This is a genomic window from Capnocytophaga sp. oral taxon 338 str. F0234, assembly GCF_000192225.1.
GTDB lineage: Bacteria > Bacteroidota > Bacteroidia > Flavobacteriales > Flavobacteriaceae > Capnocytophaga.
In genome coordinates this window covers 80848-138518 of record NZ_GL872413.1, presented here as the reverse complement: position 1 = coordinate 138518, position 57671 = coordinate 80848, and the positions used below count along the sequence as shown (strand labels likewise).

The following is a 57671-nucleotide window of genomic DNA, read 5'->3' as shown; positions in this document are numbered from 1 at the left end:
AGCTAAATTAATGCGTTTGGAGATTTCAAAGATTTCTCCGTGAATGACATTTACCGCTTTAGGTAAGTCCTTCTTGTAAATAACTACACTTACATTTTTCCCCGTAGCAGAATTATTAATCAAAAGAGGGGTTATTTGGTTGCGAATGAGAGCATTATAAGGTTTGTCAAAATCGGCTAAGTTCTGTCCTACAATGGAAATAACTCCTACATCTTCCACCACACGAACCTTACTAACATCCTGGTTATATACATCGGTCTCGAACTCTTTTTCAAGAGCTTGTTTTGCTTTTTGTGCCTCCTTATTGGCAACTAAAAAACCAATACCTCGCTCAGAAGAACCTTGAGAGATAATGCTTACACTAATTTTTGCATCGGCAAGAGAGCGGAAGATACGAGCATCTACCCCTACCTTACCCAGGAGTCCTCGTCCTTCTAAGATCACCAAGGCATAATCTTCCAATACGGAAATAGCGCGAATTCCCCCTGTGGAAGTGCCCTCCTCGCAAATAAGGGTTCCTTGTTCCTGAGCTTTAAAGGTATTGAGAATACGCAGGGGAATCTTCTTCTCTAGGAGAGGAATGATGGTTTTGGCATGTAGGATTGAGGTGCCAAAGTTAGCCAATTCATTAGCTTCCTCAAAGGAGAGTTGTTGGATAATTTTAGCATCAGGAACCAATTCAGGATTAGCCGTGAAGATACCATCCACATGGGTATAGTTCTGTAGCTCCTCAGCATCCAAAAAATTAGCAAGTAGGGAAGCAGAATAATTACTACCATTACGTCCAAGAGTCGTAGTCTGACCATGTACATTGGCAGCAATAAAACCAGTTACTATAGGCACTACCTCTGAGGAGATTTGAGTGAAATACTGAATGGTATTCCTACGGGAGGTGTCCTCTATGAGTTGGGCATTGCCAAAGAAACTATCGGTAGTATAGAAATGCCTACTATCCACAAACTCTGCCTTAATACCTTGCTTTGTAAGGAGGTGGGTGATGAACTTAGCGGAAAGGACTTCGCCTTGTGCTAAAGTATTATCTTTTATTTTATCATTATAATTCCCAAGAAGGAAAACGCCATCAAAGATCTTTTGGAGAATAGAAAATTCCTCAGAGAAGTCAATATCCTCCCCAGCAGTCTGGTACTCTTTGAAAGCTTGAAAATCAGCAGATATGTCCCCCCCTTGGCTTGCTTTTTCTAGCATAGCCTCTAACTGGTCAGTAGCTTTATCACGTGCAGAAACAACCACTGCAATAGGTTGTCTTTGACCTACTTTTCCAGTGATGATAGAGAGTACAGTTCTGAGCCCTTCTCCATTAGCGAGGGATTTTCCTCCGAATTTGAGTATTTGCATAAACTTAGTTTTTCAGGATTATAAAGTGATAATAAAGTTTTATGTTTTTTTACTTTGTTTAAAGGTGCAAATATACAAAATTCTTTCATTTGCAAATAAAAAAGAAATAAATTTTTAGATAATAAATTTTTACAGATATTTTTTAGTTACTTGTTTATTTTCATTTTTTACTCAGCAAAAGTACAACATTTTAAAAGTGTTGTCAAGGAAAATAGTGATGAGAAGTGTCCATCCCCTTAAAAAGGTATTATTTGGTAGGGGTAATTTCGTAATTCTTCTCTTTGAAAGCTTTTATGAGTCTTTGTACATGAGCGGATCCATTTGTTTCCACTGTAACAAGTACTTCTATATCACGGAATCTGGAAAGATTTTTGAATTGGTTATGAGCCAGTTTTACTATATTGGCACCTTCTTGGGCAATAATTTGAGTAATTTTGGTCAATTCACCAGGTCTGTCCTGAATACCTACGGAGAAGTTAAAGATTCTATCTCGGCTAACAAGTCCTTTGTTAATCATGGAAGAAATCATAAGCACATCTATATTACCACCGCTTACTACAGGGACTACTTTTTTATTTTTTTGATGTAATTTTTTAAGAGCTGCTACGGGTAAAATACCGGAATTTTCAGCAATGATTTTATGTTTTTCCACCAATAGGAGAAAGGCTTCCATCAACTCATAATCGGATATGGTAATAATCTCATCAATATATTCTTTGATATATTCAAAATTAATATCTCCAATTCTTTTTACAGCAGTACCATCAGCGATGGTATTGGCTTCAGGGAGCTCTACTACTTTATTTTCTTTAATTGCCTCTAAGGCAGAAGCTGCTCCACTAGGTTCCACCCCTATGATTCGGATAGAGGGTTTTATGAGTTTAGCAGCACAAGCTATACCAGAGATAAGTCCCCCTCCTCCTATGGGCACTAGGATAATATCAGTATCAGGAGCCTCTTCTAAGATTTCTAAGGCAATAGTTCCCTGCCCCTCTAATACATCTTCATCATTAAAAGGATGTACAAAAACATAGCCCTTTTGTGCTTCTAATTCTTTGGCTTTTTTATAAGCATCATCATAGACATCTCCGTATAGAACTACTTCAGCGCCATATTTTTTGGTAGATTCTACCTTTATAAGGGGAGTGGTTTGAGGCATAACGATAACAGCCTTTATACCTAATTCTTTAGCAGCATAAGCTACTCCTTGTGCATGATTTCCTGCAGAAGAAGCGATGACCCCTCTTTTCTTCTCCTCTGGAGTAAGTTTTAGAATTTTGTTGTAGGCACCTCGTATTTTGAAAGAGCCTGTTTTTTGTAGATTCTCAGGCTTTATGAATACTTTATTTCCGGATTCTTCCGAAAAAATAGGACTGTAAATGAGCTTGGTGTTCAAAAGAACTTGTGACAAATGTTCTCTTGCAGAGATGAAATCTTCTAAAGTATGCATATATGAATTTTTAAAAGTATTTTTACAAAAAAGATAGGAAAAAACCCTTGCAAAGATACGAAAAATAATGATTAATTATTGATAATTAATCATTTTATATAAGAAGAATTAGATTTTTAAAAAAAGCATTTTTAAAAGATATTCATTGGTTTTTTTGTAGATATTTTTACTTCAAAATTGGATTTAAATAGTTATTAAAATAGTTAGAAAATAATTGTTAAGGAGTGTAATTTGTTCAGATATGAGTAATCAGTGGGAAATCCAAAATAAAATAATAAAAAAAAGACTATAAATAGAGGGAGCTTTCATCAAATAATTCCAAAGTGCAAGAGGTCATTTTTGTGAATTTTTCAAGAATATTTTTAACCCATTCTTGTTATTGAAATGTATTATTGTGATTTTCTTAAAAGTTCTTCTATAACAGCTATTTCATGAGATTCAAAGGCTTGGAATGTTCCACCCTGTAGCAGATATATTCTCTCACAATTTCGTAGGGTTTCCAATAGGTGAGATGCTACAAATACAATGTGGGTTTGTGCTAAAGTATAGAGTAACTGTTTGATATGTAGGGCAGATATTACATCCAAACCATTAAAGGGTTCATCAAAGATATAAAGAATATAAGGCTTTTGTAGTAGAGCATTGTAATACACCTTCTTGCGCATACCTGTGGATAGATTCTTGATAATCATATTTTTATCTATATCAAAGACATACTCTTTAGCTGGGGATATTCCTAAGAGCTTACTGTAAAAAGTATAAAACTCCCCTACAGTGAGATAATCATACAAGTAGGGTTCTGTAGGAGAGAAAGCAACTTGGTCAGAAGAAAGTACCTTTTCATTATAGAAGGTAGTTCCCTTATAAGGTTCCAACCCACTAAGACACTTGAAAAAGGTTGTTTTCCCTGCACCATTAGCTCCGACTACGCCATAGAGCCCTACTTTACTCAAGGAGAGCTGGATACAACCAAGAACTTGCTTATTTTGGTATTTCTTTTCCTGAAGATTTATCTGTAACATACTGATAGCTTTGAATATTCTGGATGGCTTTGTAATAAAGGTAAGGAAGGACTAACAAGGGGAGGATATACAGTACCCCAAAGAAGATGGTTACCATGGCAAGGGATTGAGCGAGAGGATGGGTAAAAAAAGCATATTTGGTGATGCCACCCACTATAGGAAACCCTAAGCATATAGGAAGTACCATAACATTATCTGTACCAAAAGCAATAAGATAAGTTAGCCAGATAGGGCAAAAGAATAGTATCGCATTTTTACTTCCTGTTATCAATTGATAGTGTAGATAATCTCCTCCTCGCTGGGCAGCTATACTCATATGGGCAGGGTATTCTCTCTCAAAGTAAGGTACACAGCATACGAAACCTGTAGCAATTAAGGCAAAAAGAGCTAAATTGGGATTTTTGTATACCGATGCAATAATAATAAGCCCTATAATGATAGGAAGAAAGAATAAGAGTTTGTATTTACGAAAAGTGCTATGCCACAGAGGATCAGCAAGAGAGAAAGGATAGGACAAAGTAAGGCTTCTCTGAGGGAGAAAGGCGATAACAATGATTCCGAAAAGATAGCCTGCTGCCACAAGAAAATCACTCTTATACACTGGGAGAAGTATAAAAGGTAGATTTTCTATAAGATACTCTCCTATAAGAATCCTTCTATACTGAGGATGACGCTTTAGTAAGAGCAGGTCTTCCCTGCTATTGTGATGGGAAAAGGTGGAGAGGAGGAAAAGAGCTAATACCCAACTCCATGAATTATAGTGCTGATATAAAGTATAAAGGGATCCTCCCAGAATCACTACGAGGATGGTTATAGTTAGGATGTCTCCTTTAGCGAAAAGTCTTCGGTAATAGATATAGACTAAATAGAGCGACATAATGATTAAGGTTAATAGATAAAGAGGACAGTTGACAGTTAAGGAGAAATAAGATTGGTAAAAAGAGTCTCACTATCTCTCTGTCTTTGTAAACTATTTTCTTGTCCACAATACAGGGCAAATATACATCATTATTCCCTAAATATGAAAATATTTGTAAAATTACTTCAGATTAGGATTTAGTCAGTTATCAGCGTAATCGAAAAACAACTACCTTAAGAGGTTCCTCTTCAAAGGGGCGCCTATAAGCAAGTAAGGAGAAAGCGAAGTAGTATTTAATGTTATAATATGTTAAAAAGTAGATTCTTTAAGAAAGAAACTGTACTTTTGCCCCAAATTACTTTGTAAAGGGGTCGACTGGTTTTGACAGCAAGCCTAAGCATGAAGTAAGCACGTCGAGCTATGAGACTAATGCTCGTTAATCTCTGTTTCAACACTTTAAATGGCGAAGATAACTACGCTCTTGCTGCCTAATCTGAATGATAGTAGGATTTCTGGCTAAGTCCCTACTAAGTAGGGAAGCGAGATGTCTCTGAAAGCCCTTGTTGATGGCTCGTCACTTAAGAGGCACCATTAAAATCAACATGGGACTTACCAATGGCTTCTTTTGGTAGGTTCAGCTCTTATAGAAGATAAGGAGATTGTGGGGTGTTTCCGCTCAGCAATATCACGAAAATCAAATGGAAACTAAGCGTGTAGAAAGCCTTGTGGTTACTTGTTTGGACGAGAGTTCGAATCTCTCCGACTCCACAGATTAAAATAAAAACCGTCCTACATAAGGGGCGGTTTCTATTTTTTTACACCAATATAGCTGAAGCACCAATACGGCTTACTCCAAGAGCTATATACTGTAAGGCTGTTTCTCTGTCACGAATACCTCCAGAGGCTTTCACTTTAGCACTTTCTCCAACGACTTCCTTCATGAGTCGTACATCACTTAGGGTAGCCCCTCCTGAGCCAAATCCCGTAGAGGTTTTTACAAAATCAGCTCCTGCTTCTATGGAGAGTTGGCAGGCAATGCGCTTTTCCTCATCAGTGAGGTAGCAGGTCTCTAAGATAACCTTCAGCACACGCTCTCCTACTTCCTGTTTTAGCTGGCGAATCTCCTCCAATACTTTCCCCTGTTGCCCAGACTTGAAATAGCCAATATTCATGACCATATCTATCTCATCCGCCCCTTCTTTTAGGGCTTGTGAGGTTTCATATAATTTTGCAGGAGTACTCATTGCTCCTAAAGGGAAACCTACTACGGTACATACTTTTATATCAGTATCTTTTAACAGTTCCTTAGCGAAGGGAACATAACCACTATTAACACATACAGAAAAGAATCCATAATGCTTAGCCTCTTGGCAGAGTTTTTCAATATCTGAAAAGGTGGCAGTTGCTTTTAGTAGTGTATAATCAATGTATTTTGCAATATCCATAATGTTTGTGATTTCTTGAAGAAAAAGAAAGGTAATTTCACTGGCTGAAATTACCTTCTAATAAATTAAAATTTTACAAAAGAGAGTCCAAAGCATCGGTATAGGTTTTCTTAGGAGCGACCCCCACTTGGCGCCCTACTACTTCTCCATTCTTGAATACCAATACAGTAGGAATATTTCTCACCCCATATTTGGCAGCAAACTCTTGGTTGCTATCCACATCTACCTTACCTACAACTACTTTTCCTTCATATTCCTTGGCAACCTCTTCTATCACAGGACCAAGCATACGGCAAGGACCACACCAAGTAGCCCAAAAATCCACCAATACAGGTTTGTCACTCTTTAAAACTACTTCGTCAAAAGAAGCGTCAGTTATTTGTAATGCCATATCTTTATAACTTTTAAGATTAATGATTGCAAAGGTACAAAAATAATTGAAAGAATAATGTTTTTTTTGATAGATTTTTTCTATAGGAGTACAGGATTTTTTCAATGCTGATTGAGAACAAATTTTGCCATCTAAAGAAATTGATTTACCTTTGCACACTGATAAATAATTATGATACGGTCACTATTTCAAAAATATAATGTCCCTGGTCCGCGTTATACCAGTTATCCCACAGTTCCCTATTGGGAGAATTCTTCTTTTTCTTACGAGAAATGGGTTGCTTCTGTACAAACTTCTTTTTCTCAGAGCAATGCCTCTCAGGGAATTAGCTTATATATTCACCTGCCTTTTTGTGAGAGTCTTTGTACCTTCTGTGGTTGTCATAAACATATTACTAAGCGTCATGAAATGGAAGCTCCTTATATTGAAAATATACTTAAGGAATGGCAACTGTATTTGAATACTTTCCCTGGTAAGCCTCTTGTTAAGGAAATTCACTTAGGAGGGGGGACACCTACTTTCTTTTCTGCTGAACACTTACAATATCTTATTGAAAAAATCTTTGAAAAAGCTACCAGAACCTCTGACTTTCAGTTTAGTTTTGAAGGGCACCCTAATAATACTACCTACCAGCATTTGGAGACGCTTTACCGCTTAGGTTTTACTCGAGTAAGCTATGGGGTGCAGGATTATTCTCCTATAGTACAAAGAGCTATCCACCGAATCCAACCTTTTGAGAATGTGGAACGTGTAACGCTTCAGGCACGAGCATTAGGTTATACTTCCATTAGCCATGACCTTATTTTTGGGCTTCCTTTCCAAGAAGAAACAGATGTGCGTCATACAATTGAATGTACAAATCGCCTGCGCCCTGATCGTATTTCTTTCTATAGCTATGCTCATGTGCCTTGGATAAAAGGAACAGGACAGCGTGGCTTTGATGAGAATGATCTGCCTACAGCTGACCAAAAACGACATTTATATGAGATTGGCAAAGAACAACTCTTGGACAATGGCTATATAGAGATTGGTATGGATCATTTCGCCTTGCCCTCAGACCAGATGTATGAATCCTTTGTCAATGGAACCTTACATCGTAACTTCATGGGGTATACTGCCTCCAAAACTCAGTTAATGATAGGATTAGGAATCTCTGCCATCAGTGATAGTTGGTATGGCTTTTCTCAAAATGTGAAGACTATAAAAGAATATGAACAGGTACTTACTCAGGATAGAATACCTGTTTATCGTGGACATATCCTCTCCGAGGAGGACCTTATTCTACGACGACACATCCTCAACCTTATGTGTCAGTTCTATACCTCATGGGAGGACAAATCTTTGCAATTTCCAGAGGCAGAAGAAGTAAAAGACCGTCTTCTTGAGATGGAAAAAGACGGACTTATTCATATCCTTGATAATGCTATAGAGATTACAGATGCAGGCAAACCTTTTGTTAGGAATATCTGCATGGCATTTGATTTGCGCTTACAGCGTAATGTGCCCACTACCCGTATTTTCAGTATGACTATCTAAATAATTCTTTGGCATCTACTGCAGTGCGTTGTTTTGCAGTTGCATATTGCCATTGATACTTAGAAAATCCAAAAATAGCAGCTATTACATTGGACGGGAAAGTGATCATAGCATCATTATAATCCGTAATAGATGCACTTAGGTAACGCCTGCCTGCGGAGAGTTGTTCCTCACACTCAGTGAAGGCTCGTTGTAGTTGGACAAACTGTGCACTTGCCTTTAGTTCAGGATAGGATTCTGCTCGTGCCATAATGTTCATAAGGGTTTTATCTCCCTCTTCTGATTGTAAGTAGGGATTCTCCTTATCTGTTACTACAGGTGTACGCAATTGGGTGATTTGAGCTATTGTCTCCTGTTCGTAGTTCATATACTCCTTAGTGGTAGTGATAAGGTTAGGAATTAGATCTGCTCGTTGGATAAAGAGTGAATCCAAAGAAGAAATAGCATTCTCTATCTGGTTACGACGCTTGGAGAGCCTATTGAAAGCTATTACTATATAAATGAGCAAGAGTATGCTCACAGCTACTAAAATATATGTTATCATTGTTTTTACGATTTATTTTCTGTTTAATTCAAGGGTATCTATCATCTGTAACTGTTCTATAAGTTCTTCATATACATCTTCTACAAAAGCAAGGTTTATCTTTTGGAAGAGCATTGCTGCGGGAGAATAGTTTGCTTTGGAGAGTATATTTCCTCGATTGGTAGCAATGACTATATTATCGGAATTAATAGCGATATATACTTGCCCTTTATAACGCTCATTAAGTTTTTTGAGGCGTTCCATGAATGCAGGTGTTAGCACATAACGAGCTGTGATCTGATCGTCGCAGTATACCTCGAATAGTTTTTGAAACTCAGGGTCTTCCAATCGAATTCTCTCTCCTCCTTGATTGAGATAAGTCCTAATTTCATTATCATTGATAGTCCCAAAAAAGCTTTTTACAGGATGAATTATAATCGGGTGTTCAAAGGTTTTGGGTGAACGTGCTACAAAGTAATTCCCATAGAAAGCTACATCATCAGGTTCTTTCTCTCCACGTATGGTAGGACGAAAAGTGACAGTAAGGTTACAGGATTGAAAAGGAATTCCATTATACCAACCTACAATTTGATCTCCTCCTGTTACGTTATATCGTTCTTGACGAAAAAGATAGGAGGATAGCAGGTCTCCTATCCCTATATGCCCATTCTCTATATACTGAAAATCAGGACTAATATAATGTACCAATTTTCCAAAAATATTCTTTTTTAATTGGGTATAGTCCTCAGTTCCTTCTAGTTTTTTCTTAGCATAACGGGACATCCCGAAGCTATATAGGAAGGTAATGATCACGAATCCTAATACAAAGTAAAGTACACTTTGTCCATTAGAGAAGCTTAACCTGCCAGTAATTCCTAAGAAAATCATTACAGCAATGAAAGCAAAAGCGATAATCACCTGTACTACAAACATATTCTTATTAGTGTTACGTCCTTTTTCCATGGAAGTGAGCATTGTTCCGAATGTGTCCTTAGCATAGGTACGGAACTCGGAGATAGGTTTAAGGATAATTGTTTCCTGGGTTGATATCTTTGGATTCTCTATACCAAAGGATTCATCCTTGTGATAGAGTTCATGCATAACCTCTTTGTATGCTCCCTCATCCGCTCCTGTAATTACTCGCTTGAGTTCAGCACTACCTGAACGATAATGCATAGGAAGGACGTATGTTTTGTTCTTAACAACAATATTTAAGTATGCAATAGGGTCAAGGTTTAACCGAGAACGTTTCCCAAAAGGAATTACAGTAAGGTAGTCATCTGCTTCATTAATAATACGGCATTCCTCTCCTTGTCCAATAAGGGAAAAGGCTTCCTCTATCTGTTCTTTTCTTTTGAGAATTTTCCAAACTTTTATAAGAGGGTAGCTTACCGAAATTAGTAATGCAATGGGGAGGAGCCATTTCACATACGAAGGGGCTTCACTCGCTTGCTGAGAGAGTAAAGGTAGTAGATATTTCACAACTAAGCATATAGCAACGATCAATAAAATAATCACTATAATAAGGTTGCGTAGGGTGATTCTTTTTTCTCTGCTTGCTTCATAGAGTACATATTCTTTAGCTTCTGTTAGGGTCATAATGATTGTTTTTAAAAATATAAAGATGAATCAAAACTTTGGTTTAAGGCTATATTTTAGGTAGAATTTCTCTATGATTTCCTCTACCTCATCGGTGGTATCTACTACTTTGAATATATCTATATCCTTAGCAGAAATATTGCCAAACTTATCTAAGAGTACTTCTTTAATCCAATTGATGAGTCCATTCCAAAATTCTGAACCTACTAAGATGATAGGGAAAGGCTCTATTTTGGTAGTCTGGATAAGGGTAATTGCTTCGAAAAGTTCATCCATAGTGCCGAAACCACCGGGAAAAACTACAAAAGCTTGGGAGTAGCGGACAAACATTACTTTACGGGCAAAGAAATAGTTAAATCGCAAGTTCTTATCTCGATCTATGTAAGGATTATCATGTTGTTCGAAGGGAAGTTCTATGTTAATCCCCACTGAAGCTCCTTCTCCTTGATAAGCTCCTTTATTAGCAGCTTCCATAATTCCAGGGCCTCCTCCAGTAATAATTCCAAACCCCATTTCCACAATACGCTGTGCTATTTCTGTTGCTAAATTATAGTACTTACTATCAGGCTTTATACGTGCTGAACCAAATACTGATACACAGGGACCTATCTCACTTAATCGTTCATAACCAGTTACAAACTCACTCATTATTTTAAAGATTCCCCAGGAATCATGTTGCTTAAGTGCTTGATTTTCTTGAAATTCTCTTCTTTTTGTCATTTCCTTTTCTTAAGAATTGTATAGGATACAAATTTATAACATTTTTTCTTAACAACCTGCTTTCTTTTCAATTATTTTTTACGTACATTTGCACTTGTTTTATTTTTGTACTTAATATATGGCTGTTATTGTTGAGAACTTGACAAAGAGTTACCCTCCACAGAAGGTAGTGGATCATATCTCCTTTGAACTTCATAAAGGAGAAGTAACAGGATTCTTAGGATTGAATGGAGCTGGTAAAACCACTACTATGAAAATGATGACAGGAGCACTTCTGCCTGATGAAGGAACTGTAAATATATTAGGATACTCTATTCTTACCCAGCGAGAACAAGCACAGAAACATATTGGTTACTTGCCAGAACATAATCCTTTGTACTTAGATATGTATATAAAGGAGTATTTGCAATATGTAGCGGATATTTATCATGCTCCCAAATCACGCATTGAGGATTGTATCGCACTTACTTCTTTAGAGAGTCATGCACATAAGAAAATATATACCCTTTCCAAAGGATATCGCCAACGTGTGGGCTTAGCCTCCACCTTATTACATGATCCAGATATATTAATCTTAGACGAACCTACCAATGGACTTGACCCTCAGCAGATTCTTGAAATACGACAGATTATTAAGGATTTAGGGAAAGATAAAGTGGTACTTCTCTCCTCTCACATTATGCAGGAAATACAGGCAGTATGCCAACGAGTACTTATTCTTCATAAAGGAAAAATTATCCTTGATGAGCAGATGAAGCATTTGCAGGACAAGGAACAAACTATCGAAATTCTCTTTGACTATCGTGTGGAAGAACAACTCCTACGCCGGATACCTCATATAAAAACAATTACCAATAATGAGGGATTTTTCTTTACGCTAACTTTTGATACACAGGAGGATATGAGGTCTAAACTCTTTGATTTTGCTTTAGAAAATGGATTAAAAATCCTACAAATGAACCATAAGCATACTGATTTGGAACAACTTTTTACGGAACTTACCAAAAACGATTAAAACATGCAGGATATCCTTCTTAAAATAGATGGTTTAACAAAAAATTACGGAAAACAGGTAGCTCTTTCTCAAGTGTCTTTAGAGGTGCCCCGGGGAAGTATCTTCGGGCTGTTAGGTCCCAATGGAGCAGGGAAAACAACTCTTATCCGTATGATTAATCAAATTATCTTTCCCGATAAGGGAGAGATCTTTATAGAAGGAGAACCCCTGACTCCTGCTCATATCAGTCAAATAGGTTATATGCCTGAGGAGAGAGGATTGTATAGAAATATGAATGTGGGTGAACAACTCCTCTATTTAGGGCAGCTCAAAGGACTTAGCAAATCGCAGGCAAATAAGCAATTGGATTTTTGGCTTAACCGCTTGGAGATCCCTCACTGGAAACATAAAAAGCTCCAAGAACTCTCTAAAGGAATGGCTCAAAAAGTACAGTTTATAGCCACTGTAATACATCAGCCTAAATTATTGATTTTTGATGAGGTTTTTAGTGGATTGGATCCCATCAATGCTGAGATTATTAAGGAGCAAGTGCTTTATTTACGACAGGAAGGAAGTACCATTCTTTTCTCCACCCATCGCATGGAATCAGTGGAAAGTCTCTGTGATTACATTGCCTTACTGAATCGCTCTAAGCTCCTTCTAAGCGGTGAACTTAGAAATATTAAAAGACAATTTCAAGAGGACAAATATGAAGTAGGTATTATCCCTAATCAAGGAAGTTCCTTTGAGGAATTAAGTCATTTGTATAAGATTTCTGATGCACAATTTCCTTCCATTCATAATGAAAAAAAATGGCTCGTAGAACTCTCTACACAGCAAAACTCGAATGACTTACTTTATTATCTTTCCCAGAGAGGAAAAATAACTCACTTTAAACAACAAATCCCTTCTGTAAGTGATATTTTTATACAGACTATACAAAAAGAAAATAATAAATCCTAAGTATAATGAAATATAAATCTGTTAAGGTCATTTTATTACTATTCTTTTTAAGTATCTTTTTATTCAATTGTCAGTTCTTCAAGAACAAAGAGCAAAAAGAAGAGTTAACTACTTCTGAACGTGTAGAAGATGAGGAAGAGGAAATCTTTACTGAAATTAGAAAGCATGTATATATAATCAAAAAGGAAGTTCATTATTATAAAGATCCTAAAGGAGAAACAGAAAAGGAATGGGTATATTATCTCGGAGATCGGTTGAACGTAACCGCCCAGTCAGCACACTTTTATAAAGTGGAGGATAATGAGACTCGGTTTGTCCGCAAGGAGGATACTGGAAATTATGAAGATATCATTTTAACAAAAGAAGAATTAGAAGCCTCAAGTACTTTTCTTATAGAAAATGATAAAGATGCTATGGATAAAGAAGTTACTAATTTCTCCCGATACTTCTCTGTCTCTCTTATCTCCCATGAAGAATATTTAACAGAATTAAAAAACAAATATGTATTCCTTACGGAGGATACCCTTGCCATTACTAAAAAAGATAAGATGCTTATTCTTCCTTGTAAAGATACATTGGTGAAACTTAAGGATATTGATCCTCAGGATGAATCCGTAGAGGATGATATGGATATGGCTATTTATGATTATATAGGAAAGGTGGACCTGCTTAACCAATATGTGATTCGTGGCTCTTATTTTGAAGCAGGAGATTATTTCTTCATAGATAAGGATACAGGAAAGAAAACTTCCTTAATAGGCAAACCTTTTCTCTCTCCTGATGGTAAATATATTGTGTGTCTTAATATGGAAGAAATGGATGGGGTAGGTTATATATCTCTCTATGAGATGGTAGGTAAAACGACTTTCAAATTAAAAACTAAAGTAGAAGCGATTATCTCCTATTGGTTACCCTACGACTGGGGGAAAGAACCTATATTCTTTAGTAAAAAAGGCTATCTTTATGCTTCTATGAATCCTAGTGGATGTTATTATGACTCAGAAGGGGCAAATTCACAACGGAAGTATGTAAAAATAAGAATTAAGTAAGGGATATCTTCTATTTTTTATGAATTTATTCCAGTATCCCTTAGGATGAAGGAGAACCTCTCAGAATGGTTATATCTAAGAAATTAGGTGTAAAATGAAAAAATGTTGGAGGTATGAGTTCGGACACTTTTAATTTTCATCTTCAGTAATATATTTAAAATCCTCCCAGAAATTAGGATAGGACTTTTCTACTACTTTTGTTTCTGTAATGGTGATAGGTACCTTTAGGCATAGAGGAGCAAAAGCCATTGCCATACGGTGGTCATTATGGGGGTTAATAGCTATATTGGGAGTTATCTCAGTACAGGGAGCTACCCAGATCTCACTATCAGAAATTTGCACTTCCCCAGAGAGTTTAGTAAGTTCTTCCTTAAGAGCTACTAGGCGGTTTGTCTCCTTGATATTAAGAGTTTTCAACCCACTTAAGAAACATTCTACACCTAACCCAAAACAAGTAACAGCGATTGTCTGTGCAATATCTGGAGTGTCTATAAGATTATAGGAGAATATAGGAGGAATTTCTGTTTTCTTCTTAACAAGTTGGATTCTATCTTCAAGGAATAGGGTCTTTACGCCAAAAGTCTTATAAATATCTGCTAGAATACGATCGCCCTGAAGGCTGTCTTGCTTATAATGGAGTAGAGAAAGAGTCGTGCCTACTTCACTAAGGGCTATCAAGCTATAGAAATAGGAAGCTGAGCTCCAATCAGGTTCCACTATAATAGTTTTGGGGCTGATGGTAGGAGTATAAGGAACCTCAAGAGTATGTTCCTCAAAAGTTGCCTCTATCCCTAATTCATTGAGTAGAGAAAGGGTCATTCTAAGGTATGGAAAGGAGGTAATCTCTCCTTCCAAATGTAAGGAAAGTCCTTTAACAAAGGTAGGAGCAATCATAAGTAAAGCTGAGATAAATTGGCTGCTTATATCGGCTCTTATAGTAAGAGTTCCTCCTAATAAGGGTTTCCCTTCAATGCGTAGAGGAGGGTAACCTTCTCTCGCTAAGTAAGTAATAGAAGCTCCCAATTGGCGAAGAGCATCTACTAATATACCTATAGGACGTTCTTGCATACGTTCAGAGCCTGTGAGGATTACCTTGCGCTTTGAAATAGCATAATAGGCAGTTAGAAAACGCATTACAGTACCTGCATCACCTATATTTATAATCTCCTTTGAACTATGTAGACCTTCATACATAAGGGAAGAATCCTTAGAAAAGGAAGCGTTTTCTACTTGTAAAGAAGGTAAGATGCATTGGAGTAAAAGCAAGCGATTGGTCTCACTTTTTGAGCCTCCAATATTTAAAGTAAGATGATTCTTTATGTGTCTTTTTTTTAGAAAAAGATTCATGTATTGTGTTTTATATTTTAGAAAGTGCAAAAATACGAAAGTATCCTTAAATATTTTCTTAAGAATAATATTATTTGTGCAAATTCTGACTTTATTGTAAAGATATATCTTGTTTTTAAAAATCATAAAATAAAAATAAGTGAATATGTTCTCTCATTTCAGTATTTTTTTTTATCTTTACACCCACATAAGTAATACAAGAATAAGCATTAATGAAGTGGCTTGAAAAACTCTTTAAAGGCACTCCTAAGGGACAGGAAATGTCTTCTGGTAGAAAAGAAAAATATTCTAAACTTCCTATAGATGAAGCATTTGTGATGAACTTTAAGGAGAAGGGGGGGATTTTTCTCTATATAGATTCCATAGAAGAATTGGAAGAAGTTTTTCAAAAAATTCTTTTGGAGAATAATGCCAATGCTACTATTTTTACTCATAATGAAGATTTAGAAGAACTCTTTTATTCACAATATCCTTCCTATTTTACAGGAGATAGCCAGCAAGCAACACTTTTTTTAACAGATTGTGAGTATCTGGTAGCCGATGAAGGCTCTGTATTATTCTCCTCAAGACAATTGGGACAAAAGCGGTTAGATGAACTTCCTCCGTCCCTTATTATTATTGCTAAAACTAGTCAAATTGTAGGTTCTCTTATTGATGCTATGGGGGGGCTTAATAGGAAAACTCATAGAGATCGACCTAATAACATTCGGTCGCTTCGTAGCTTTACTAAGCCCAAGGAGAAGGACTCTATTTTTTATGAAAATTGTTACAGAACTACTTACTTACTCCTCTTAGAGGACTTAAATTCTAACGAATGAATGAATTATTAAAGCGAAGTATTACAGGGATCCTTTATGTCTTTCTACTGCTTACAGCTATCATGCTTTCTAATGCAGAGGCTTTTGGTTTCCTGTTTCTTATTTTTGGGCTTATTTGCTTGTATGAATTCAAGAGGCTTATACGCCTTAGAGGGAGTGCTATTTTTTTAGTGTTCTTAGCACTATGGTGGTGCTTTAATTATTTGATCTCCAATAATGAATTCAATGGAAATTTCTTTATCTATCTACTCCTTTTAGCAGTAATTGCTACGGATATATATTTGGTATTCTATTTATATAAAAAAGAAGCTATTAGCTATAATGACACCCAAAAATTCTTTCTATCCCTACTGTACGTAGGAGGGGGATGTCTCTTTATTTCGTTAATTTACAAAATGGAAATTCATAACTATGAAGCATCGGTTTCCTCCTCTACATTTACTTTTTGGGAGATCTCACAATGGCAATTCTCTGAAGCTTTCTCTGAAGCACAGCATACCATGATTGCAATATTAGCTATTATATGGGCAAGTGATAGCTTTGCCTATCTTTCAGGACGGTTTTTGGGACGCACTAAACTTTTCCCCTCTGTCTCACCTAAGAAGACAGTAGAAGGATTTGTAGGAGGATTTATAGGGGCTTTGCTTGTAGCCACATGGCTTTCTCTCTATAGCAATAAAGATTTGTGGAAATGGCTTATAGTCGCTAGTGTACTTGTAATCACAGGTACTTTAGGTGATCTAGTAGAATCCAAATTCAAACGAGTAGCAGGCAAAAAGGACAGTGGCACTATCCTTCCTGGGCATGGAGGGTTACTGGATAGGTTAGATAGTCTCATTTTTGCTTCTCCTTTCGCTTATCTTGTTTTGGAGTTGGTCTCTTATGTCTAAGTTGAAGGAAATTTGTCATGGAGACTTTTAAAGGAATATTCTCTCACTATTATAATACAGATATAGGGTTGAATTTTTATTAGTTAGAACTATAAAAAGAGAAAAATAGACTCTTTTTTATTTGTGTATTTGAATATAAATGATTACCTTTGTAGGGTATTTGCAATACATTCAACGAATGTATAATAAGAATGATAATTAAATAGTTACAAAGATATTAAATTTATTGTTTATTACTATGGACGTAAAGAAAATTATGACCTCTTTGGAGGCGAAACACCCTGGGGAAAAAGAGTACCTACAGGCTGTACATGAAGTGTTGGAATCCGTACAGGAGGTCTATAACCAACACCCTGAATTTGCTAAGGCAAAAATCATTGAACGTATTGTAGAACCTGACCGTATTCATACTTTCCGTGTGGATTGGGTGGATGATAAAGGAGAAGTACAATCCAACCTTGGCTACCGTGTACAATTCAATGCTGCTATAGGACCTTACAAAGGAGGTATTCGCTTCCATAAGGCAGTGAACCCTTCTATGCTTAAGTTCTTGGGCTTTGAACAAACATTTAAGAATGCTCTTACTACACTTCCTATGGGAGGGGCTAAAGGAGGCTCTGATTTTGACCCAACAGGCAAGTCTGATGCTGAAATTATGCGCTTTTGCCAAGCATTTATGCTTGAATTATGGAAATATATAGGACCTGATACTGATGTACCTGCAGGGGATGTGGGTGTTGGTGGTCGTGAAATAGGCTACATGTATGGTATATACAAAAAATTGGCACATGAATACAATACAGGAGTGCTTACCGGTAAAGGTATCAATTGGGGAGGTTCTTTAATTCGTCCTGAAGCAACGGGTTATGGTGCTCTTTATTTTGTTGACCACATGCTTAAAAAACTTAAAAAATCTATTAAAGGACAGCGCGTAGTAGTTTCTGGGTTTGGTAATGTAGCGTGGGGAGCTTCTCAAAAGGCAACTCAATTGGGAGCTAAGGTGATTGGACTCTCCGGCCCTGATGGCTGTGTGGAAGTACCTAATGGAATGACTCAGGAAATGATAGATTATCTATTGGAACTTCGTGCTTCTAATAAGAATATTGTAGAACCTTTCGCTAAACAATTCTCTAAAGAAAGTAAGTTTACCAAAGGTAAAAAAGCATGGGTTATCCCTTGTGATATAGCTCTTCCTTGTGCTTTCCAAAATGAATTGGATGAAAATGATGCTAAGACTCTTATTAAGAATGGAGTGCAGTTGGTAGCAGAAGTATCCAATATGGGATGTACTCCTGAAGCTATTAAGACTTTCCAAGACGCTAAATTGCCTTTTGCTCCTGGTAAAGCTGTCAATGCAGGGGGGGTAGCCACTTCAGGATTGGAAATGACCCAAAATGCAGCACATCTTGCTTGGACTTCTGAGGAAGTAGATGCAAAACTACACCAAATCATGGAATCTATCCATAATGCATGTCTTAAATATGGTCAAGAAAAGGGCTATATTAATTATGTAAAAGGAGCGAATATTGCTGGATTTATGAAAGTAGCCACTGCAATGCTTGAACAAGGAATCATTTAATATGATTAGTGATTTTAATGGTTAATAAAAAGAGGCTCTCCGAAAAAGGAGAGCCTCTTTTCATAATGTCCAAAAGACAAAAGAGAGTTTTACAATCATTAATCCTATCTTGTCATTGACTATCTCATCGTACTAAGTATGGCAAGTGCTGCCTGTGTGTTGCCTTCGTCAAAGCGCCGTGCCCAAAAGGTATAAACCCAACGGACATACCCATCACTGGGGCTATTGCTATCGGCTAAGTCTCTTTCAAACTCGGGGATATCGTATTCCTTGAATACCTTTTTAAGCCCCTTTATATGGTCTTCTATATAGGAGGACTGGTTCATCACCTCAAGAATATCCTCATAGAGCTGTTTATTGTCCCCTTGTAACTCATAGACATTCAATAGGTCAGCTATTTGGCCATTGAGCGTACGGTGCATATAGGTATTTTCTCCTAACTGGCCGTTTTGATACATCGTCTCCATTACACTATCACCGAAGTAGTGCCAAAAGGTTAATAACTTTTGGTTGTCTCTGCCTATGTAGCGCTGGAGGTGACAGAGTGTAGGATGCTTTCTGCATAGGTTATCCTCACCATAGGATTCTATGGGGTAGAGATCGCTTCCCTCTTTGAGGAATCCCTGAAGATCATCTACTCTTTTGTAGATTTTATTTTTGAGCATTTTCTGCAAGGAATCCTGATTGAAAGCCGCAAAATCCCACTCAGGGGCTTTTCCTTCTTCGGGAGTGGTTTCAGAAGGCTCGTATTTGTGTTCTTCACGTGCATAGTCAATAATATCTTGGTCATAATTACTCTTATCAACCACTTGGGCTGAGGAGCGGTACAGGATATCATAATAGTCATAATCAGTATTAAGTTCTCCCCTGAAATAGAGATAGATACTCACCCCCAGTCCGTAAGATAAGGCAATGCCAAAGAGACCTAAGAGGCTCATACCCAAGAGCCGATGCCCTTTTCTGCTGAGAAAGCGCCCTAAGAGGAACAGTAGGACAGTTATGGGTAGCAAGGCAAAGAACATATAACTGGAATTGTCCCTGTCTCGGGCATCATCAAAAGAGGTAAAGAGCATCCAAAAGAGTGCTCCTATAGCCAAGACGCCTAAGAAAACTCCCTCAAAGAGGAGGATATCCTTCATCCATGGAGCTAAGGGCAATGGTTTTCTCCTGAGTAGTTGACATATTCCAGCCACAGCAGCCCCTATGAGCATACTTATTCCTATGAGCAATACTCCTGTGAGGAAGGCCGCAATGATGGAATAGTGGAAGCGATGACCAATGCATTCGTCTAAGAAGGAGAAAAAAGGCGGGTTCACAACCTTAGTTACAGCTGTAAACGGCTCTACACGCAATACTCCCCAAAGGAAAGAATCAAGCCAATAGACCCCTACTACAAGTAACAAAGTAACGATCAAAACTGTAATCTGCACCCAGATTACAGAAGGTAAGAAGTACTTTTTCATGAATGTTTAATTTTTAATCTTAAGTTGATGGGCGACTATTTTCTAATAACTGTGCTTATGAGTTCTTCCCATTCCTTTCCTTTCTTTCGCATAAGTATATTTTTTATAGGAGTTCCATTATTATCTAGCAGATTTATATTTGCTCCTGCTTCTAATAACAATTTTGCTATTTGAAAATTATTATTCTCAATGGCAATTAGTAAGGGAATTTCTTTGTAATCTGTTAGGGAACTTTGCATGCCATCTACATAAGCCCCTTTTTTCAACAAATAAGAAATGATTTTTTCATTATTCATCCTACAAGCCAATGCAAGAGGAGTAAGTAAGTCTTCTGTATATGGTTTGTTGATTTCTGCATTATTTTCCACTAAATAGGACACTATAGGGAGATGGTTGTTCTCAATGGCAACAAAAAGTGCATCATATATTAGATATTCATCCTGTTTTACTTCTTCTTTATTTGCCCCTTGCAAGAGAAGTTGTTTTACTTTCTCTAAGTTTCCCTCTTTGCAAGCTATGCCAAGGGAAGTATATTTGTATATTCCCTCTGTAAAATAAAAATCATTTATAGAGTGATTTTCCTTTTTCACATTTTGAGTGTCTATCTGAGTTGCTTTTTTTTCTGCATCTTGTGATTTTGGGCAAGCAGTAAGAAGTAATGAAAAACCTAAAAGAAAAAATTTTGTAATCATTGCTTTTTGGATGTTTATATAGGCTTTATAATCTGTATTGTATGCTTTTTACTTGTATTCAATAGGTAACTGTTTTGTTAAACAGATTAGCTTCTAAGGGAAAAACGATATTTGTATTATGTATTAGTGATGATTTGTTCATTTCACTTAATATAATAATTCTGCCACAAAAATAATGCCATTAATGATTAGGGGAGCTAATATTTATTAGACAGCCTCTCTATTCTTTTTTATAGTTCTTTATCTTAGAATGTCCTAATAAGATCTAATGCTTTCTCTACACGGTCAATGAGATCAACCCCTTTGGAAGTTTGAGGAATAATTTCAGTATGAATTACTTCTTCGTTTTTTGTAAATACTAATGTATTATTCGTGTTTTTAAGAGCAAACCCTCCTTTCAAGGCAAGTGGTTTTCCCCAGCTATCTAAAGATAATCCATCTTCATCTGATGATTCCTTATAAATAGCTATCAAGATAGCATTCCAATGAAACCCTCTGAAAGAGTTCTTTCGCAACACTCCTATATCATAGGGTTGTAATCATTGTTCTTCTTGGTAATATAAGCCATTCTCAGCATACCAAAGAATAGATCCATATTTGATAAAATAGTAGCGCCAGTCCTTAGGTGTGCTCTCATTATTTAGATAGGATTGAATACAATTCTCGAGATTTTCTATGCTAATATCACCATTAAGTTCTGCTAACAATTGTGCTATTATATCTTTAGTTTTCTCAAACTCTTTCCTATGTTGAGAAGGGTGTAGCATTTCTTGCCAAGTCCTATAGTTATGACTTGCTATAAGCCTATAGCGTTTGTCATTATATGTTTGACTATAATCTCCATAAGTGAGTAATGCTTTACTTACTAAAAGTAAATCTTTATCAAAGAGCGTTCTAAAGAAATCAATATTTTCATTCTTTCTACCTAAATCAATTTCACGAAGAAAATCATAGGTTTCCTGTCGGGTTTCATAAGTAATCTGGTAGTTAATGGGAGTTTTGGGCAATATTTCTTTGATACAACTAAGTATCAAATAGATTGTTGTAAGTCGTTGCTGCCCATCTATGAGTTCGTAATTCCCTCCTTTTCTTCTCACTACAATAGGTTGAAGATAATAATTTTTTTCTCCATTTTCATAGATATCATCAAGCAGTTGTTTAACCTCTTCCTCTCTCCAACGATATCCTCGCTGGTAGTCAGGGACAAAAAAACAACCCTTAATATCTAATACTCCTTTGATATTAAATTCCATATTGTTATAAGTAATTAAAAAAGATAAAGACAAAAATACAAAAAAAATAAAATTTCCTTAATATATTTTCAATTATCAATCCACTGCCAGTTCAATCATCTAAGTTGCAAATAGTATCTAAGGCAGTTTACTTGCCTTCCTTTGCTTATGCCACAGGCTTATGGAAAAACTATAAACTCAGAGGGCTTATCTCCTTAGGGTTACCCATAATGCCTCATACTCGCTGACCACTAATTACCTGTATGGCTCGCTCCTAGCTTGTCTTCTTATAATTCCAAATAGCCCAACTATTAAGTAGCACAGCGAATCCTACAAGATACAAAAACTCTATGTGTAACTGCTCAAAACTACTGCCTTTGAGCACAATTAAGCGGACAGCATTCACAAAATGGGTTACTGGAATAGCATTGCTCACCTGTCGGCTCCACGCCGGCATACTGTCTACACTGGTGAGAAAACCGCTCATCAAAAGGAAGATCATTATAAAGAAATAGGCGATAAACATAGCCTGTAACTGTGAATCGGCATAAGTGGAAACGAGGAGTCCGAAGCCGAGAATCGCAATGAGATACATTGTGGCAAAGGAATACAAGGTGAGTAGATTTCCTGCGGGGAAGATACCATAGACTACATACATCACGGTGAGCCCCAAGGTGAAGAGGATTAACCCTACTACTAAAAAGGGTATAAGCTTTCCTAATATAAACTGCCACTTCTTGATAGGCGTTACATTAATCTGCTCGATAGTGCCGATTTCCTTTTCTTTGACTACATTCAAAGCAGAGAGAAATCCCCCGATAATGGTGAGCAATATAGCCAAAATGCCCGGAACAATGTAGCGCGTATATTGCATATAAGGGTTGTACCAATGGGTGCTCTCCACCCCAATTTTGGCTACATTACCTATGTGTTGGGGTGCTTTTACATTTACATCGAGCTGAGTGTTGAAGTCGCGTATTACCGAAAGCAAATACGCTCCTCCTAAAGACGACTTGCTCCCATTAATCGCATCGATAGAGAGACCAAGTGTCTGCTTTCCTTCTCGTATGAGATTACGCTCAAAACTTTCGGGGACTTCTAAAACTACATCAGCTTTGCCGTCTTCTATTAGGGTGATGCCTTCTTTGTAAGAGAAAGGAGCCTTTACGAGTTTAAAGTACCCTGACGCAGTAATCTTCTGTATCAGTTGGTGAGAATAGGTACTTTGGTCGTGGTCGATATAAACGAGGTTGATGTTCTTCACATCAAAATTGGCAACTAAGGGCAATATAATCAGTTGGAAGATAGGTGCCACAAACATCATTGCCAAGATCGTCTTATCTCGGAATATCTGTTTAAATTCTTTTTGTAGTATAAAGCTTAATACTTTCATTTCTTTTATATTTAAATCCTCTCCCCAGCCCTCTCCAAAGGAGAGGGAGTAGTCCGTTTGGTGGGTTGGGGGATTATTGTAATCGTATTTTAAACTTCTTCATTGCAAGGCTTAAGAATACCACTGCCATTGCTATTAATATCAGCGTTTCTTTCCATACGTAAGTGAAATCCAACCCTTTGAGCATTACTTTCTTCACGATACTGTAGTAATAACTTGAGGGGAAGACTTTGGATATTCCCTGAAAGATAAGAGGCATATTCTCTATGGGGAACATAAAGCCGGTAAAGAATGCCGTGGGGAGCATCATTCCCATCATAGCGATGAGCATAGCCGTTTGCTGTGAAGCAGTAACGGTGGATATGAGTAGCCCCAACGACAAACAAATGATAATAAATAAGGTGCTTTCGGCGTAAAGCAACAGCAGATTGCCACGTATCGGGACATCAAGCATATAGACCGATAGCAGGAGTATTACAGTGAAGTTGATGAGCGAGAGAATAAGGTAAGGCACGGCTTTAGCAATGAGTATCATTATAGGTTTGAAAGGCGATACCAAAAGGATTTCCATAGTACCCAACTCTTTTTCACGCACCACCGCTACCGAGGTGAGAGCTGTGCTCACTATCATAAAGACGAGTGCAATCACCCCAGGGACGAAGTTCATAGAGCCATTCTGCTCCTCGTTGTACAGCATTCGGTTTTCAACGGTTATCTGGTAGGGTAGTTGTACAGCAGGGTTCAGCTCTTGCTGATAGCTTGCTACCATAGCCGAGAAGTAGTTTTGCACCGTTTTAGCCGTATTGGGGTCGCTCCCATCGGTGATGAGTTGTAGCGAGGTACCACTGGGGGTGTAGAGGTCTTTGCCGAAATCGGGAGGGAAGATGAGCGCAGCTTTTATGGTGCCACGCTTGAATTGGTCTTCTACTTGATCGTAACGAAGCATAGGGTCTTTCAGCTTAAAATACGGACTTGACTGCAAGCGGTGTGTGATTTCTTGGCTATAGGTATTGTTAGCCTCATCTAATACAGCGATACCAATATTCTTGACCTCGCTGCTGAGGGCTTGACCGAAAAGGATAATCTGCGCTATGGGGATACCAAAGAGTATCAATAGCGTGCGACGGTCGCGGAATACGTGATAGAATTCCTTGCGTATAAAGGCGATGAGCTGTTTCATATTAATAGGTGGGCGAATTGCCATTCGCCCCTACGGGGTTATTCATTACGTTTTGCTTTACGGGCGAGCTGGTAGAACACCTCGTCCATTGAATTGGTATTAAACTGTGATTTAAGGCGGGTGGGCGTATCCATTGCTTCCACTTTGCCATCTACCATTATGCTGATGCGGTGACAGTATTCGGCTTCGTCCATATAGTGGGTGGTAACGAATACAGTAATGCCCTGCGCTGAGGCTTCGTATATCATATCCCAGAACTGACGGCGCGTTATGGGGTCTACGCCACCAGTAGGCTCGTCGAGGAATACGATTTCGGGACGGTGGAAGATAGCCACTGAGAAGGCGAGCTTCTGTTTCCAGCCCAGAGGTAGCGAACCTACGAGTTTGTTGGCTTCAGCCTCCAAGCCAAGTTTGGCGATAAGCTGGGTACTGCGGGTTTTGATTTCCCTTCGGCTTAAGCCATAGACGCCTCCGTAGAAGGTGATGTTTTCCTGCACGGTGAGGTTGTCGTAGAGCGAAAACTTCTGACTCATATAGCCGATGTGTTTCTTTATCTGCTCTTGCTCGCGGTAGACATCGAAGCCTGCTACGGTAGCCTCGCCCGAGGTAGGGTAGGAGAGTCCGCAGAAGATGCGTATAGCGGTGGTTTTCCCCGCGCCATTGGCACCGAGGAAGCCGAAGATTTCGCCTTTTTCAACGGTAAGGGAAATGTTGTTCACGGCTTTGAAATCGCCGAATTGCTTTGTTAGGTTATGACAGTGGATTGCGTTCATTTGTTAATTTGCCGATTTGTCAATTTGTCAATTACCGATATTAGGTAAGGGCGAATTGCCATTCGCCCCTACATTACCCTCCATTAGGCGGATAAAACTATCCTCGATGGTGGGGGTAATGACTTTCCATTCGAGGTGGGGGAGGGTGGTTTTCAGCTGTTGCTCGAATATGGGGATGTTGGTGTTTTCCTTGAGAGTAACGTGTAGGTACTCGCCAAAGGGGTAACAGCTATCAATGTTGGGATGATTGCGCAGGTGCTGGAGCAGTGCATACAGATTGGACGCCTTGACAGCATAGAGTGCGGTGGGGTACTGGGCGATGATTTGCTCGGGGGTACTGGTGGATAGCACCTTGCCATTTTGGAATAAGGCTATACGGTCGCATAAGCTAGCTTCGTCCATATAAGGGGTGGAAACCAGTATGCTAATGCCTTGCGCCTTCAGCCGAGCGAGCATCTGCCAGAATTCTTTGCGCGAAACTACATCTACCCCCGTGGTGGGCTCGTCTAACAAAAGGACTTTGGGCTTGTGAATGAGGGCGCAACAAAGGGCTAACTTCTGTTTCATTCCCCCTGAGAGCTTGCCTGCGCGACGGTTGCTGAACGGCTTTATCTGCTCGTAAATATCTTTGATAAGGTCGTAATTTTCGGCAATAGTAGTGCCGAATACTGTGGCGAAGAAGGTGAGGTTTTCCTCGACAGTGAGATCTTGGTACAGAGAGAAGCGCCCAGGCATATAGCCCACATGCTTGCGGATTTCCTTATAATCTTTGACGATATCCCAGCCCTCGATGCTTGCTGTTCCCTCATCAGGCAAGAGGAGGGTGGTGAGCATACGAAAGACGGTGGTTTTGCCTGCCCCATCGGGACCTATGAGCCCAAAGAGTTCGCCTTTCTCGACTTCTAAAGAAAGGTACTGCACAGCTTGGGTATCGCCGTAGGACTTGCTGAGATTATGTATACTTATGCTTGTCATTTTATTAATTAGGTGTGAGCCACACAGGCTGTTTTGTTTTCTATTGTTAAAAAAGGTTGTACTTTTGCTACGAATTTAGATACTATACTTATATGCATTACTTATATCTCACTTTAGCGATTGTTTTAGAGGTCTTAGCTACTGCTCTTTTAGGTAAATCGGAAGGATTTTCCAAGTGGTTATTTGCCGTAGGCTCACTGTTGTCTTATGGCATTTGTTTTTATTTTTTATCCTTAGCCCTCAAGAATATTCCGCTGGGGGTAGCCTACGCTATCTGGTCGGGAGTAGGAATTGTACTGACAGCCATCGTGAGTATTCTTGTTTTCAAAAATAAAATAGACTTGCCTTTTGTATTGGGTTCCCTGCTTATCATCGCTGGCGTAGTCGTAATTAACCTCTTTTCAAAGGCAAATGGACACTGATTTTCCCCTTATTTTTTATTGTTTCTTCTTGTTATCAAAATAAATACTACGCATATTACCAGTCCTACAAGAGCGGGTTTGGCTACTGACCAACCGCTTGCACCACTGCTCACCACGCTCCATAACAGTTTTAAAAGCGCTGCTAACACTATGGTGTAGAGCAATAAGCGCCATTTTCTCTTCCACGCTGAGACTATCAGCAGATAGAAAAAGAGCGGTATTGTTAGCGAGAAAAGTATCTTTTTTGCGTCCCACGCACCTTTGAGGTAGTCCATTTCGTAAGCTAAGAAGCTGAGCACCTTAGGATCGGTTTGTTGTGGAACGGAGAACCAAAACATACTGGTAAATAGGCAAAAGATACTCAATGACACTCCTGCATACGATTTTCTCAAAGCAAAATACACCATAGGCACGATAAAGAGCGGGCGCATATACCAGCTCAATATATTGTGATGTCGCACAAAAGTCCACTCAAAAAAGGAGTCATTAGTGAGAAAGACTACTATAAAAACTATGGTAAGCAGGGCGAAAATCGTTGCTATTACTTTGTCGTATTTCTTTAACATAGGGTTGTATTTGTTAGTAAGCTACAAAAAATGTGCTAAGAGTATGAGTTACAAGCTTTATTCTTAATAGGCACGAGCTACAGGCTCGCGTCAGCGAGGGAGATTCTTTATACTTATCATATACTTAATATGCTAATAAAGTTAGCTCTTAATATTCCTCTGTTTCATCACAATCCGAGAGTTCATACGTGTAAACCCAGTAATCGGCTATCTGGTGAAACAGTTTATCATTTGTTTTATCCCTTAATTGCATAAGTGCTTCGGCTACATCTTTCAGCTTCCAACCCTTGCTGTTTAGGGAAAACCACGCTTCTTTTAGATTGTTTTGGGATAGATAATTATAGAACAATGCTTTTTTATCGGTATCTTCTCTAAGCCAATTGGGGATATTTTTTAGGTCTGTTATACGATTTATATCCTCTATTTCAAAGTTACAAGCATTATAACACAGCGCTGTATCGATATGATTCATAGAGGCAGGAAAGTCTCCTTCATATCCACTTCTTTCTATATCACCGAAAGGTATTATAGTTTCCCTATCGGTAAAATATACCAGTGGACTTGTGTGTTCCTTGCCATAACCGTATTCGTCCCAATAAGTAACTATCTTTTGTAAATCATCTTCACTGTAATGAATGTCTTTGCAAAATTGTTCAATTTCCTCAGTAAGCTCTTCTTCAATTTCTAACATATCCAAAATCATCAGAGTAACAAATTGTTTTTCATTGCTTGCCCTCTCGCTAAAATAACTCCATTCCAGCGAATCATCTACAAATATTTGTTTTCTGTCGCAGAAAAAATGGTGTAATAAGCCGGTATATTCTGCTCCTGTACCTAAGAACAAAGGTATTAAACAAGGCGGGTGAGGATACCAATATTCCCAAACAGGATTATAAGTATCTAAGATAGGTATCTTAATTTGATGAAGAATCAATTTCTGAAAGTCTTCTGTAAAATTTAATTCTTTTATTACTTGTTTTAGTGCGTTCATCTTTTTTACTATTATAATGCTGCTGTTTACAGGTTAGTTTATGAGATTGCTTTTGAGGCAAAAGCAGAGGTCTTTGCCTTCGGGGTCTTTTTCTATGTAACAATCTTTTCGCAAGGGATAGTCCCACTCGCCGTTAAGGGTTTTTACTTTTTGGAAAGGAGGTACATATACCGTGCCTTTGTCCCAGAGGATTTGAATATATAGTACTCCGTTGCAATAAGCATAATGCCCAGAAGGGTTTATTTCCTTTGAGGAATAACACATCTGAAAGTTCTTACGACCGTCGTAATCTCGTAGAGCTTGCGCCCCCATAAACTTCTGAGTAAAGCATTCGTTATCCTCACCGAGCTCGTTTTTGTACAATTCGTAGAATGCAGGTCGGTCTTCTTCAAACAAAGCGTAATCGTCGGCACTTATGCGATAAAAGCGTTCATAGCCTGCTACCCAACTTACAAATACTTTCATCAAATGGGTTTCGATTGCTTCGCAATAGCCCACAGAGAAAAAGTGTTCTCGGTCTACGAGCTCTTCTGTAAGCTTTATTCTTTCTATTAGTTTTAACTTCATCTTGTAGGTATAATTAGTTTTTATTACTGATTTTGTGTGTTACTTAATTTTTATTGAATTACTTATAATAACGCTCCAACGCTTCTTTTGCCACTTCTACAATCTTATCGTCTACATCTTTTGCAAAAGAGATTATACGACAGGGAACAAGTATCATTATGAGTTTTTCTTCGTACCAAAACATATAACAAACGTGCGACATTTTCATTATGGGGTTGAATACTATATAATCTTTATCCTTTAGAGAGTGTACAAACTTCATTAACGACTTATTGACAGACGAGAACGGAGATAATACATACACGTTGATGATGTGATCGAAAAAAAGTTCCGTATTGGTATACACGTAAAAATTCGTCAGGCAATAATCTGCTTGTGGGTTGCGAACCGATATTTTATTCTGCCATAATACCGACGAAAGCGACCACATCAAAAGTCTATGCGTAACCTCAGCTTCTCCCTTCTCTCCTTTCTCTACGGTAAGGTGTCTTGCCGAATAACGAAACTTCTGATGCTCTACAATGTTTTGAATGGCAAGACTGTCTTTTGCCAAGTGGGTATATTTTTCGAACTCGTCAAATTCTCGTATATTCCTAATACTGTCTACAGTTTGTGCTATCCCACATACAGAGACCAAAAAGATGACAATGCATATATAATAACGTTTCATATTGCTTGATATTTTAATTATGATTGTGACAGAGTAAGAGATTGAATTCTTCTCGAGTAGATAATTAATTCTATTCATCGTCTAAAATAATTAGCATTAAATGTGAGAGAAGTTAGCTTCGAAATTCAACCTATGAGCTCCAATATTTAACCTCCGAACTTATATGGGAGTGATGGCTCTGATGTTCATATTTTTGTCTTTTTTATTGTTCTTTTTTTCTTGCACCTAACCACAATAGAAGTATAAGCGCCCACATTATAGCACTTTCAGGAAGTATTTTGGTAAAGTTAGCCCAATTGGCAGTTAAGGTACTAAAAGCGATACTTGCCCAACGCACCACTAGTAAAGCCATTACAAAGAGAGCTATAAACTTGCCTGCATTGTCGTTCTTGCGCAGTGCCATCAACACTAAAGCGATACCCATTACTACGTTTTCGGTGGCTATGATATGCCAAAGATAATTGAATGTTACCCTACTTTCAGCATCAATATTTGTGTTTGACAAGGCAGGGAAAACAGTTGCAAAGCCGTTTATCTCGTGAGTAACGGCAGAGAGTAAGCAAAATACTCCCACTACAAGGTAAAAATAATTACGTATCATATTTTTTTATAATTGTTACTAATTTAATTTCTAAAATCATTTGTTTTATTTTGGAACTTATATCGGGGTATAGAATTCCGACCAAAGTTTTAAATTACTCTTTTGTTCTCTGTGCCATTACTTTGGCAATCACGTACCATTTACCCGATGCGTTTTTGAGCTCTTTTCGCCATTTGAAGGAAGTAGATGTTATCTCGGAGAATACATATCTCATCTCTTCGGTAGTATTTTCTGTCAGAATAATCTCATCGTCTGCCCTGCGAGCTGTCAGACGGATAGCCTCGCCCCTGCAACCGTAGAAAATATCCCACGTCGAGCTTCGGGGGTTGAATATACGTAGCGTGGTGCCGTACTCGGCATCGGGCTGTTTGTTTTGCAAACGCTCCGAGCGTGAGGGGACAATAAAAACATCTTGTATCGCCGTACCTTCCAACACCCAAGAGAAAATCCATTCACCTTTTACGCGTCTGGGTTCGTCGGCTTCCAGATGGTCTACCCATTCGATATTCCACTCGCCCACCAAAGCACCGAAAAAATCGTATTCTTCCGGTATGCGTGGGTCTTTTTTGTCATAATGCAATGCTTTGATAAATTCGTTCATAATTTATTGATAAATATGTGTTTTTCCAATCCCAATAATAAGATGACTGCTCACTCGTGTTAGCTCTGAACTAAACTAATTCACTTTTGAACTCACTCGTGTTGGTTTTTTACTGACTGATATTACCTATGAACTTGCATTAGTTACCTTTTCACTAATAGATGTTTGTTTTGAACTAACTTTTGTTGCCTACAGACTCAGATATTTGACCTTTGGACTTCTAAAATAATATTAAAACTTCTATATATTTCTATAAGTATTACTAATAGCTCTATCTACTAACCAATATAAGCCTATATAGAATAAAATACTAATAAGAATAACTGCAATAGATATTATAGAAATAGTAAAGTCTAGTGTTTTCTCATTATTTTTTACTCTGATGAATATTTGATATATAAAAAACAAAGGGAATAATACATAAGCAGTGATAAAAATAATTCCACAAATAAATTCTATGGTATTTATGTTGTAAAAATCCTGATAAAAAAGATATGTTCCTATTATTATAGGAGCAAAAACTACCGATAATAAACACCAAATACTAAAATATAATCGAAACCTCCTTTTCATTTTATAGTAGTTTTATTTGTTGTTGAATTGTAAAAAACATCTTTATGACCTTCTTCTATTAATTCATCTTGTATATTATTAGGAGAAGTATTTATGACTAATGAAGGAACACTAATATTCTCATCAGCTTTCACTACTTCTAAGGCAAAAGTACCACAATTATTAGCTGTAAAACTATATTCCTCTCTATCTTCTGAGTATTCTACACCTTCTAAATTCTCATAACCTTTGGAATGTTGTTTATGTTTAGTAGGGTCATTTATATTATCAGGGACACTTTCTATATGCTTTCTTTCAGCATAGGATAACATTCTGTTAATATAATTAGTTTCAATATAAGCTCCTTTTATATTTCCATTTTGTCCTGATTTTTTAGAAAGAATTTTGAATACTTTATTTAATTCATTCACATCTATTATTCCATTTCCATCCCATTTTACATCAGGAACAGCTACTCTTCTGACATAACCTTTTGTATTATCCCAAGAATGAGCATATCTTCCAAATTCATAATAGGCTGTTTTTCCGCTATTGGTTATTAATAAAATTCCTGCGTGCCCAGAAGGTATTTTAGGTGCTTTTATTTTCTTTTTAAAATAAGGAATTTTTACTTCTAGCTCAGGGTCTGCTTTATAATCTGGAAATGCAATATAAATAGCTACTCCTTTATGTTTAATATTAAGAGAAGCAGTAGCTGTTTGTATTACTTCCCCTTTCTCATTTTTTAAATAAAGAGTAGCCACTAATTTTTCTGTGCTATCTGTAATGTATACTTTGTATGAATCCTCTCTATTTTCTTTTTCAATTTTTAAAATTCCCATAATCTAAATATTTTATAATTTTTATTAATTAACTTTGGATTATATTTTGTGCTATTTTTGTATCCAAAAAGTGAGCTATAAACTAACTAAACTGAGTTTATAGCTCACATCTGTCAGTTGCCTACGGAGTGGGTGTAGGCTCATTAGAGGCAGGGTCAGTGCCTTTGGAGCGTCTGCCTTGTAGTGCGAACCGTTTGCCCAAATCTTCCTGAATGGATTTGGCATCTTGGTCACCGAGTTTGGCAGCCATTTTAACACTCGCATAGTAGAGCAACGCCTGTGCATAAGCCTCGTGTCCCGAGAGCATCAGTGTGTCCGACAGGTTGTCGACCAACTGCTTGAGGCTGTTGTACACAGGTTGTAACGATTGGTTGAGGGTGAAATCCTTACCTAATTCTTCAGCTTCCATCATCGGGGGGATAAGTTTAGGATTAGATTTCACATACTCTGCCGTTTTGGAAACAAATGCCAATGTTTTGTCGCTCATCTTAGGCAGGCTCTTGCGGTCTTCCAACGTAAGGGTAACCAAATACGGAGCCAATAGCTCGCGAAGTTCTTTTAGCTTCTCTTGAAGCTTAGTGAGGGTCTCAGCAGGAACCTCCATACTAATCAAATTCTTCGGCATAACTTCAAAAATTAAAAATTATAGGACAAATGTAGGGATTTTTTGCGAATACTGTATGCTTTTACAAAAGATTTTTAATACTGAATACTCAAGAAGACATTTTTCGGATATAAAATATCTCTTTTAAGGACAACAAATAACACCTTTTACCAATTAATCATTGAACAGCACTTCACCGTACATTCCTATCTTTAAAAAGCTGTCGTTTTTAACCTTTATCTTGATGGCGTATACGAGGTTGGCGCGTTCAGATTTTGTTTGAATCGTTTTGGGGGTGAACTCGCTCTTTTGGGATATCCAGATAATTTCGCCTTGATAGGTGCGGTATGCGCCTTTTCCGGCATCGGTGCGCACGGTAACTTGCTGTCCTAATTTGATTTGGGATAGTTGGTCACCGGTGATGTAGGCTTTGAGGGTTAGTACGTCGGTATTAGCAATCTTATAGAGTGGTTTTCCAAACGTCTGCATTTCTCCTTTTAGGGCGTAGTTAGTAAGCACAGTGCCCGCAATGGGGTTGATAATTTCACCCTGATTAATTTGCTCTTGAACGGCTTCGGCATTCTTTTGCAGAGGAGCTTCTTGGCTGAGCACGTTGCGGTTCTGCGTGTTGATATTGGTCAGACTCACTTTGAGTTGGTTTTCGGTTACGGCTATCTGCTTGCGAAGCTGGTCGATGAGGGCGGAGAGGTCGTCCAATTGCTTTTGTGTGGCAGCCCCACCACGTACTAAGTTCTGCGTACGCGTAAGCTCACGTTCCTGTTGGGCGAGTTGTGCACGCTGTACTTCGAGTTGGCTACGAATGAGTGCCACCTGGTCGGCAGGGTTTTGGGTTTTCTCTTTGAGTGAGGCAATAGTGGCTTCCACCTGCTCTTTCTGTATCTTGAGGAGGGCGACGTTTATCTGACCGACCTTTTGACCTTCGGTAAGAGTTTTGCCTTCTTCTACATCGTAGTCGATAAGTTGCCCTGTCTGTTGGGCAGAAACAATGACTTCGTCAGCTTCGAAGTTGCCAGAAGCGTCGAATTTGTTCTTATTATTGCAAGCTATTAAAGCTATCAATGTGGTAATAAGTGCTATCTTTTTCATTTTCCTATAATTAATTGATGATTTTCTTGAGCTTGGAGGAGTTGTATTTGGTGCAGGATAAGTGTTTGCTGGGCAAGATGCCAAGCATTGACTTTCTGCAAGTATTCGTGAGTGGTGATAACCCCGTTGTCTAACTGGACTTCAGCAGATTTAGCGACAGAGTGGCGCAAAGTTACCGATGCTTCATCTTGTTCTATCAGCTTTTGTAGCTTTTTGAGTTGCTCGGACTGCTGAGTGAGTTCGAGTTTTGTGTTGAGTAAGAAGGCTTGGCGGTCGGCTGTGAGACTTTCTCGGTTCAGGTGTAGGATATGTTTCTTGCTCGACAGGTTGTATAGTGGACTTAAATTCCACTGCAAACGAAGCCCTGTGATGTAGTAGAAATCCGCTTGGTTGCTGAGCATATTGAGTGTGGGACGCCCGTAACCGCCTTGAAAAAACGCACTGAGCTTAGGTATATATTCGCTACTGAGCTGTTTTTCTTGCGCTTTAAGCAACGATTCCTGTAGCTGAAATCCTTTGAGTTCAGGACGAAAAATTTCGGTACTTAGGGTTTGAGACTGGGATTGAGGCGCAGGCTGTGCGAGCTGGGAAGCGTTGGTGAGCTCTTTGCCTATGAAAGTAGACAGCATTTGCAAATAGGTAGCTTGGGTGGCTTCGTACTCGGTGGTTTGCATTCTTACACGGAGGATTTCAGCTTTAAGCTCGTCTACATTACTGGGGAGGGTCGTACCGTTTTTTAGGGCTACTTCCGCCTTCTTAAGTTGTGACTCAAGCGTTTCGATATTAAGGCGGTTTTGCGATAACTGGGCATCGATGAGGAGCACCCCAAAATATAGGTTGCTTACACGTTGTTTTAGGGTGTACAATTGGGTTTCGACGGCTTGCATTTGGACAGCACTTTGAGCTTTGGCGACTGCCTTCTGACTGTGAATCGCACCACCCCCGTAGAGGAGTTGGCTTACCTCGCCCACGACCTTGTATTGCTCCTTGTCGATAGTAGGCAAAGAGACGTTAGGAGGCAGAGGGAGTGCCCCTACAATGGTTTTAGAGAGGTCGGTTACTTCCGACTGGTAAGTGGCTTGCCCTAGGATAGAGACCTGTGGGAGGTAAGCACGATTGGCATTGGCAAGGGTATAGCCTTCGGTTTTGGCTACCAAATCGAGCTTTTTGACGGTAGGGTAGTTCTCACGAGTAAGACGATAGCAGTCCTCCAAAGAAAGGATAGCCTGCGCTTGCGCGGTGAGAGTGAGGGCTATAGATGCGGTGAGTGTTAGGATAAGGTGTTTCATAGTGGCAATCCTCACCCCCGTTCCCCCTCTCTTTCGGAGAGGGGGCAAGCCATAAAACAGAGTAAAAGACTGATGAATTAAGGCTTTTAGGGGTATTATAGTGTTAATAAATTAGTTTAACCATTTGGTTAGGGTATAGATAAAAAAAATGTTATTTAGCCTCCGTTCCTCCGAAGGGGGACAATCCGCAAAGACAATTGTTTAAGAGAAATCGTATTATTATTTCCATAGTATTGCTTTAATCCATTGGGGGATAAGGGTTTTACGCTGGAGCATTAGGGCTTTGTACTGTTCTTCGGGTATGTTGACAATTGAGGTTAGGATAGGTTTTGCAATGAAAGGAAATATCACCAACCCGATGACGTTTAGGATAGCTTGCATTAGGTTAGGCTCTGTGATTTCGCCACGAGCTACGGCTTCGGCATATTGACGGGTGAGCACAGAGTGAGTAAGTGCCTCTTTAATAGGGTTTTGCTCTACAAATGCTTGCGGGTTAGGACGCACCTCATTGAGTATAAAGGTAGGTAATTCGGGTTCTTTGAGGAGTAAATCGACGTAGTTAGAGACGATGAGGTCTATTTTCTCATCGAGAGAGGTACTTTCGTCATTCAGCATAAGGTTTACTCCTTTAAAGAATTGCGCCATTGTTTCCATCATTACCATTTCAAAGAGCTTTTCTTTACTGCGGAAATAATAGTTGAGCATCGCGTGGTTGATACCCGCTTCTTCGGCAATGTCGCGAGTACGTGTACCTGCAAAACCTTTCTGATGAAAGACTTTGCGGGCAGCGGCTTTGATGCGTTCTTCGGTGCTTATATCTTTTGTCTTCTTCATCGTTACTTCTGATTTTCGAGGGCAAAGGTACAACGAGTTTTTGAATTAACCAAATGGTTAGAACAGAAATTTTAATTTTTTATTTGATTTATTACCTCTTTGGTAAATCGGCAAATTGTCTCATATATTGTCGTATCCTAAAGAATAACAAAGTTCAGATAGTCCCAAAAGAAAAAATTACCTTTTGTTAATCTAATTTGTAGGTGTTAAATTTGTTATTTGTCATTAAATTTCGTATTTTTGTCCTTTCAATTTTATTTTTATGAGTTTTCCAACCGACCTTGAAATAGCACAGCATTCGAATATGTTGTCTATCAAAGAGATAGCTAAGAAACTAAATATATCAGAGGATGATATAGACCCTTATGGAAAGTATAAGGCGAAGCTACCCTTGCACCTAATAGATCCAAAGAAGATAGCCCAACACAAGTTGGTGCTCGTTACAGCGATTACTCCTACTCCTGCTGGGGAAGGTAAAACAACTGTGAGTATAGGACTCACCGAAGGACTGAACAGAATAGGCAAGAAAGCTATTGCTGTGTTAAGGGAACCTTCTTTAGGACCTGTGTTTGGTATCAAAGGGGGAGCTGCTGGTGGAGGTTATTCTCAGGTAGTGCCTATGGAGGATATCAACTTACATTTTACAGGAGATTTTTCAGCTATTGAACGCGCTAATAATCTCTTAGCTGCGGTAATTGATAACAACTTACAGAGTAAGACACATTCCATAGGGATAGACCCTCGTACAGTGGTATGGAAGCGAGTGATGGATATGAATGATCGTGCTTTGCGGCATATTGTAGTAGGTTTGGGAGGGGTTACTCATGGTATTCCTCGTGAAGATGGATTCAATATTACCCCTGCTTCTGAAATTATGGCTATTCTGTGCTTAGCAGAGAATTTTTCTGATCTTAAGCGCCGTATAGGCAACATCTATGTAGGGAAAAAGTACGATGGTTCCCCTGTTTTTGCTCGTGACCTCAAGGTAGTAGGGGCGATGGCATTGCTGCTCAAAGAAGCTATCAAGCCAAACTTAGTACAGACTCTTGAGAATAATCCAGCTATCTTACATGGAGGACCTTTTGCTAGCATTGCTCAAGGTACTAATACGGTATTAGCAACCAAAATGGGACTTTCCTTAGGAGAATATGTAGTCACTGAAGCCGGTTTTGGGGCAGATCTTGGAGCAGAGAAGTTCCTTAATATTAAGTGTACTTCCGCAGGCCTCGCCCCCAATGCAGTGGTTATTGTAGCAACCATACGGGCATTGCGCCACCACGGTGGAGCTAAGAAGGAGGAATATAATACTCCTGATTTGGAATGTGTAAAAAGAGGTATTACTAACTTAGAAAAACATATAGAGAATATACAGCTTTTTGGGCTTAAGGCGGTGGTAGCTATTAACTACTTTCCTCATGATAGTCAGGAGGAAATTACTTATATCCAAGCTTTTTGTAAGGAAAGAGGTGTGAAGGCAGTTGTTAGCCGGGGTTTTAGTGAAGGAGGAAAAGGCACTGAGGAACTTGCTCATGCTGTAGTGGATATAGCTGAAAGTAATGAGAGTCACTTTACGCCTTTATATGATCATGCCACTCCAGTGGAGGAAAAAATAAAAACTATAGCTACTCATATATATGGAGCAAAAGGAGTGAATTATAGTACTAAAGCCCTGAGTCAACTTAAGCAAATCCGCAAATTAGGTTTTGACAAACTACCTATTTGTATGGTAAAGACCCCTAAATCACTCAGCGATGATGAGAAGAAGCTTGCACGTCCTACGGACTTTGAAATAACCGTTCGTGAATTTGAGTTTGCCTCCGGTGCAGGCTTTCTTATTCCAATCTTAGGAGATACCGTTCGTATGCCAGGTTTGCCGAGTGTTCCCGCTGCCGAAGGGATGGATATAGATGATCAAGGGGTGATTACAGGACTTAGTTAATTATGATTTCAAAAGAAATAACCCAAAGAATAGACCAATTCTTCGCTACATTGCCCTCAGATTCACTGGGGGCGTGTAGGGAGCAGTGGGTAGCATTTGTACAGATGTATGCCCAAAACTATCACATACAACAGCAAAAGATAGAGCGACTTGCCCTAAAGACAACAGAGGGTATAGAATTGATCCCTATAGCCAATATTCTCTACTTACAGAGTGATAAGGGCTATACAACTTTTTTTCTTAAAGGAAGAGAAAAAATATTGGTCAGCAAGGTGCTCAAGTCATTTGAAGAACTTTTGCCTGCCTCACAGTTCGTGCATTGCCACCAGTCCTATTTGGTCAATAGCCACTATATCAAGAAATATCTTAAAGAAGGCATCTTGGAACTGATCACAGGTGAGCGTATTCCTGTAGCCGAACGTCGTCGGGAGCAGGTGCAACAATGGTTAATGGGAAGCGAATAGCTTTTCAATTATCGTTTTTCCCAATTTAACCGCGAATATTTACCCCCCCCCAGCGAATATTGATTCTTTTTGATATTTTTGGAATTATTTTTTAATTTTGCACTATTATAATTAAATTAAAATTTTATGAATAAAGAAATTCCACAGGATTTACCTTCTTACTTCAGAGCTCATCCTGAGCAGTTTGTTCTCAAAGGAAATACCTCTAAGAAAATCATTAATGGTGTCCTATTCGCCATCTTCCTTGCCTTAATGATTTATCCCGAAATCACCCCCGCAGGAGAACTCTGGATATGGCGCATTATTGCAGGAATAGGAATGGCATATACAGGTTTTAGCATATGGCTTGGATCTGATTTTTATAACAAACAAACTCAGACAAAGATTGTACAAGCAGGCATCAAGAAGTTTGATTCCTCAGCTACGACCGAGAAGGACTTAGTTGCTTTTTTGGAAGCTGAAAACTTCAGAGAACTCGCCAATATTCCTGCTAAGGATAACCAACCGCTTCAGCTTTACATCTATGAAGACGTAGCAGGAAAAGCATTCTACTTACTCCTGATGAAGTATTTCTCTCCTTCGGATTTCAGAGGAATCACTCCTGTAAAAATCATCTCAGGAGTTGAGTATGATAAGCATAAGGCAATGATACAAGCTATGAAATAACACTACATAACTGAACCTTATATAAGGCTGTCCTGATAAGACAGCCTTTGTTGTAAGCATATGCAGCCAGTAATTGTAAAAAACCTTCCTACCCCCTCTTTTTTGCGAATATAGCGATTTTAAAGGCGAATATTCACCCCCCCGCGGATATTGATTTGTTTTAACTTATTGAGAATTATTATCTAATTTTGCCTTAACAAACTTAAAAAAGTAAAATTTATGGGATTATTAGACAAAAACATTACTCTTACTTTCTTAGAAGGTAAGGTGCCTTTGCAAGATATCTTTGAGGTAATCAAAGAGAAATTAGGCAGTAAGTACAAGGTGGAGTTTCTCAAGAAAGGCAATGTAGCTTCACAGGTATTGGGGACTTCGGCATCGGAGGATCGTATCTTCGTGGCGAAAAATGCCTACCACCGTACTTTTATCACTGTAAAGTATGCTCCTATGACCGACGATATGTCTCGCGAGGATACTTACTTGGGCTTTGACCGAACCACTATGAAGTGGTGGCTCAAGGGGCTTTATAACGAAGGTGGGATGATCGGGCGATGGATTATCCAAACCATTTACGGTAGTAATAAGGATTTTGACGGAGACATCTTGGAGGCGATCAATAGCAAATACCCTATACAACAGAAAGATCAAAATGTAGGTATCTCTGCCCTTTGGAAGAAAGACAAATAAAAATCTGCTATTGATATGAAGAAACTCACCCTCTTAGTAGTGGCTGTGTTGGCTTTTAGCCTTAGTAGTTGTGAATATCTCAGACTTTGGAAAAAAGCCATTTTTCCACCGGCTAAGTATGACCTTACCAAAGGGATCATAGGAACGGATATGGAGAGCTATCCACGATATATAGATGATATCCTAAAGGAACTCACCGAGACAGGGAAAATCAAATCCGCCGAAGATGCTGAATTCTATGCCATAGGTGCCAACGTGCTCCGTTTGGATCTGGATGAAGTAGCCAAGGAATCCAAGGTTTTGGTCAAGGTACTCACCAACGTAGAGACAAGTGCTTTTCGGGTCTTCTATATACGTTGTGACAGCGATCGCAGTATCTTTGGAGAGGAAGGCAGCTCTGCCTTTGTGCTCAAGCGAGACGATGAGACTGCGGCTACCTATGACGACTATAAGGACATACTGTTTCGCCTTTCCGATGTCAAGCCTCTTTTACAAAAGGTTCCCTCCATCCTGAAGAAAGCACTACAAGAATCCGAGGAAAGTGCCTTTGTAACGAGCTGGGAGATCAGCCGTAACCACCAGACGAAAGCCTTTGAGATAGAAGTGCGTACCCAACCCATGGTACTGGCTGCCCAGACAACTACTTTCCGCTTCGATGCTGAAGGTACACTTATAGATACTAAAAAACCAATCAAATTATAAAATGAAAAAAATCACCCTTTTATTAGGTATGGCACTTACCTTTGTGCTTACCTCTTGTAGCTTTATCTTTGGTAACAAGATGACAGAAAAAGCAGGAATAGAAGAAGCTAAAGCTATTCTGGCGAAAGAACAACCTTTTGTGGGAAAAGAATTCTACAAAATAAGCCTACACACAGGAAAACCCTTAGAAGATGCCTTCAAAGGACTTACTGCCGTTTTCAAAGATCCTGAAAATGAGGGTAAGTATATCTCTCAGGCTTATTGGAAAATAGGCAAACTACAGAACCCTCAAGAAGATTCTGTTAGTGATAACTTAACTCCTTTTCAAAGTAGAAGAGATCGATACCGATATGGTGGTAAAAGATGCGGCCGAGCTTTATAAATTCCTTGAAAACAATGAAGAGTTAAAGGATTTCAATCGCTTCAACGTACGCGATATGACCATTGTCAAATGGAATGGCAAAATGCAAGTAGTCTATAATTTAACTATGCGTAAGAAGAGTGGTTCTACTACTTACTCAGGAAGAAAGAGAACCATTTCCTATTATGAAATTTCTGCCACAAGAGATGATGAAGGTAAATTTTATATTATAGGAGAAGATTAATCAGTAGAAGTATGAGCTATATAGATATTCAATATGTAATATAATTTTTTCTTAGAAATCGGTCAGAAATTAAAGAAATTTGACTATAAAAATTATAAAAATAGAAATGTTAACTTTTATAGAGGCTATTCTTTTTGGATAGCCTCTTTGCTATAGAGCATTTTTTCAATATTCTGTTCTAAATTTTCAGTAAGCTCCCTTAAGTAAGAGAGTTGCTCTGTGAAGAAAAGCATCTCTTGAGGACGAATATTCTCTTGAGAGTTTTTTTCAGCAAAATTTCCTTCGGTATTGGAGAATAATTCTAGGGTTTTCTCTTTGAGTTCTTCAAATACTTTTGGGTTGAAGGGGATAACCTCCTGTTTGAGTTTCCCATCTAATAATTCAACACAGTGTTGGAGCTTATGTTGAATTTCTTGGATAGCTCTTACAAAGAGACTATTTATAAGTGCAGAAGAGTTCTCTGTTAGTTGAGTACTGAGAGTAGCTACACAGGATAGAAAATCCTGTTGGAGTACTTGAATCTCATTACGTATGGCATAGTTCTTTTGCTGGGATTTAGGCTCTTGTAACATGCGCTGTAGACCTGCGTTAAGGTTAGCCAAAGCTAAGAAAGCTTTTTTACGTGCTACCTTATATTCGGTGGTAACTTCAGGGTTCTCTGTACGCTTGATAAGTTCGTTAGTATAACCTAAATTAGCTTTTAGGCTTTTTACTATAAGTAAATTATAGTTCTTATGTTCCCAAGAAGGGAAAAGCAGATAATTAGCGCTTACCGATAGGGCAAAGGCGATGAGAGTATCTACTACTCGATACTGTACCACACTCATAGCATCGGGGACAAAGAGGGCATATACTAATACAATATACAAAGTGAGGAAGATAGCACTCATACTGAAATTCTCCTGTAGAAGACCATATCCCATAGGCATACATAAGAGAATAATAGTAGCATAGATGTATTTATAAGTATCAAAATTAAGATGAAATATATATTGACTTATATAAACAATAACTAAGGCAATACCAGCTCCAATAAGTGTTCCCAGAGCCCTGTCCTTGGAACGAGAAAGAGTAAGTCCATATCCAGGACGCATAATCACATACACTGTAAAAAGTATCCAGTGAGGATTTTGTACTTCAAAAGCATGACCTATTAGATAACCAATGACAGTTACAATAGAAAGTCGTAGGGCATGACGAAAAAAGGAAGAATGAAGAGAAAAGTGATCTGCTAATCGCTTGATGGAATAGTTATCACTACTGACAAACCTACGATAACTTTTTTCATCACGGAAGCTCACCTCTTGGGTATAGTAATTATTGAAGATTTGTTGTACATTATAGATGTTCTGGGTCTGTTTCTCCAGATAATAGTACATCTTCTCTAAAAGTGTTTGTTCCTCTGAGAAACTTCCCTCTTGACTGACACTAATGTAGGATTCTTTAAATTCTAATTGTTTTTTAAGCAAACTCTTTAGACTAATTGAAAAGGATTCTTTTTTTCTTTCTCCGATGTAATCAGCCATTTTAAGAAGAATATTAGAAAGTTCCTCTAAGAAATTGGTATATCTCTCAAGAAAAACACTATTTTTGGAGGCATATTTATCTACTTTCTCATAAGGAATAGGATTTGCTATAGCAAGTTCAAAAATATCAACAATTTCAATGAAAATAAGAAATTGTCGTTGAAGGTAATTTGTCTTTCCTGACTTGGAACGAGAGTCTAAAAGAACAGCACGCAGTTTTTCATACTGATCGTTTAAGGCTGTTTGTAAGAAGAGAAGAACTTGCTTATTGGCATCTCTGTTTTTCACATCACTGATAAGAACAGCTCGTGTATGTAAGTACTTTGCCATAAGGGACATACATTTGGCAAGGAGTTGTTCACTGTATTGGCGAGGACGTATCCACATTAGTACTCTTACTAAGAAAATATACCAGATTCCTGCTATGAGAATATATAGGGCATTATATAGGATACTTATCCCTGTTAGAGGGCGAGCAAGGGCTAACGTAATCGTAAATATTCCTGCAATAGAGACCATTGCTGCACGTGCACCATATAAGGAAATATAAGCATCACAGAAGATAAGTATGGACATGGTTAGTAGCAGTTGCCAAAGAGAACCATACGCATGGACATAATTTATAGTGATAGAACTAATTACCACAAAAAGAGTAGCAATGGCAATCCCTCCTAAGTGATGTTTTCTATTTCCTGGAATATCACTTGGAGCTATTACGATAATAGTAGTAGCTGCAGTGAGACCGGCGGAAAGATTATTAAAAAGCCAGCCTGCGAATAAGCAAGAAAGAATAGCAAAGGATTTCAAGATGCCTATAACAAAAGCATAACTCTTGAAGAATTCTAAGAAATTAGTTCGTTTCATACAGGTTAATAGGATTCTCTCAAACTTCTTATCTATTAAAAGAGTCTTTCCCTTACAAAAAATATGCCATTAAGGAATTAATTCCTATGAAAGTTAAAGCTGTTTTAAACAAATAAGATGAAAATCATCTGTTTAATGTTTTGATAACTAGTAATAAAAATTCTTATTTAAAATAATTAAAAATAAATATTGTATATTAAAAAAATAATTTATACCTTTGCAGTGTTGTTGTTTGGATGTAAAAGTCCATCTGTAAAGGGATGTTTTTAGTATTTCATTTCCGTTACACTTTTCTAATGAGTATGTTCTTTTTAGTGTTTTTATATCAGTTGTTTACCCTCATTAGAAAACAGTTAGTTTTAAGTAAAAAATCCTCACAAACTTGTGAGGATTTTTTTATTTTATTACATAGGAACCCTCATCAGATACTTGCTGCAATCTTAGGAAGAGCATATTCAATAAGTTTTTCTACAGCTTTTTTGGTATCAGCGGTAAAGGTACCTGTAGGACGATTGGCGATAATGGCATTGAGGGAAACGGCTTGATGTCCTAAAAGTTTAGACAAGCCATAAATGGCAGCAGTCTCCATTTCCATATTGGTCACTTTATAACCATTATAGCAGAAGCTATGTAGCTTTTCATTAAGGTGCTCATCTTCAGGAGTAAGTCGCAGTTTTCTCCCTTGTGGGGCATAGAAACCAGGAGCTGTACCTGTAATTCCCTTAAAGATCTCAGGACTGTATAGCTTTTGAGAGAGTAACTCTCCACAGGCTACTATATAAGGATGCCCTTTATCCATATTCCAATGGCTATGTGTGATAAAATTCTTTTCCATATCTGCTTCTCGTACTGTAGGACTATCTTTATAAGAATGTAAAAGACAATCCATTCCCAGTCCATAAGCGGAGAGAACAATGCTATCCACAGGAATTTCAGCCTGTAGAGAGCCAGATGTTCCTAAGCGAATGAATTTCAATGGCGTAATCTGTTCTTTGGGAGCTCTTTTCTCCAAATCAATATTGAATAAAGCATCTATTTCGTTTAGGACAATATCAATATTATCAGTACCAATACCTGTGGAGACTACTGAGAGACGTTTCCCTTGAAAAGTACCTGTATGGGTGACGAACTCTCGCTTATGTGCGGTGAATTCTACAGAATCAAAGTGAGCAGAGACCACAGGAACTCGTTCTGGATCCCCTACTAAGATAATAGTGCTTGCAATATTCTCTTTTCCAATGTTAAGGTGATAGATACGACCTTCTCCAGAGAGAATAAGTTCAGAATTTTGTATCTTCATAATATTATTAATTAAAATTTCTTGTTGAGAATTCTTTATAAGGAACGCTTCCCTCCTACAAAAGGAACGATAAAGGCATCGGTAAAGCCTTTTTTCTTAGCAATTTGTAATAAATTCTCTATTTTTCTTTTATCTATCTCTCTCCCATAATAGTAACGGAAAGAAGTTCCTATTTTTTCTTTAAAAATAGGGCTAAGACCTTTAAAATTGGCGGGTATTGCGTCCAAATTCTTATTACTGGTAGCTATTTGTACTCGGTAGAAAGTATCTCCTTTGTCAGTGGATGAAGAATCCTTGGTCAAAAGGCTGTTGTTCTTAAGCCAATGATAATAGTTGTTGATAGCCTTTACAATACCTTGAGCTACTTGCTGTTGCCCTTCAGAGGAATTGAGGAAGTCGCGTTCTGCTTGGTTACTAAGGAAGCCTGTTTCAATAAGTACAGAAGGCATATAGGTCTGGTGTAGAACGATAAAACCAGCTTGTTTTACCCCTCGATCGCGGCTTAGAGGGTTTTCGGCTAAGGCATTTTGAATACGCTTACCCATCTGGATGCTCTGCTCTAAGAACTCTTCTTGCATGATAGAAAGTCCTATGAAGGACTCAGGCGAATTGATGTCATAACCGGCATATTTCTCTTTATAGTCCTTCTCTAAGTAGATTACTTGGTTCTCCTCTTTAGCTACTTCAAAATTGAGGTCATTAGCATGTAATCCCAATACATAGGACTCTGAACCATGAGCTTCTTTGTTAGGAGAGGAATTACAATGTACGGAAATAAATAAGTCAGCCTTTGCTTTGTTGGCAATAGCACCTCGTTCATAAAGTTCAATAAACCGATCATCCTTGCGTGTATAGGTGACTTTATATAAAGGATTCTTTTCAAGTTCTTTACCTACCAAAAGGACAATCTTTAATACTATATCTTTTTCATATATTTTTCTATGAACTTTGCCAGGGTCTTTCCCCCCATGACCAGCATCTAAGACAATTTTGAATCGTTCTGTTTGTGCTGATGCTGAGAGGAAGAAAAATAAAAAAATATAATAAAAATATCTCATCAATTATAAAATTTCTTTAAAAACAATCAGAATCTTTGCTTACCTCTTTTGTGATACGAAAAATATCCGTAAGTTTGACCTCTGAAAATAAAGTTTTTACCTATTGCTTAAATCTTTGATTCTCAAAATGCAAAGGTAAAAAAAAATGTTGAACTTTCATAGGTACTTGCTTATATTTTGCAAATTAATAAAAAATATACTATACTTATAGGCATTATTGTATGCTTTGTGGGACTTTCTGCTCAAAGGAAATTAGTAGTTGATAAGCCACAAGAGCATTCTTTTTCCTGCTTGTTAGAAAGTTCAATATCAGATACCATTATCAAGGACAAACCTGCACAGTTACGAATTTCTTCTAAAGAAGAATCCATCAAAAAGGATACTTTATCTCACCCCTCTTTAAAAGACAGTTTAGCGCCTCCCGTAGGTAAGGAGGATAGTTTGCGTAAATCTCCTTCTATGCTGACTGATATAGTTCGTTATCATGCCAAGGATTGTGTGATTATCAATCGCCCCAAGAAAGAGATTACTCTTTATGACCAAACACAAATTACCTATACGGATACAGACCTTAAAGCAGGAATCAGTGTGATTAATTACGAAAAACGAGAAGCCTATGCGGGGAGGATAAAGGATAGTTTAGGAGAACTCACACAAGCTCCTGTATTCAAGCAAGGAGAACAACTCATAGAGCCTGATTCCATCAGGTTCAATTATGTAACAAAAAGAGCTGTTATACGGAATGCTTATACAACTCAGGATGAAAATAAGATACGCGCACAAGTAATTAAAAAAGAAAATGACTCCACTTATTTTCTCAAGGAAGGGATGGTGACTACGGCAGAAGATCTCTCCGACCCTGATTATTATATTCGCTTACGTAAAGCTAAGTTTGTTCCTAAAAAGAAAATAGTAGCAGGGTTTAGTAATATGTATATCTCCGACGTACCTACTCCTATTGCACTCCCTTTTGCTTATTATCCCATGACGGACTCACGTACTTCAGGACTCCTTTTCCCTACCTTTGGAGAGGTAAATGATAGGGGGTATTATCTGCAGAATGGAGGTTATTATTTTGTGATTTCAGATTATCTAGATTTGTCTCTTACAGGGGATTATTATACCAATGGCAGTTATGGAATCCGTGCAGCTTCTACCTATCGTAAGCGTTATAAGTACAGTGGAAGTTTTAACCTACGTTATGAAAACCTTATTCATAGCCAACGTGGCTTCCCTGATTATAGTCGTAATTCTATTTATAACATACAGTGGTCTCATTCACAGGATAGCAAGTCCAGTCCTCTTTCTTCTTTCTCAGCTTCGGTGAACTTAGGGAGCTCCACTTATTATCGCAATTCATATAATCAACAGAATTCAGCAAACTTCTTGAACAATACCCTTTCTTCTTCTATTTCCTATTCAAGAACATTTCCTTCGTATCCCTCTGTGAACTTGTCTCTTACAGCATCTCACTCACAAAATACTAATACACAAAGTATTCAGATGACCTTACCTGCTATGCGGGTGAGTATGGAACGTATTTATCCTTTCGTGAAACAAGGAATGCCTAAGAAAGGGTTGATACAGAATATCAATTTTAACTATAGCCTACAGGGAGATAATCGTTATAATACTACCGATAAAGAATTTTTCTCTTCCCAAATGTTCGCTAAGGCGCAAACAGGGTTCCGTCACAGTATCCCTATCAGTACAAACTTTAAAGTACTGAAGTTTATAAGCTTTTCCTTGAACACCTCTTTGAATGAAACTTGGCAGTTTAAGACTGTAAAATATCATAATTATAACGATATTACAGGAAAGGTAGCTAAGGATACTATAAATGGATTTGCTCGGTACCATACATATAATTTTGGGGTAGGGATGGGGACGACCATTTATGGGACTTTTGACTTTGGAAAAGATAAGAAAATACAAGCTATCCGCCACGTGATGCGACCCTCGGTTAGTTATGGGTATACACCTTCCTTTGATAATTATTATACTTACTATGTGGCTGATGCTTTCGGAACGAAACGTGATTATAGCCGCTTTGAAGGGGGATTATATGGAGCTCCTGGAAGGAATGAATCTAGTTCTATGAGTTTCTCCTTGAGTAATACCTTTGAAGCAAAGGTACGTACTGCAGCAAAGGACTCTCTTGAAACAGAAAGTAAAAAAGTAATGCTTCTTAATAGCCTAAACTTCTCTTCAAGCTATGATTTAGTGCGTAAGCAATTCTCTCCTTTGAATATGACAGGAGGTACTCAACTTTTTGACAATAAGTTAGGAGTGAATTTTGGTGCTACTTTTAACCCCTATGCCATTGATGCAAATGGAGTTCAGATGGACAAGTTTAATATTAATAATGGAGGGAGTTTATTTCGCTTGACCAATGCAAATATGACTCTAAATTATGCTTTTTCCAGTAGGAACTTTAAAAAAGGGAAAAATACAGACAATACTCAATCAGGAGGACGTGCAGATGACCTTTTTGGTTCGGCAATGAATACAGACCTGAGTAAGCCTATGAAGGAAGATGATCCTGAAGATAAAGAGAAAGAAGAAAAACAACGACATTATTATGCTTCTATGCCATGGGACATCACTCTTGCCTATTCACTTTCTTATTCCAATACCAACCGAAATCCTATGATCTCTACCAATTCTCTTATGGTGTCAGGAAATGTGGATTTAACTCCCAAATGGCGTGTTGGCGCCTCTTCAGGGTATGATTTTAAGGATAAGGGAGTAACCTATACGCAGATACGTTTTGAGCGAGACCTCAATAGCTTTCGTATGTCCTTTAGCTTTACGCCCTTTGGAGATAGAAATTCATGGTATTTCTTTATTGGAATAAAAGCATCAATGCTCTCCGATCTTAAGTGGGAGAAAAACAAATCACCTGATAGAGTGCTTCAGTAATAACTCTTGATATAAAGTGATTAATTAAGGACGACTAAAATTTAAATTAAATACTATTTTAACATGAAAAAAGTAATTCTTTCTTCAAATGCGCCTGCACCTATTGGCCCTTATAGCCAAGCCATCTTAGCAGGTGACACACTTTATGTGTCTGGACAAATTCCTATTGATCCTAAAACAGGAGAAGTAGTACAAGGAGGCATTGAGCCACAAACCAACCAAGTAATGGAAAATATTAAAGCCATCTTACAGCAAGCAGGCTATAGTTTTGACCATGTGGTAAAGACTACCATTCTCTTGGATGACCTTAACAATTTTGGTAAGGTAAATGAACTCTACGGAGCTTATTTCCAAGCAGAAGGAGCTCCAGCTCGTGAAACTTATCAAGTAGCTAAGCTCCCTAAAGGAGTTGCTGTGGAAATTTCCTGCGTTGCAGTGAAATAGTTAAAAAAATAAGAGGCTATCCTGAAGAAGGACAAGCCTCTTATTGATAATGCTAAGAATGGTTGTAACCCAAGTGATGAAAAGAGTTCCCTGAAAGCTTCCTTTATTTAAAAAGGGCAAAAATTAAGAAAAATAGGATACTCAAAAAGAATAGAGTGAGTTATTATCTATTTTCTTAAAGTTGTATTGGTAAATAAATTCTTCATGGTGTAAAAAATATATTTTTATATTAGGTAAAATAACTACGAATATTCTCCTATAAAAACAATAATTTTATATTAATAATTGTTGTGAATTTACGGTTCATCACACTTAGAATAGAACTTATAAACTATAATTGATTTTCATATATTAGAAATAAGAATATGGCAGATTCCGTTCTACAACAAATAGAGACTCTTCGCACAGAGCTTAATGAACATAATTATAATTATTATGTGTTAGATAGTCCTACTATTTCTGATTATGAGTTTGACCAAAAACTCAAACATTTACAGGAGTTGGAACATCAATATCCACAATATAAGGATCCCAATTCTCCTACAGTAAGGGTGGGAGGAGAGATTACTAAGAATTTTCCTACAATAGTCCATGAATTTCGTATGTATTCCTTGGATAATTCCTATTCTAAAGAGGAACTTAAGGAATGGGAAAAGCGTGTGCTAAAACTCTTAGGAAAGGACAAAATATCCTTTGTTTGTGAACTTAAGTATGATGGAGCTTCTATAGATCTTACTTATGATGCTGGCAAACTTGTACAAGCTGTTACTCGAGGTGATGGAATACAGGGGGATGAGATCACGGCTAATGTACGTACTATTCGTAGTGTACCTCTTACTCTTAAGGGAGATTATCCTGAATATTTTCACATACGAGGAGAAATTATTATCCTCAAGGAAGGATTTAAAAGAATGAATGAACAACGTATTGCAGAAGGAGAAGATCCTTATATGAATCCACGAAATACTGCCAGTGGAAGTCTCAAATTACAAGATACTACTGAAGTGGCTAAGCGCCCTTTAGATTGCCTGCTTTACTATGTAGTAGGGAATAACTTACCTATACAGACACAGTTTGAGGGATTACGAAAAGCTAGAGAATGGGGTTTTAAAGTTCCTACTCAATCCAAACTATGCCATTCCACCCAGGAAGTAATGGATTTTATCAACTATTGGGATACCCATCGGCATGACTTACCTTATGAAACAGATGGGGTAGTGATTAAGGTCAATGACTTTCAGGCTCAGCAGGAGTTAGGATATACCTCTAAATCTCCTCGTTGGGCGATTGCCTATAAGTTTAAGGCAGAAGAAGTAACCACGACTCTGGAGAGTATTTCCTACCAGGTAGGACGAACAGGAGCCATTACTCCTGTAGCAAATCTTACTCCAGTGCTCTTAGCAGGAACTATTGTAAAAAGGGCTTCGTTACATAATGCTGATCAAATTGCCAAGCTTGACCTACACCTTGGTGACCAAGTATTTGTGGAAAAAGGAGGAGAGATTATCCCTAAAATAACTGGAGTAAAAACAGATGAGCGCAAAGCAAATGCTACAACTGTAACTTTTATTACCCATTGTCCCGAATGTGGTACAGCATTGGTACGTAATGAAGGTGAAGCACAACATTACTGCCCCAATGCTTATGGTTGTCCTCCTCAGATCACCGGGCGCATACAACACTATATTTCCCGTAAGGCGATGGATATAGAGGGCTTAGGTTCTGAGACGGTAGAACTTATGTTCCGTGCGGGGCTCATACATAATTATGCTGACCTATATGAGTTAAAAGTTGAACAAATACAGAACTTAGAACGCATGGGTGAGCGAAGTGCAAAGAATATTATTGAAGGAATTGAGAAATCTAAAGAAATACCTTTTGACCGAGTACTTTTTGCCTTAGGAATTCGTATGGTAGGGGAGACAGTTGCCAAGAAGTTTGCTCGTATTTATAAGACCTTGGAGGCTTTTCGTTCAGCTACTTATGAACAACTTACTCAGATAGATGAAATAGGCGATCGCATAGCTCAAAGTGTTATAGAATTCTTTGCAGATGATAGGAATAAAGTTATCTTGGAGCGATTGCAATCTTATGGAGTACAGTTTGCTCTTAAGGAGACAGCCAATTTTCCTCTTTCCGATATTCTCAAAGGAAAAACTTTAGTTGTTTCAGGAGTCTTTGCCCGTTATTCTCGTGATGAACTTAAAGCTCTTATAGAGAATCACGGAGGCAAGGTAGGTTCGTCCATTTCTTCCAAAACAAGTTATGTAGTGGCAGGGGAGAATATGGGACCTAGCAAGCTGGAAAAAGCCACACAATTGGGAATACCTATTCTCTCCGAAAAAGAGTTTGAACAGATGATAGGAGAGAAGAAGTAAGAAAAGTTTCTGGTTCTCTTAAGTATAGCAATTAAAAATATATTCTCTAGAGAAAAAGAGGCTATCCGAAAAGGGGTAGCCTCTTTTTGTAGAGTAGTATGATTAATCTTTTTTCTGGCTATTCACTATTTAATAGATGCTTCATAGATACTTTCAATAGAACTTGCTAAGGTTTTATTGAATTCACTATCGGATTGTTGGGCAGATAACCCCTCAGAGAGTGCACGAGAGAAGCTAGCAATCACTCCATGATTCTTAGCAAGGATTTCATTAGCTTTTTCACGAGAATAACCTCCTGAAAGGGCTACTACACGGACAACTCTTGGATGTTTAGTGAGAGGTTCGTAGAAATTTTCTACAGTAGGTAGGGTAAGCTTAAGCATTACATTGGAGGAAGCAGGAAGTTTATCCAAGTGTTTAAGGATTTCTTCTCTTAAGATTGTCTCTGCCTCTGCCTTATCAGGAATATTAATATCTACCTCAGGTTCAATGATAGGAATAAGTTCTGCAGCAATAATTTGGTCAGCTATTTCAAACTGTTGTGCCACAATTCTTGCAATTCCTGGCTTAGAGGCTTTCTTTATTACTGAGCGCATCTTGGTGCCGAATACATGGTGCTCATTAGCTCTTTTGAGTAAGTCAGTGAGATTAGTGATAGGTTTCATGAGTTGTACTCCATCAGCATCCAAATCCACTAAACCTTTATCTACTTTTAGGAAAGGTAGAATATGTTTTTCTTCCCATAAGTATTCAGCAGTATATTTGCCATCAATCTTATTATCCATAGTTTGTTCAAAGAGGATAGCTCCAAGGATTTTGCTATCATTGAAGGCTGGACTTTTGATAATGCGAGTACGCATCTTGTGGATAAGGTCAAACATCTCGGCATCGTTCTTGTAAGCGCTTTCATCTACTCCATAGAGTCTTAGAGCTTTAGGAGTACTTCCCCCACTTTGATCAAGGGCAGCAATAAAGCCTTTGCCGTTTCTCATTTTTTCTATTTTTTCTTTCATAATAAGTAAATATTTAATTAGCCAATTGGATGATCTGCCAATGTGCTATGAGTTATAAGATGAGACAAAGGTACGAATTAATCTGTAATAAATCAATATCAATAGAAATTATTATTCTCTATCTTAAAAGAAATATTTAACCAATATATTTATTCTTTGTTACTCAAATTTTTTCACTACAAGGGCAGAATTAGTTCCTCCAAATCCAAAGGAATTGGAAAGGAAAGCATTAATTGTTTGATTTTCAGTCTGAGTAATGATACGGAGCTTTTTGGAATCCTCATCGAGAGTTTCAATATTGATATTAGGAGCTATAAAGTTATTTTGCATCATTAGTACGGAATAAATAATCTCGCTAGCTCCTGCCATCCAACATTCATGCCCTGTCATGGATTTGGTAGAGCTTACAGGAATTTTACTTCCAAATATCTGATAGATAGCTTTTGCCTCATTGGCATCACCAATGGGAGTAGAGGTAGCATGGGCATTAATGTAATCAATTTGGGAAGCTTTATAGGAAGCATTGAGCAGGGCTCGCTCCATAGCTTGAGAAGGTCCCATGACGTTTGGAGTAGAGATATGTTCTCCATTGGAAGAAAAGCCATAACCTACTATTTCTGCAAGTATATTGGCTCCACGTTTCAAGGCACTTTCATAAGTCTCTAAAACCAAAGTAGCAGCTCCTCCACTGGGCACTAATCCATCACGTCCTGCATCAAAAGGACGGGAGGCTTTGGTAGGTTCTGATTCTCGAGTGGAGAAAACACCCAAACCATCAAAACTCCCCATACTATACTTATTCGTTTCCTGCGCTCCTCCGCAGAGTATCATTTCTTGCATTCCAGTTTGTAGAAGTAGGAAACCTAAGCCTATAGCATGAGAACCGCTGGCACAGGCAGCACTGATACTCATATTTATCCCTGTAAGGCTAAAGAGAGTGGAAAGGTTCATAGTAACTGTAGAGTTCATCGTACGAAATACAGCTCCTGAGCCTACAAGGGTAGTATCTTTCTTCTCCCGTATTCTATCATTAGTTAATATGATGGACTCAGCTACACTGTCATTACCATAAAGGATACCCACCTCATGAGTTTTAAGGAAGTCAAGTTCTATTTGAGCTGTTCTTAGAGCTTCAAGAGTAGCCATGTAGGCAAACTCACTTTCTTCTCCCATAGAGATGCGTTCTCTGCGCCCTAATAATCCCTTTAGTTGAGGGAGAGGAACATTCCCTGTAAGAGCAGAGCGATACCCAAATTCCTTACGCTCAGGGGCATATATGATCCCAGATTTTCCTCGGTATAGGGAATCTCTTACCTCCTCTAAGGAAGTGCCAATGCAGGAGTAAATTCCCATTCCTGTAATGACTACTCGTTTCTTCATTCTCTTATTTTGGTGACAGTTATGATATTATGAATAGAGATTATTTCTATAAAAGTAAAATATAGTCGTTTTAATCATTGATAAAATCCTCTATTTGAGATTTTACTTTTGTCCAAAGTTTGTCTAGTGCATATTCACTTGCCCAAGCTACATGTGGGGTAAGAAGCACTCTAGGATGCTGTGCAAGCTTTAATAAAGGGTCTTCTTTACTGGGAGGCTCTTGTTCAAATACATCAGAGGCAAAACCTAAGATTTTCCCTGCTTGTAAGGCATTATATATTGCTTGTGGGTCTACCACAGCACCTCGTGCTACATTGATGATCAAGGGTTTTTTATTCATTTTAATGATGGTATGAGAACTTATTAAGTGTTGGGTCTCTTTGGTAAGAGGACAATTTAAGGAAATAATATCACTTTGAGCAAGCACATCATCAAATGCAGTATAGTCATCATTACGAGGTATTCTACCTTGATGCTCTGCCCAGAGTACATGCATGCCGAAGGCTTTAGCTCGCTGAGTAATGGCTTTGCCTATATTACCTACTCCAATGACCCCTAAGGTGCGAGTATGTAGGTCTAAGATGGAGGGTTCGGTAAGGCAAAAGCGCCCATCGGACTGCCAAGCCCCTGTTTCCACTGCTGTATGGTAGGGCTTGAGTCCTCGCATACAGGAAAGTAAGAGCATGAAAAAATGTTCTGCTACACTTTCAGTAGAATAACCAACTACGTTCTTCACTTCTATACCTAACTCCTTAGCAGCTATTATGTCAATATTATCTGTGCCAGTAGCCGTAAGTTGAATAAGCTTAAGAAAAGGTAACTTTTCTAAGTGTTTTCGCTTTATTTTTACTTTGTTAGTTATAGCTATATCTGCTCCTTCTAGATGAGAGAGAATCTCCTCATCCGAGGTGCTTTCATGAATAACCCATTGAGTAACTCCTTTAGGAACAGTAAGGTGCAGTTGTTCTGAGAGCGTATTTCTATCTAAGAGGACAGCTTTCATCTTTGATCTTTATTTAAGTTGAATATGATATTGTATGATAAAGGCGCCTTTGCGAGAACTTACCTCCTTCTGTTGGTTATAAATGGGACGGTTCTGGTAACAGAAGCTGAGTTTGTTACTATGTCCTTTGAAGAAGAGGTTGGCTCCTAACTCATAGGCTATCATGGCATCTTTAAGTCCATTGAATTTGGAATATTGAATGCTTAGGTTAGGCTGTATACGAGTTGTGAATTGTTCACATTTTCCAAAGAGATATCCTCCTAAGAAAAAGAAAGTATTTCCAGTACCTATCATGGGGTAGGCTGTACCTCCACCATTAAAGTATTCTTGAGAGGAAACTCCTGCTACATTATTGTTCCCTACATTTCTTACATAATCTCTACCAAAATCAGTATGATAGTAGCCCAAATTGAGGGTAAGGGCGTTATTTTTCTCAGAAAGAGGTGTATCGAGAAATATTTCAGTAGAGAAATTCTTATAATCATAATACTTAGGATGCCCTCCCTGTAGTTCGGACATCATTTCTTTTTGATATACCCCTCCTACTGAAAGGTTCAATACCTTTTTTGCTCCAATGTATGTACCTGTTGTATAGGGAGTTTTGTTACTTTCACGTTCCCAAAAGTCATATTTCAAATGAGCAGAATATTGCTTGTAAGGAGCCCTTTTGGCATAACCTACCACACCTTCTTTTTCGGCTATAGTTGTTGTTAAAGGGTTCTTAATAGTAAGAACGTAGCTAAGGTTTTGAATTTGTCCTTTAGCAAAACCTCCCCAATTTCGGGCATTATCATCATTCATATTAACGGTGAATAAGGCAAAGCTAGGAGAGTCTAAGCCCATCATACTACCACTACCTCGCATACTATTTCGGCTACTACCCCAACCGAATTTTCCTGCTCCTATGCTAAACTCAGGGATAAACTGGTACTCTGCATAAAGGTCAAGAATACCAATTCGATCAGTTTTATTACTGTTGAAATTATAGTTATTCCCTCCAAAGAGACCATAAAAGAATAGTTTAGGAGTGATTTGTCCTTGTAATCCTATTCGTAATCGCCTAAGAGATATATCTGTAACACGACTTACAGAGGTTCCATTGATTGTAGTATTCGGATTGGCATTGTAATATCTTGCCCAAAAAGTAGTTGCTACGCTTGCCTTAATATAGGTTTCCCCATCTTCACTAAGGTTGCGACGTAGAACTTCCTGACCCCATATCAGAGAGGGGAAAAAAGTTAATAAGAAAAAGATTTTTTTCATATCAGTTATAATTTGATGTGTTTAGTGCTGACAAAGATACAATTATTTTTGAAAATAAGAAGATTTTTATAAAAGATTATAAAAACACAATAGGGATGAGAAACAGATTCATCCCTATTATATTAGCTATTTTCTTAAGTATAAGAAAATTATTTTGTCCACTTGATATTATCTATTACAAATTGTTTACTCCCTTGAGCAGGTTTGATAGTAAGGGTGTAGCTACCACTTTTGTTGAGAGTCTTTGAATAGGTTTCCTTTGTTGAGATGTTTTTAAATGTTTTTTCATCTAATTTTTTAGAGTTTCCTTCCTCTCCTTCATAAATGACAAAATGTCTATTGCCTTTTCCAAAAGCTTCTCTGTACTCAAAAGAGAAATCCTTTACTCCTTTTGGGAAAGTGATTTCTATATAAGTATTATTACTAGGTTTTTTATTGAATAAAATGAGTCCTTTGCCTTGAATTCCATATTTGTCTACATCTGTACGAGCTACATATTTTAGAGTAACTCCATCCGCTCCATTGAGGGTACCTGTCTCAGTATAACTTGCAGTTCCCGTAGGAAGATCTTCAAAATCAAAAATGTTTCCTTGAGTAGGAGGGGTAGGAGTAGGAGTATTTCCAAATATTACATTTTCCTTTTTAGTAACTTTGATTTCCTTTATACCATTGTAGGTTACAAAAGTACCTGTTACGGTAAGTTCCTGCCCTTCAGTGGTGAATTTTTTCTTTTCTTCGGCAGAGAAAGCCTCTTTTACTGATTTATATGCAAAGATCTGTATTAGCGTGCCGTCCTGGAATTTGAAATAAGAATTCCCATTCTTAACTGTAATATTTCCATGTATTTTAGCCTCTCTATTTTCCTCAAATTGGTTTATGGTGGCAGTACTAGCTTCTATTTCTAAGGTAGGTTTAGGAGCAGGAGGATTTCCAAAAGCAAGGTCATTTTCACTTTCATATACTAAGCGTTTGATGGTTCCCTTTGTTCTGAACGTACCAGTGGCGGTAAGTTCATAATCTTCTGTGGCGAGTTTGTCCTTTATCCCCTGAGAGATATTGTTAAAATTATCTGTGTAAATTTGGATTTCAGTACCATCCTTGAACTTGAAGTAAGTACTACTTCCTTTGACAGTGATTAGTCCATGGATTTTAGCCTTTCTGCCTTCTTCAAAATGGCTTGCGGTAGCAGTATTGGCTTCTAATACTAAAGTAGGTTTAGGAGCAGGAGGATTTCCAAAAGCAAGGTCATTTTTACTTTCATATACTAAGCGTTTGACGGTTCCCTTTGTTCTGAACGTACCAGTGGCAGTAAGCTCATAACCTTCTTGTTTGAGTTTGTCCTTTGTCCCCTGAGAGATATTGTTAAAATTATCTGTGTAAATTTGGATTTCAGTACCATCCTTGAACTTGAAGTAAGTACTACTTCCTTTGACAGTGATTAGTCCATGGATTTTAGCCTTTCTGCCTTCTTCAAAATGGCTTGCGGTAGCAGTATTGGCTTCTAATACTAAAGTAGGTTTAGGAGCAGGAGGATTTCCAAAAGCAAGGTTATTTTCACTTTT

Annotated in this window: 55 protein-coding genes and 1 other RNA gene (1 of these 56 running past the window's edge); 19 read left to right on the top strand and 37 right to left on the bottom strand. The window is 38.1% G+C overall.

Features of this window, described 5'->3' with window-relative positions; translation table 11 throughout:
* From thrA to HMPREF9071_RS00620, 4 genes are all read right to left on the bottom strand, one after another.
* A protein-coding gene (gene thrA, locus HMPREF9071_RS00635) for a bifunctional aspartate kinase/homoserine dehydrogenase I (RefSeq protein ID WP_009744591.1) crosses the window boundary here: on the bottom strand, positions 1-1356 show its 5' portion. Its footprint begins 1062 nt before the window's first position; the window shows 1356 of its 2418 coding nt (coding positions 1-1356); it begins with the start codon at positions 1354-1356; the stop codon falls past the left edge of the window.
* A 247-nt stretch (positions 1357-1603) separates the two neighbouring features.
* A complete protein-coding gene (ilvA, locus tag HMPREF9071_RS00630) occupies positions 1604-2806 on the bottom strand; it encodes a threonine ammonia-lyase (protein ID WP_009744590.1) in 1203 nt (400 codons plus the stop codon).
* A 389-nt stretch (positions 2807-3195) separates the two neighbouring features.
* A complete protein-coding gene (locus HMPREF9071_RS00625; protein WP_009744589.1) occupies positions 3196-3828 on the bottom strand; it encodes an ABC transporter ATP-binding protein in 633 nt (210 codons plus the stop codon).
* Entirely contained in the window at positions 3788-4705 is a 918-nt protein-coding gene (locus tag HMPREF9071_RS00620) for a hypothetical protein (RefSeq protein WP_009744588.1), read from the bottom strand. Before HMPREF9071_RS00620 ends, HMPREF9071_RS00625 begins: the two co-directional genes overlap by 41 nt.
* Positions 4706-5054: 349 nt before the next feature.
* Here HMPREF9071_RS00620 and ssrA point away from each other — a divergent pair.
* Positions 5055-5458: a transfer-messenger RNA gene (gene ssrA / locus HMPREF9071_RS11855) on the top strand.
* 44 nt (positions 5459-5502) lie between these two features.
* Here ssrA and deoC read toward each other — a convergent pair.
* Both deoC and trxA read right to left on the bottom strand, forming a co-directional pair.
* Positions 5503-6132, bottom strand: a complete 630-nt coding sequence (gene deoC / locus HMPREF9071_RS00615; protein ID WP_009744587.1) for a deoxyribose-phosphate aldolase — start codon at positions 6130-6132, stop codon at positions 5503-5505.
* 73 nt (positions 6133-6205) lie between these two features.
* On the bottom strand, positions 6206-6523 hold the full coding sequence (gene trxA, locus HMPREF9071_RS00610) for a thioredoxin (RefSeq protein ID WP_040358131.1): 318 nt from the start codon (positions 6521-6523) through the stop codon (positions 6206-6208).
* Positions 6524-6694: 171 nt separating this feature from the next.
* Between trxA and hemN the strand changes: the two genes are divergently transcribed.
* Positions 6695-8059 carry an oxygen-independent coproporphyrinogen III oxidase gene (hemN, locus tag HMPREF9071_RS00605; protein WP_009744585.1) on the top strand — a complete coding sequence of 455 codons (1365 nt, stop codon included), beginning with the start codon at positions 6695-6697 and terminating at the stop codon, positions 8057-8059.
* On the opposite strand, the gene HMPREF9071_RS00600 is transcribed toward hemN, so the two are convergent.
* The 3 genes from HMPREF9071_RS00600 to HMPREF9071_RS00590 are packed head-to-tail and all read right to left on the bottom strand — an operon-like array spanning position 8052 to position 10901.
* A complete protein-coding gene (locus tag HMPREF9071_RS00600; RefSeq protein WP_009744584.1) occupies positions 8052-8603 on the bottom strand; it encodes a LemA family protein in 552 nt (183 codons plus the stop codon). The two genes, hemN and HMPREF9071_RS00600, sit on opposite strands and share 8 nt — an antisense overlap.
* A 12-nt stretch (positions 8604-8615) precedes the next feature.
* Complete coding sequence (locus HMPREF9071_RS00595) at positions 8616-10181, bottom strand: DUF3137 domain-containing protein (protein ID WP_009744583.1); 1566 nt, start codon at positions 10179-10181, stop codon at positions 8616-8618.
* A 30-nt stretch (positions 10182-10211) separates the two neighbouring features.
* Complete coding sequence (locus HMPREF9071_RS00590; protein ID WP_009744582.1) at positions 10212-10901, bottom strand: TIGR00730 family Rossman fold protein; 690 nt, start codon at positions 10899-10901, stop codon at positions 10212-10214.
* A gap of 118 nt (positions 10902-11019) precedes the next feature.
* Between HMPREF9071_RS00590 and HMPREF9071_RS00585 the strand changes: the two genes are divergently transcribed.
* The 3 genes from HMPREF9071_RS00585 to HMPREF9071_RS00575 are packed head-to-tail and all read left to right on the top strand — an operon-like array spanning position 11020 to position 13907.
* On the top strand, positions 11020-11916 hold the full coding sequence (locus HMPREF9071_RS00585; protein WP_009744581.1) for an ATP-binding cassette domain-containing protein: 897 nt from the start codon (positions 11020-11022) through the stop codon (positions 11914-11916).
* Between the two features lie 3 nt (positions 11917-11919).
* Complete coding sequence (locus tag HMPREF9071_RS00580) at positions 11920-12858, top strand: ABC transporter ATP-binding protein (protein ID WP_009744580.1); 939 nt, start codon at positions 11920-11922, stop codon at positions 12856-12858.
* Positions 12859-12863: 5 nt separating this feature from the next.
* Positions 12864-13907 carry a hypothetical protein gene (locus HMPREF9071_RS00575; protein WP_009744579.1) on the top strand — a complete coding sequence of 348 codons (1044 nt, stop codon included), beginning with the start codon at positions 12864-12866 and terminating at the stop codon, positions 13905-13907.
* Positions 13908-14036: 129 nt separating this feature from the next.
* Here HMPREF9071_RS00575 and HMPREF9071_RS00570 read toward each other — a convergent pair whose 3' ends face one another.
* Positions 14037-15254, bottom strand: a complete 1218-nt coding sequence (locus HMPREF9071_RS00570) for a 3-phosphoshikimate 1-carboxyvinyltransferase (protein WP_040357874.1) — start codon at positions 15252-15254, stop codon at positions 14037-14039.
* 212 nt (positions 15255-15466) lie between these two features.
* On the opposite strand from HMPREF9071_RS00570, the gene HMPREF9071_RS00565 reads away from it, so the two are divergent.
* From HMPREF9071_RS00565 to gdhA, 3 genes are all read left to right on the top strand, one after another.
* Positions 15467-16072 (top strand): LUD domain-containing protein, encoded by a 606-nt coding sequence (locus HMPREF9071_RS00565; RefSeq protein ID WP_009744577.1) that lies wholly within the window; start codon positions 15467-15469, stop codon positions 16070-16072.
* Positions 16069-16962 carry a phosphatidate cytidylyltransferase gene (locus HMPREF9071_RS00560; RefSeq protein WP_009744576.1) on the top strand — a complete coding sequence of 298 codons (894 nt, stop codon included), beginning with the start codon at positions 16069-16071 and terminating at the stop codon, positions 16960-16962. Before HMPREF9071_RS00565 ends, HMPREF9071_RS00560 begins: the two co-directional genes overlap by 4 nt.
* Positions 16963-17200: 238 nt before the next feature.
* On the top strand, positions 17201-18541 hold the full coding sequence (gene gdhA / locus HMPREF9071_RS00555) for an NADP-specific glutamate dehydrogenase (protein ID WP_009744575.1): 1341 nt from the start codon (positions 17201-17203) through the stop codon (positions 18539-18541).
* Positions 18542-18660: 119 nt separating this feature from the next.
* Here gdhA and HMPREF9071_RS00550 read toward each other — a convergent pair whose 3' ends face one another.
* The 8 genes from HMPREF9071_RS00550 to HMPREF9071_RS00515 form a co-directional block, all read right to left on the bottom strand.
* A complete protein-coding gene (locus HMPREF9071_RS00550) occupies positions 18661-20004 on the bottom strand; it encodes a hypothetical protein (protein ID WP_009744574.1) in 1344 nt (447 codons plus the stop codon).
* Between the two features lie 35 nt (positions 20005-20039).
* Positions 20040-20696, bottom strand: coding sequence for an ankyrin repeat domain-containing protein (locus HMPREF9071_RS11765; RefSeq protein WP_009744573.1), 657 nt, complete (start codon positions 20694-20696; stop codon positions 20040-20042).
* A 245-nt stretch (positions 20697-20941) separates the two neighbouring features.
* Entirely contained in the window at positions 20942-21214 is a 273-nt protein-coding gene (locus HMPREF9071_RS00540) for a hypothetical protein (RefSeq protein ID WP_009744572.1), read from the bottom strand.
* 21 nt (positions 21215-21235) lie between these two features.
* A complete protein-coding gene (locus tag HMPREF9071_RS00535) occupies positions 21236-21949 on the bottom strand; it encodes a DUF262 domain-containing protein (protein ID WP_009744571.1) in 714 nt (237 codons plus the stop codon).
* 253 nt (positions 21950-22202) lie between these two features.
* Complete coding sequence (locus HMPREF9071_RS00530) at positions 22203-23321, bottom strand: ABC transporter permease (protein ID WP_009744570.1); 1119 nt, start codon at positions 23319-23321, stop codon at positions 22203-22205.
* 73 nt (positions 23322-23394) lie between these two features.
* The gene (locus tag HMPREF9071_RS00525; protein ID WP_009744569.1) at positions 23395-24525 is read right to left on the bottom strand and encodes an ABC transporter permease; all 1131 of its coding nucleotides are present in this window, start codon (positions 24523-24525) and stop codon (positions 23395-23397) included.
* 14 nt (positions 24526-24539) lie between these two features.
* Positions 24540-25274, bottom strand: coding sequence for an ABC transporter ATP-binding protein (locus HMPREF9071_RS00520; RefSeq protein ID WP_009744568.1), 735 nt, complete (start codon positions 25272-25274; stop codon positions 24540-24542).
* 27 nt (positions 25275-25301) lie between these two features.
* Entirely contained in the window at positions 25302-26249 is a 948-nt protein-coding gene (locus tag HMPREF9071_RS00515) for an ABC transporter ATP-binding protein (RefSeq protein WP_009744567.1), read from the bottom strand.
* 92 nt (positions 26250-26341) lie between these two features.
* Between HMPREF9071_RS00515 and HMPREF9071_RS00510 the strand changes: the two genes are divergently transcribed.
* The gene (locus HMPREF9071_RS00510) at positions 26342-26671 is read left to right on the top strand and encodes a multidrug efflux SMR transporter (protein ID WP_009744566.1); all 330 of its coding nucleotides are present in this window, start codon (positions 26342-26344) and stop codon (positions 26669-26671) included.
* An 8-nt stretch (positions 26672-26679) separates the two neighbouring features.
* Here HMPREF9071_RS00510 and HMPREF9071_RS00505 read toward each other — a convergent pair whose 3' ends face one another.
* The 11 genes from HMPREF9071_RS00505 to HMPREF9071_RS00450 form a co-directional block, all read right to left on the bottom strand.
* A complete protein-coding gene (locus HMPREF9071_RS00505; RefSeq protein ID WP_009744565.1) occupies positions 26680-27237 on the bottom strand; it encodes a hypothetical protein in 558 nt (185 codons plus the stop codon).
* Positions 27238-27385: 148 nt separating this feature from the next.
* Positions 27386-28228 carry a hypothetical protein gene (locus tag HMPREF9071_RS00500; RefSeq protein ID WP_009744564.1) on the bottom strand — a complete coding sequence of 281 codons (843 nt, stop codon included), beginning with the start codon at positions 28226-28228 and terminating at the stop codon, positions 27386-27388.
* A gap of 33 nt (positions 28229-28261) precedes the next feature.
* Complete coding sequence (locus HMPREF9071_RS00495) at positions 28262-28795, bottom strand: hypothetical protein (protein WP_009744563.1); 534 nt, start codon at positions 28793-28795, stop codon at positions 28262-28264.
* A gap of 58 nt (positions 28796-28853) precedes the next feature.
* Entirely contained in the window at positions 28854-29465 is a 612-nt protein-coding gene (locus tag HMPREF9071_RS00490) for a hypothetical protein (RefSeq protein WP_009744562.1), read from the bottom strand.
* A gap of 202 nt (positions 29466-29667) precedes the next feature.
* Complete coding sequence (locus HMPREF9071_RS00485) at positions 29668-30066, bottom strand: hypothetical protein (protein ID WP_002672913.1); 399 nt, start codon at positions 30064-30066, stop codon at positions 29668-29670.
* 94 nt (positions 30067-30160) lie between these two features.
* Entirely contained in the window at positions 30161-30667 is a 507-nt protein-coding gene (locus HMPREF9071_RS00480; RefSeq protein ID WP_009744561.1) for a hypothetical protein, read from the bottom strand.
* 569 nt (positions 30668-31236) lie between these two features.
* A complete protein-coding gene (locus tag HMPREF9071_RS00470) occupies positions 31237-32061 on the bottom strand; it encodes a hypothetical protein (RefSeq protein ID WP_009744559.1) in 825 nt (274 codons plus the stop codon).
* Between the two features lie 121 nt (positions 32062-32182).
* Positions 32183-32686, bottom strand: coding sequence for a hypothetical protein (locus tag HMPREF9071_RS00465; protein ID WP_009744558.1), 504 nt, complete (start codon positions 32684-32686; stop codon positions 32183-32185).
* Positions 32687-32839: 153 nt separating this feature from the next.
* The gene (locus tag HMPREF9071_RS00460; RefSeq protein ID WP_009744557.1) at positions 32840-33772 is read right to left on the bottom strand and encodes an HlyD family secretion protein; all 933 of its coding nucleotides are present in this window, start codon (positions 33770-33772) and stop codon (positions 32840-32842) included.
* Entirely contained in the window at positions 33769-35061 is a 1293-nt protein-coding gene (locus HMPREF9071_RS00455) for a TolC family protein (RefSeq protein ID WP_009744556.1), read from the bottom strand. Before HMPREF9071_RS00455 ends, HMPREF9071_RS00460 begins: the two co-directional genes overlap by 4 nt.
* 219 nt (positions 35062-35280) lie before the next feature.
* Positions 35281-35895 (bottom strand): TetR/AcrR family transcriptional regulator, encoded by a 615-nt coding sequence (locus HMPREF9071_RS00450; protein ID WP_009744555.1) that lies wholly within the window; start codon positions 35893-35895, stop codon positions 35281-35283.
* A 262-nt stretch (positions 35896-36157) separates the two neighbouring features.
* On the opposite strand from HMPREF9071_RS00450, the gene HMPREF9071_RS00445 reads away from it, so the two are divergent.
* The 7 genes from HMPREF9071_RS00445 (at position 36158) to HMPREF9071_RS00415 (ending at position 40958) form a co-directional block, all read left to right on the top strand.
* Entirely contained in the window at positions 36158-37834 is a 1677-nt protein-coding gene (locus tag HMPREF9071_RS00445; RefSeq protein ID WP_009744553.1) for a formate--tetrahydrofolate ligase, read from the top strand.
* Positions 37835-37836: 2 nt separating this feature from the next.
* The gene (locus HMPREF9071_RS00440) at positions 37837-38298 is read left to right on the top strand and encodes a LytTR family DNA-binding domain-containing protein (RefSeq protein ID WP_009744552.1); all 462 of its coding nucleotides are present in this window, start codon (positions 37837-37839) and stop codon (positions 38296-38298) included.
* 126 nt (positions 38299-38424) lie between these two features.
* Complete coding sequence (locus HMPREF9071_RS00435; RefSeq protein ID WP_009744551.1) at positions 38425-38964, top strand: hypothetical protein; 540 nt, start codon at positions 38425-38427, stop codon at positions 38962-38964.
* 219 nt (positions 38965-39183) lie between these two features.
* Entirely contained in the window at positions 39184-39651 is a 468-nt protein-coding gene (locus HMPREF9071_RS00430) for a hypothetical protein (RefSeq protein WP_009744550.1), read from the top strand.
* A 15-nt stretch (positions 39652-39666) separates the two neighbouring features.
* On the top strand, positions 39667-40353 hold the full coding sequence (locus HMPREF9071_RS00425) for a hypothetical protein (protein WP_009744549.1): 687 nt from the start codon (positions 39667-39669) through the stop codon (positions 40351-40353).
* A 1-nt stretch (position 40354) separates the two neighbouring features.
* Positions 40355-40735 (top strand): hypothetical protein, encoded by a 381-nt coding sequence (locus HMPREF9071_RS00420; protein ID WP_009744548.1) that lies wholly within the window; start codon positions 40355-40357, stop codon positions 40733-40735.
* Positions 40704-40958 (top strand): hypothetical protein, encoded by a 255-nt coding sequence (locus HMPREF9071_RS00415; RefSeq protein ID WP_009744547.1) that lies wholly within the window; start codon positions 40704-40706, stop codon positions 40956-40958. The genes HMPREF9071_RS00420 and HMPREF9071_RS00415 overlap by 32 nt, the downstream gene beginning before the upstream one ends.
* A 125-nt stretch (positions 40959-41083) precedes the next feature.
* Here HMPREF9071_RS00415 and HMPREF9071_RS00410 read toward each other — a convergent pair whose 3' ends face one another.
* The 3 genes from HMPREF9071_RS00410 to HMPREF9071_RS00400 form a co-directional block, all read right to left on the bottom strand.
* Positions 41084-43348, bottom strand: a complete 2265-nt coding sequence (locus HMPREF9071_RS00410; RefSeq protein ID WP_009744546.1) for an FUSC family membrane protein — start codon at positions 43346-43348, stop codon at positions 41084-41086.
* A 421-nt stretch (positions 43349-43769) separates the two neighbouring features.
* Positions 43770-44648, bottom strand: a complete 879-nt coding sequence (locus tag HMPREF9071_RS00405) for a nucleoside phosphorylase (protein ID WP_009744545.1) — start codon at positions 44646-44648, stop codon at positions 43770-43772.
* Positions 44649-44683: 35 nt separating this feature from the next.
* Positions 44684-45706, bottom strand: coding sequence for an N-acetylmuramoyl-L-alanine amidase (locus HMPREF9071_RS00400; protein ID WP_009744544.1), 1023 nt, complete (start codon positions 45704-45706; stop codon positions 44684-44686).
* Positions 45707-45883: 177 nt separating this feature from the next.
* Here HMPREF9071_RS00400 and HMPREF9071_RS00395 point away from each other — a divergent pair, with 177 nt between their 5' ends.
* The 3 genes from HMPREF9071_RS00395 to ligA all read left to right on the top strand — a co-directional run bounded on the left by HMPREF9071_RS00395 (position 45884) and on the right by ligA (position 51450).
* Entirely contained in the window at positions 45884-48628 is a 2745-nt protein-coding gene (locus tag HMPREF9071_RS00395) for a putative LPS assembly protein LptD (RefSeq protein WP_009744543.1), read from the top strand.
* 63 nt (positions 48629-48691) lie between these two features.
* The gene (locus HMPREF9071_RS00390) at positions 48692-49072 is read left to right on the top strand and encodes a RidA family protein (protein ID WP_009744542.1); all 381 of its coding nucleotides are present in this window, start codon (positions 48692-48694) and stop codon (positions 49070-49072) included.
* A 365-nt stretch (positions 49073-49437) separates the two neighbouring features.
* Complete coding sequence (gene ligA, locus HMPREF9071_RS00385; RefSeq protein ID WP_009744541.1) at positions 49438-51450, top strand: NAD-dependent DNA ligase LigA; 2013 nt, start codon at positions 49438-49440, stop codon at positions 51448-51450.
* A 125-nt stretch (positions 51451-51575) separates the two neighbouring features.
* Here ligA and HMPREF9071_RS00380 read toward each other — a convergent pair whose 3' ends face one another.
* From HMPREF9071_RS00380 to HMPREF9071_RS00360, 5 genes are all read right to left on the bottom strand, one after another.
* Entirely contained in the window at positions 51576-52463 is an 888-nt protein-coding gene (locus HMPREF9071_RS00380; RefSeq protein WP_009744540.1) for a fructose bisphosphate aldolase, read from the bottom strand.
* A 159-nt stretch (positions 52464-52622) separates the two neighbouring features.
* Complete coding sequence (locus HMPREF9071_RS00375; RefSeq protein WP_009744539.1) at positions 52623-53843, bottom strand: beta-ketoacyl synthase; 1221 nt, start codon at positions 53841-53843, stop codon at positions 52623-52625.
* 70 nt (positions 53844-53913) lie between these two features.
* The gene (locus HMPREF9071_RS00370) at positions 53914-54846 is read right to left on the bottom strand and encodes a D-2-hydroxyacid dehydrogenase (protein WP_009744538.1); all 933 of its coding nucleotides are present in this window, start codon (positions 54844-54846) and stop codon (positions 53914-53916) included.
* A 9-nt stretch (positions 54847-54855) separates the two neighbouring features.
* Positions 54856-56109 carry a porin gene (locus HMPREF9071_RS00365; protein WP_009744537.1) on the bottom strand — a complete coding sequence of 418 codons (1254 nt, stop codon included), beginning with the start codon at positions 56107-56109 and terminating at the stop codon, positions 54856-54858.
* 149 nt (positions 56110-56258) lie between these two features.
* The coding region (locus HMPREF9071_RS00360) for a Holliday junction branch migration protein RuvA (RefSeq protein ID WP_009744536.1) at positions 56259-57671 on the bottom strand (1413 nt) is incomplete at its 5' end.

What these genes read in the sequence shown, in the direction of transcription:
- ilvA (WP_009744590.1), bottom strand. Translation starts at nt 2,806, where the DNA reads ATGCATACTTTAGAAGATTTCATCTCTGCAAGAGAACATTTGTCACAA.
- HMPREF9071_RS00625 (WP_009744589.1), bottom strand. Translation starts at nt 3,828, where the DNA reads ATGTTACAGATAAATCTTCAGGAAAAGAAATACCAAAATAAGCAAGTT.
- HMPREF9071_RS00620 (WP_009744588.1), bottom strand. Translation starts at nt 4,705, where the DNA reads ATGTCGCTCTATTTAGTCTATATCTATTACCGAAGACTTTTCGCTAAA.
- deoC (WP_009744587.1), bottom strand. Translation starts at nt 6,132, where the DNA reads ATGGATATTGCAAAATACATTGATTATACACTACTAAAAGCAACTGCC.
- trxA (WP_040358131.1), bottom strand. Translation starts at nt 6,523, where the DNA reads ATGGCATTACAAATAACTGACGCTTCTTTTGACGAAGTAGTTTTAAAG.
- hemN (WP_009744585.1), top strand. Translation starts at nt 6,695, where the DNA reads ATGATACGGTCACTATTTCAAAAATATAATGTCCCTGGTCCGCGTTAT.
- HMPREF9071_RS00600 (WP_009744584.1), bottom strand. Translation starts at nt 8,603, where the DNA reads ATGATAACATATATTTTAGTAGCTGTGAGCATACTCTTGCTCATTTAT.
- HMPREF9071_RS00595 (WP_009744583.1), bottom strand. Translation starts at nt 10,181, where the DNA reads ATGACCCTAACAGAAGCTAAAGAATATGTACTCTATGAAGCAAGCAGA.
- HMPREF9071_RS00590 (WP_009744582.1), bottom strand. Translation starts at nt 10,901, where the DNA reads ATGACAAAAAGAAGAGAATTTCAAGAAAATCAAGCACTTAAGCAACAT.
- HMPREF9071_RS00585 (WP_009744581.1), top strand. Translation starts at nt 11,020, where the DNA reads ATGGCTGTTATTGTTGAGAACTTGACAAAGAGTTACCCTCCACAGAAG.
- HMPREF9071_RS00580 (WP_009744580.1), top strand. Translation starts at nt 11,920, where the DNA reads ATGCAGGATATCCTTCTTAAAATAGATGGTTTAACAAAAAATTACGGA.
- HMPREF9071_RS00575 (WP_009744579.1), top strand. Translation starts at nt 12,864, where the DNA reads ATGAAATATAAATCTGTTAAGGTCATTTTATTACTATTCTTTTTAAGT.
- HMPREF9071_RS00570 (WP_040357874.1), bottom strand. Translation starts at nt 15,254, where the DNA reads ATGAATCTTTTTCTAAAAAAAAGACACATAAAGAATCATCTTACTTTA.
- HMPREF9071_RS00565 (WP_009744577.1), top strand. Translation starts at nt 15,467, where the DNA reads ATGAAGTGGCTTGAAAAACTCTTTAAAGGCACTCCTAAGGGACAGGAA.
- HMPREF9071_RS00560 (WP_009744576.1), top strand. Translation starts at nt 16,069, where the DNA reads ATGAATGAATTATTAAAGCGAAGTATTACAGGGATCCTTTATGTCTTT.
- gdhA (WP_009744575.1), top strand. Translation starts at nt 17,201, where the DNA reads ATGGACGTAAAGAAAATTATGACCTCTTTGGAGGCGAAACACCCTGGG.
- HMPREF9071_RS00550 (WP_009744574.1), bottom strand. Translation starts at nt 20,004, where the DNA reads ATGAAAAAGTACTTCTTACCTTCTGTAATCTGGGTGCAGATTACAGTT.
- HMPREF9071_RS11765 (WP_009744573.1), bottom strand. Translation starts at nt 20,696, where the DNA reads ATGATTACAAAATTTTTTCTTTTAGGTTTTTCATTACTTCTTACTGCT.
- HMPREF9071_RS00535 (WP_009744571.1), bottom strand. Translation starts at nt 21,949, where the DNA reads ATGGAATTTAATATCAAAGGAGTATTAGATATTAAGGGTTGTTTTTTT.
- HMPREF9071_RS00530 (WP_009744570.1), bottom strand. Translation starts at nt 23,321, where the DNA reads ATGAAAGTATTAAGCTTTATACTACAAAAAGAATTTAAACAGATATTC.
- HMPREF9071_RS00525 (WP_009744569.1), bottom strand. Translation starts at nt 24,525, where the DNA reads ATGGCAATTCGCCCACCTATTAATATGAAACAGCTCATCGCCTTTATA.
- HMPREF9071_RS00520 (WP_009744568.1), bottom strand. Translation starts at nt 25,274, where the DNA reads ATGAACGCAATCCACTGTCATAACCTAACAAAGCAATTCGGCGATTTC.
- HMPREF9071_RS00515 (WP_009744567.1), bottom strand. Translation starts at nt 26,249, where the DNA reads ATGACAAGCATAAGTATACATAATCTCAGCAAGTCCTACGGCGATACC.
- HMPREF9071_RS00510 (WP_009744566.1), top strand. Translation starts at nt 26,342, where the DNA reads ATGCATTACTTATATCTCACTTTAGCGATTGTTTTAGAGGTCTTAGCT.
- HMPREF9071_RS00505 (WP_009744565.1), bottom strand. Translation starts at nt 27,237, where the DNA reads ATGTTAAAGAAATACGACAAAGTAATAGCAACGATTTTCGCCCTGCTT.
- HMPREF9071_RS00500 (WP_009744564.1), bottom strand. Translation starts at nt 28,228, where the DNA reads ATGAACGCACTAAAACAAGTAATAAAAGAATTAAATTTTACAGAAGAC.
- HMPREF9071_RS00495 (WP_009744563.1), bottom strand. Translation starts at nt 28,795, where the DNA reads ATGAAGTTAAAACTAATAGAAAGAATAAAGCTTACAGAAGAGCTCGTA.
- HMPREF9071_RS00490 (WP_009744562.1), bottom strand. Translation starts at nt 29,465, where the DNA reads ATGAAACGTTATTATATATGCATTGTCATCTTTTTGGTCTCTGTATGT.
- HMPREF9071_RS00485 (WP_002672913.1), bottom strand. Translation starts at nt 30,066, where the DNA reads ATGATACGTAATTATTTTTACCTTGTAGTGGGAGTATTTTGCTTACTC.
- HMPREF9071_RS00480 (WP_009744561.1), bottom strand. Translation starts at nt 30,667, where the DNA reads ATGAACGAATTTATCAAAGCATTGCATTATGACAAAAAAGACCCACGC.
- HMPREF9071_RS00470 (WP_009744559.1), bottom strand. Translation starts at nt 32,061, where the DNA reads ATGGGAATTTTAAAAATTGAAAAAGAAAATAGAGAGGATTCATACAAA.
- HMPREF9071_RS00465 (WP_009744558.1), bottom strand. Translation starts at nt 32,686, where the DNA reads ATGCCGAAGAATTTGATTAGTATGGAGGTTCCTGCTGAGACCCTCACT.
- HMPREF9071_RS00460 (WP_009744557.1), bottom strand. Translation starts at nt 33,772, where the DNA reads ATGAAAAAGATAGCACTTATTACCACATTGATAGCTTTAATAGCTTGC.
- HMPREF9071_RS00455 (WP_009744556.1), bottom strand. Translation starts at nt 35,061, where the DNA reads ATGAAACACCTTATCCTAACACTCACCGCATCTATAGCCCTCACTCTC.
- HMPREF9071_RS00450 (WP_009744555.1), bottom strand. Translation starts at nt 35,895, where the DNA reads ATGAAGAAGACAAAAGATATAAGCACCGAAGAACGCATCAAAGCCGCT.
- HMPREF9071_RS00445 (WP_009744553.1), top strand. Translation starts at nt 36,158, where the DNA reads ATGAGTTTTCCAACCGACCTTGAAATAGCACAGCATTCGAATATGTTG.
- HMPREF9071_RS00440 (WP_009744552.1), top strand. Translation starts at nt 37,837, where the DNA reads ATGATTTCAAAAGAAATAACCCAAAGAATAGACCAATTCTTCGCTACA.
- HMPREF9071_RS00435 (WP_009744551.1), top strand. Translation starts at nt 38,425, where the DNA reads ATGAATAAAGAAATTCCACAGGATTTACCTTCTTACTTCAGAGCTCAT.
- HMPREF9071_RS00430 (WP_009744550.1), top strand. Translation starts at nt 39,184, where the DNA reads ATGGGATTATTAGACAAAAACATTACTCTTACTTTCTTAGAAGGTAAG.
- HMPREF9071_RS00425 (WP_009744549.1), top strand. Translation starts at nt 39,667, where the DNA reads ATGAAGAAACTCACCCTCTTAGTAGTGGCTGTGTTGGCTTTTAGCCTT.
- HMPREF9071_RS00420 (WP_009744548.1), top strand. Translation starts at nt 40,355, where the DNA reads ATGAAAAAAATCACCCTTTTATTAGGTATGGCACTTACCTTTGTGCTT.
- HMPREF9071_RS00415 (WP_009744547.1), top strand. Translation starts at nt 40,704, where the DNA reads ATGGTGGTAAAAGATGCGGCCGAGCTTTATAAATTCCTTGAAAACAAT.
- HMPREF9071_RS00410 (WP_009744546.1), bottom strand. Translation starts at nt 43,348, where the DNA reads ATGAAACGAACTAATTTCTTAGAATTCTTCAAGAGTTATGCTTTTGTT.
- HMPREF9071_RS00405 (WP_009744545.1), bottom strand. Translation starts at nt 44,648, where the DNA reads ATGAAGATACAAAATTCTGAACTTATTCTCTCTGGAGAAGGTCGTATC.
- HMPREF9071_RS00400 (WP_009744544.1), bottom strand. Translation starts at nt 45,706, where the DNA reads ATGAGATATTTTTATTATATTTTTTTATTTTTCTTCCTCTCAGCATCA.
- HMPREF9071_RS00390 (WP_009744542.1), top strand. Translation starts at nt 48,692, where the DNA reads ATGAAAAAAGTAATTCTTTCTTCAAATGCGCCTGCACCTATTGGCCCT.
- ligA (WP_009744541.1), top strand. Translation starts at nt 49,438, where the DNA reads ATGGCAGATTCCGTTCTACAACAAATAGAGACTCTTCGCACAGAGCTT.
- HMPREF9071_RS00380 (WP_009744540.1), bottom strand. Translation starts at nt 52,463, where the DNA reads ATGAAAGAAAAAATAGAAAAAATGAGAAACGGCAAAGGCTTTATTGCT.
- HMPREF9071_RS00375 (WP_009744539.1), bottom strand. Translation starts at nt 53,843, where the DNA reads ATGAAGAAACGAGTAGTCATTACAGGAATGGGAATTTACTCCTGCATT.
- HMPREF9071_RS00370 (WP_009744538.1), bottom strand. Translation starts at nt 54,846, where the DNA reads ATGAAAGCTGTCCTCTTAGATAGAAATACGCTCTCAGAACAACTGCAC.
- HMPREF9071_RS00365 (WP_009744537.1), bottom strand. Translation starts at nt 56,109, where the DNA reads ATGAAAAAAATCTTTTTCTTATTAACTTTTTTCCCCTCTCTGATATGG.